The following is a 57,671-nucleotide window of genomic DNA, read 5'->3' as shown; positions in this document are numbered from 1 at the left end:
GCCGTCGCCCAGGGTATCGCCGAGGACGATGTTGGCGGTGTCCTCGTCCTTGATGAGCATGTCGGAGCAGCAGATGGCCCAGGACTCGTCGTTGTATTCCTGGCCGTGGAGCGCGAGCCGGGCGCGGTCGTTCTGGGAGAGGATCAGCTTCTCGGACTCGGAGAGCATGCCGCCGGTGCCGCAGGCGGGATCGTAGATGGTGCGGTAGATGCCGGGCCTGTAGACGTCCTGCTCGCCGGTGTAGATGAGGTTGGCCATGAGGCGGATGACCTCGCGCGGCGTGAAGTGGTCTCCGGCCTCTTCGTTGGCCTGCTCGTTGAAGCGCATCACCAGATGCTCGAACAGATAGCCCATCTGGAGGTTGTCGACCCGGCCGGGGTGCAGATCGAGCTCGGCCATGGCCTTGACGATGGTGAAGAGTCGGTTGCTGGCGTCCAGCTTCTCGATCTGGTCCGCGAACTTGAAGCGCTCGAAGATGCGCCGCGCGGTCGGCGAGAAACCGTTGATGTAGGCGACCAGATTGGGCGCGATGTTCTCGGCGTCGCCGAGCAGACGTGCGAAGGTGTAGCGGCTGGTGTTGTAGAGGGGGTGCTTGCGGTTCGGATCGGCGGCCTTGCCGAGCAGCCGCTCCATGGCGGCCTCGGGCATCCGTCTCGCTTCCAAGGCGTCTCGCTGCTCGAGAACGGCGTCCTTGGTCGGCTCGAGGACGCAGTCGAGCCGCCGCAGTACGACCATGGGGAGCATGACCAGGCGATATTGCGGCGGTCTGTAGGGTCCCCTGAGCCGGTTTGCGATCTCCCAGATCTTTCCTTTCAGTTCTTCGTGCGCCTGAATGTTCACTGATGTCTTCGTTGTCGATGTCGTCGTCGCCATGCGCCAGCGCATGACCAGGAGTCTGTCCGATCGATCGGGCCGCCAAGCCCGATCGGCCTTTAGTTTAGGGCGGGGGGCGATTCCAGGGATGTGAGCCGTCGGTCACCGCCGACGGCTGTCGCCCTCGATTTCGGCGCTCGCTTCCGTCATGCGGCTGAGCTGGGAATCCTCGAGATGCGGGGTCAGGACCTCGAGCAGTTCGGCGGCGTCCTGGGGGCGCTGGGCCGCGTCCATGGACAGGGACCAGTCGACGGCCTCGAGCAGGAAATCCGGATAGCGGTCACTCAGTGCCTCCTTGGCCGGGACCACCTTGTCCTCCTTCTGGCGCTCGGGCGCCGGCTGCGGGGTGCGTCCCTCCATGCAGGTCCGGATGCTGGCGCCCACCGCGTAGACGTCGGTCCAGGGGCCGACCTGCCCGGCCCGGAAGTACTGCTCGACCGGGGAATAGCCGGCGGTGATCACCTGGCCTCCACGCGAGCGTCCGCGGTGCAGGGGGTGCACGGCACCCAGGTCCAGCAGCAGGGGCTGGTTGCCGTGGCGCAGATGGATGTTGCCCGGCTTGACGTCGAGATGCAGCATGGAACGCCGGTGCAGCAGTGCCAGGGCGTCGAGGATGGGCACGAAGACGTCGAGGATGAAGGTGGTGCTGAGTCCGCCCTTGCGCTCGTGCAGATAGGTGCCCAGATTGCGGCCGCGCTCGTTGGGCATCACCAGATAGCCGGTGTCGTTGGCGAGGATGAAGGCCAGGACCCGCACGATGTTGGGATGCTGCAGCGAGGCCAGCGCCTTGACCTCCTGAAAGAACAACTTGCGCCCGTGATGCAGGTTTTCTGTATAGTCGGGGCTGATGGGTACGATGCGTTGCTCCGGGTCGCGCTTGGCGATCTTCTTCGGCATGTACTCCTTGATCACCACCTCCTCGCCGTTGTCCTCGTCCGTGGCCAGATAGATGAGGCTGAAACCGCCCTTGGCGATCGGCTTGAGGATCCGGTAGGTGCCGACCCGGGTGCCGGAGGGCAATGTTTCTCTTGCGGCTGCCATGATCTAAGGATTCGGCTCCGGTTCCGGGCGGACGATGACTTGATTCAGCCGGTATAATAGACCGATCCTATGCGGTCTTTCCGCCGCATTCTGCGTAGGCGCCCTCACCGCCCCCAAGAGATACCCCTCGACATGATCAAGAGCATGACGGCCTTCGCCCGTGAGTCCCGGACTTGCGACTTCGGTGAACTGACCTGGGAGATCCGTACGGTCAATCACAGGTATCTCGAGCCGCACATCCGTCTGCCGGAGGAGCTGCGCGCGCTCGACGTCGCGGTGCGCGCCCGGCTCGGCACACGTCTCCAGCGCGGCAAGGTCGATTGCTCGCTGCGCTTTACCCCGTCGGTCGGATCCGTGGGGTCGCTGCGAATCAACAGGCCCTTCGTCGAGCAGCTGCTGGAGGCCGGGCACGAGGTTGGGATGATGATCGGCCGGGGGGCCGAGCCCTCACCCTTCGAGGTGCTGCGCTGGCCGGGCGTCATCCAGGAGCAGGAGGCGGATCTGGACAGCCTGACCGAGACGGCGATGGGGCTTCTGGACGTCGCGATCGCGACGCTGCTCGAGACGCGCGAGCGCGAGGGCGCCCGGCTGGAGCAATTGCTGCGCGATCGCTGCGACCGTCTTCAGGAATCGGTTCAGCGGGTGCGCTCCAGGATGCCCGAGGTGCTTGCCGGGGTCAGAAAGCGCTTGGCCGAGCGCCTGGCCGAGTTGCAGACCGAGCTGGATCCCATCCGTCTGGAGCAGGAGATCGCCCTGCTGGCGGCCAAGCTCGACGTCGACGAGGAGATGGACCGGCTGGAGGCCCATGCGGCCGAGGTCAGGGACGTGCTCACCCGCAGCGAGCCGGTCGGGCGACGCCTGGATTTCCTGATGCAGGAGCTCAATCGCGAGGCCAATACGCTGGGCTCCAAGTCGGCGGACGTGGCCGTGACCCGCGAGGCCGTGGAGATGAAGGTCCTGATCGAGCAGATGCGCGAGCAGGTTCAGAATCTGGAATGAGTGAGGCGAGAGACGAGGCGGCAATGGCTCGAGGCATTCTCTTCATCCTGTCGGCACCCTCGGGCGCCGGCAAGACCAGCCTGGTCAAGGCATTGCTCGAGCGCGATCCCGCCCTGACCTTATCCGTATCCTGCACCACGCGGGCAGCCCGGCCCGGTGAAAGTGACGGCGTGCATTACCATTTCCTGGACCGGGAGCGCTTTCGCAGCGAGATCGCCGCCGGTGTCTTCCTCGAGCATGCGGAGGTCTTCGGCAACCTCTACGGCACCCGCGAGCCGGATGTGCGCGACTGTCTCGAATGCGGCCAGGATCTGGTGCTCGAGATCGACTGGCAGGGCGCCCGCCAGGTCAGGCAACGCTTCGAGGATGCGGTGAGCGTCTTCGTCCTGCCCCCGTCGGTCGAGGAGCTGGAGCGCCGGCTGCGGGGACGGGGTACGGATGCCGACGAGGTGATCGCGCGACGCATGCAGCAGGCGCACGACGAGATGCTGCATTACGCCGAATACGATTATCTGGTCGTCAACGATCGCTTCGAGACCGCGCTCGATGCGCTCGCGGCGATCGCCACGGCCGAGCGGCTGCGCCTGGGCCAGCAGAGACCACGTCTGGCGCCGCTGTTGGATCCGCTGGACCGACGACCGAATTGAAGATTTTGATCTGAGGAAACGAGAATGGCGAGAATTACGGTCGAGGATTGCCTCAACCATGTGGACAACCGGTTCAATCTGGTGCTTTTGGCGACCAAGCGCGCGCGTCAGCTGGCCAACGGCGTCGAGCCGACCCTGGCCTGGGAGAACGACAAGCCGACGGTGATGGCCCTGCGCGAGATCGCCGCCGGGAACATCTCCAATGCCATGGTTCAGGAGGCGCAGCGCGAGATGGACGAGACCGCCGCGGCCCTGGAGCAGGCGCTGGCCGAGGAACTCTCCGCTGATGCGGGAAAACAGCAGCCCGAGCCGCCGCGGGACGCCAAGGAATAGCGTCGCCAGCGATGTGCGATCGCCGATCGTGGAACATACCGTTCCGCGCCTGGGTTCTGCATCGCCATGACGCGCGTCCTTGGAGCTGAGATCGAAAGGGTAATCTCGAGATGTCGACGGCCGCTATCTCCTCGTCCATGGGGCTAGAGCCCCAGACCGAGACTGCGGCCTCCGAAATGTCTCCCAAGCCTTCGAAGGCGACACAGATCTCGGACGGGCGCTATCTGGTCAGCGATCTCTGCGCCTATCTGGAGGGCTATCTGCCTCCGGATCAGGTCGCCGAGTGCTATCGCGCCTATCTGTTCGGCGCCGAGGCCCACGAGGGCCAGAAGCGCAAGTCGGGCGAGCCCTACATCTACCATCCGCTCGCGGTGGCGCGCATCCTGGCCGAGATGCGCATGGACCACAAGTGTCTGATCGCCGCCCTGCTGCACGACGTCATCGAGGACACCCAGATCCCCAAGGAGGAGGTCGCGGCCACCTTCGGGGACGATGTCGCCGAACTCGTCGACGGGGTCAGCAAGCTCACCCAGATCGACTTCAAATCGCGTGCCGAGGCCCAGGCGGCCAGTCTGCAGAAGATGCTGCTGGCGATGACCCGCGATATCCGGGTGATCCTCATCAAGCTCGCCGACCGGCTGCACAACATGCGCACCCTCGACGCCATGAGCGCCGAGGCCTGCCGGCGCATCTCGCGCGAGACCCTGGACATCTTCGCCCCGATCGCCAATCGGCTCGGGATCAACTGGATCCGGGTCGAGCTGGAGGATCTGGCCTTCGCCCACTACTGGCCGTGGCGCCGGCAGGTGATCCAGCGTGCGGTGCAGAGGACCTCGGGTGCTCGGATCGAGATGGTCTCAATGGTGGAGACGGCACTCAAGCGCGCCCTGCTGCAGGAGGACATCCAGGGCGCGGTCGAGGGGCGCCGCAAGCACTTCTACGGCATCTACCGCAAGATGCGCGACAAGTCGCGCGGTTTCTCCGAACTGCTGGACGTCTTCGCCTTCCGCGTGACGGTCGATCGGGTCGACACCTGCTATCGGGTTCTGGGTCTGGTGCACAATCTCTACAAGCCCGTGCCGGGCCGGTTCAAGGACTATGTGGCCATTCCCAAGGCCAATGGCTACCAGGCGCTCCACACCGCGCTGGTCGGTCCGCAGGGGATTCAGATCGAGATCCAGATCCGCACCGAGGACATGCATCGCGTCGCGGAATCCGGGATCGCCGCGCACTGGATGTACAAGAATGGCGGCCAGGCCGGCTCGAATCCGGCGGCGCTGGCGGCCGACTGGCTGCAGAATCTCCTGGAGATGCAGCGCGAGGCGGGGAATTCGGTCGAGTTCCTGGAGCATGTCAAGGTCGACCTCTTCCCGGACGAGGTCTACCTCTTCACGCCCAAGGGGCGCATCCTGTCGCTCAAGCGCGGGGCGACGGCGGTCGACTTCGCCTATGCCATCCACTCGGATGTCGGCAACAGCTGCGTCGCGGCCCGCATCGACCGCCGCATGGCCCCGCTGAGCACCACATTGCGCAACGGACAGACGGTCGAGATCATCACCGCCCCGGGCGCCCGCCCCAATCCGGGCTGGCTCAATTTCGTGGTGACCGCCAAGGCGCGAGTCAACATCCGCGGCCATCTCAAGAACATCAAGCTGCGCGAGGCCCGGGCCTTCGGGCGGCGTCTGCTGAATGCCGAACTGGCCCTCTTCAACAACGATATCGACCGGGTCGATGCGATCCGGCTGGCGGCCTATCTGGAAGAGGCCAAGCTCAAGGACGTCGACGATCTCTTCGCCGAGATCGGACTCGGCAACCGCTTGGCGGCGCTGGTGGCTCGGCGTCTGATCGACGCCGAGTCCGAGGATCCCGCCGGCGAGTCGGGCATCGGCGAGTCCGGAGCCGACAAGGATCTGCATCCGCACCGCCTGGCGATTCGCGGCACCGAGGGGATGGTGGTGAGCTTCGCCCGCTGCTGCCGTCCGATTCCCGGAGACGATATCACCGCGCTCTTCAGTCCCGGCCGGGGCATCGTGGTCCACCGCAGCGAATGCCGCAACCTCGGCGGTCTCGAGGGCAAGAAGGACAAGCTGCTGCACATCGAGTGGTCCAGCGAGCCCGAGGGCGAGTTTCCCACCGAGATCCGGGTCGAGACCGGCAATCGGCGCGGTGCGCTGGCCGTCGTGGCGGGCGCCATCGCCGAGCAGGGGTCCAATATCGAGAACGTCCAGTCGCGCGAGAAGGACGGCATGACCACGGATCTGGAGTTCCTCATCCTGGTGCGCAGCCGCGCCCATCTGGCCTGCATCATCCGTCGTCTCAGACGGGTTCCCCTGGTCACCCGCATCACCCGCGTCACCCGATCCTGAGCGGTTGCATCCGCGCTCGTCAGACGCCACCTCCTACCCAGGCCCGAAACCATCGCGCCAGCGGCGCAGGAGTCCTGTCTGGTGGAACGCACGACCGAATTCACGCTCGACGAGCGCCGTTCCATGACCCGGCGCACCATGGATCTGCTCGACGACTGGGGGCTGGCGGCCAGCGACGTCGCAAGGATCCTGGAGCTGCCCCAGTCGATCAAAACCAGACACGTGGGGCGGTTCCGCGACGACGAGCCCTTTCCCGACGATCCCCGGGTGAACCGGCGCGTCGCCTATCTGTCGCGGATCCAGGAGGCGCTGCTCACCTATTTTCCGCGCAATCCCGAGATGCGCCGTCTCTGGATCCGACGGGGCAACAAGCGGTTCGGGAAACGCGCCCCGGTCGCACTCATGGTCGAGGACGGCGAGAGCGGGATGATATCGGTGCTGTCCCATCTGGACTGCACCTTCGCCTGGGATCTCACCGGTTCCAAGGCCGAATACGGCCGTTCCGGCTCGACGGCCCCTCAATCCGCCGGGATCGATACCCCATAGAGTGCTAAAGTAGCGCCGTCGTCCGCGAGAGCCGATTCCCCTACGGGATCGGCTCCCGGACGCGACGCGCTCGCGCCATCCAGGGCTCGCCGATCGCGATCTCCAGGCGGGCCGCCCCCCAGTGCCATGCGAGGCCGGAAAGGGCTTCGTCCTCCACACAGGCGATCCGGACCATCATGGTCTGGAACCTGTTGCATTGGCTCCGTCCGATCTCGGGGCTTCCCAATTTCTCTCATAACGCAGATGATTGCGCCATGGACGTATTCCCTTTACCTCTTGCCCGTATCGGCATCATCGGTGGCGGTCAGCTCGGTCGCATGATGGCCAAGGCCGCCAAGCGGCTGGGTTGCACCTGCGTGGTGCTGGATCCGACTCCCGGCTCGCCCGCCAGCCAGGTCGCCGGTCATCAGATCATCGGCGACTACCATGATCCGGCGAAGCTGCGCGAGCTTGCCGAGCTCTGCGACGTCACCACCTTCGATATCGAGGACATCGATACCGAGACATTGCTCCAGCTCGAGCGCGAGGGGCACAGATTCCATCCCTCGCCCAAGGTGCTGGCGCTGATCCAGGACAAGCTGACCCAGAAGCAGGCGCTCGCCGACGCGGGCATCTCGACCGCGCCCTTCGTCGCCATGCCCGAGCCGAGCCCGGAGGCATTCGCCGAGTTCGGCTATCCGCTGGTTCAGAAGGCGCGCCGGGGCGGCTACGACGGCCGCGGCGTCTCCATCATGAAGTCGGCCGAGGACTACAGGGCACATCTGCCCGTGCCCTCGCTGCTGGAACGCTTCGTTCCGGCCGCTAAGGAGCTGGCGGTGGTGGTCGCCCGCGGTCTGGACGGCGAGTGCCGCTGCTATCCGGTGGTCGAGATGTGCTTCCGACCCGGCGAGAACGTGCTCGAGATGCTGCTGGCGCCTGCCGATGTTTCGCAGGCGACCGCCGATGCGGCGATCGAACTCGCCGTGCGAACGGTCGAGATGCTCGACGGCGTCGGGATCTTCGGCGTGGAGATGTTCCTTACCGAGAGCGGCGAGCTGCTGGTCAACGAGGTGGCGCCCCGAACCCACAACTCGGGCCATCACACCATCGAGGCCAACGTCACCGACCAGTTCGAGCAGCATCTGCGCGCTGTGGTGGGGCTGCCGCTCGGGATCACGGATCAGCTGTCGCCAGCGGCCATGATCAATCTGCTGGGCGCGCCCGGCCATCGTGGCCGTCCGACCATCAAGGGCTTGAACGAGGCGCTGGCCATCCCGGGCGTCTGCCTGCATCTCTACGGCAAGGCGGCCACCTCCCCCTATCGCAAGATGGGGCATGTGACGGTGCTCGATCCGGATATCGAGAGCGCCAAGCGCAAGGCCAAACGTGTTCGCGACCTGATCGAGATCTCCGGAGAGGATCACCCATGAGTCAATCATCGACCCAGCATCCACCCCAGGTCGGCATCATCATGGGCAGCGACTCCGACCTTCCGGTCATGCGGGAGGCGGCCGCCGTCCTCGACGACTTCGGCCTTTCATACGAGATGACCATCGTCTCGGCTCACCGCACGCCGAGGCGTCTCTACGACTATGCCGAGACGGCCGTGGAGCGCGGGCTGCGGGTGATCGTCGCCGGTGCCGGCGGCGCGGCCCACTTGCCGGGCATGGCGGCGGCCATCACCCCGCTGCCGGTGATCGGCGTTCCGGTGAAGACCTCCGCCCTGTCGGGCGAGGACTCGCTCCTCTCGATCGTCCAGATGCCGGCCGGGGTCCCCGTCGCCACCGTGGCCATCAACGGCGCCAAGAACGCCGGCATCCTGGCCGCCCAGATCATCGGTGCCTCCGACGCGGCCGTGCGCGAGCGGATCGCCCGCTACAAGCGCGATCTCGAGTCGATGGTGATGGAGAAGGTCGCTCGCCTGGAGCGGGAGCAAGCGGCCGGGGACTGAGCCTGGTTTCGGCCCGGACGGCCCCTCCCCGGCCGTCCGGATGCGCTCGCGGTGCGGATCCTCGGATCGTGTGCGGCGACGGATGAAACGGCGTCGAGATCTGTGAACTGATCCTCTGTGACGGCACCCGGGTTTCGGGCTAGGCTTGCTGGCGGGATCTCGCGTCGAAATCTATCCCAGGATCCCGGCAAGAGCGGCCGGCCAGCGGGCCGACTCCAGCACGCCGGAAGCTGCCCTCCGGACGCCGGCCGCTCTCGATAGAGGTCGATCCCGCCTACCACCGGTCCGGGGTCATGCTCTCGCCTTCGGGCTGGCCATTGATGGAGTGATACGTGGACATCGCCGAACTACTCGCATTCAGCGTCAAGAACAACGCCTCGGACCTGCATCTGTCGGCTGGCTTGCCTCCGATGATCCGGGTCGACGGAGACATGCGCCGGATCAACGTCCCCGCGCTGGAGCACCGCTCGGTCCACTCGCTTGTCTACGACATCATGAACGACAAGCAGCGCAAGGACTACGAGGAGTTCCTCGAGACCGACTTCTCGTTCGAGATCCCGGGCGTGGCGCGGTTCCGCGTCAACGCCTTCAATCAGAAGCGGGGCGCGGGCGCCGTCTTCCGAACCATCCCCTCCAAGGTGCTGACGCTCGAGGATCTCAAGGCGCCCGCCATCTTCAAGGACATCATCAACGTCCCGCGCGGTCTCATCCTGGTCACCGGACCGACCGGTTCGGGCAAGTCGACGACGCTGGCCGCGATGGTCGACCATCTCAACGACCACGAGTACGCGCACATCCTCACCATCGAGGATCCGATCGAGTTCGTGCACACCAGCAAGAAATGTCTGGTGAACCAGCGCGAGGTCCATCGCGATACCCTGGGATTCAGCGAGGCGCTGCGTTCCGCCCTGCGCCAGGACCCGGACATCATCCTGGTGGGCGAGATGCGCGACCTGGAGACGATCCGTCTGGCCCTGACCGCCTCGGAGACGGGGCACTTGGTTTTCGGCACGCTGCACACCACCTCTGCCGCCAAGACCATCGACCGTATCATCGACGTCTTCCCCGCGGCCGAGAAGGACATGGTCCGCGCCATGCTGTCGGAGTCGCTGCGGGCGGTCGTCTCGCAGACCCTGATGAAGAAGATCGGCGGCGGACGGGTCGCGGCCCACGAAATCATGATCGGGACGCCCGCGATTCGCAACCTGATCCGCGAGGCCAAGGTGGCCCAGATGTATTCGGCCATTCAGACGGGCCAGGCACACGGCATGCAAACCCTGGATCAGAATCTCAAGGATCTCATCCAGAAGGGGCTGGTCTCGCGCAAGGATGCCCGCACCAAGGCACAGAACAAGGAAGACTTCGTGTGATCGTCTCCCGGCGGCGACATTCCTGCCGGCGAATCTGACGCCCGGTCGAGGCCGGGCGTCGTCTATCCATGAGCGAGGATGGCGATGGATTTCAAGCGAGCGCTGGAGCAACTCCTGGGTGCTCTGGTCGAGAAGAGAGGTTCCGACCTCTTCATCACCGCCGGCTGGCCGCCCAGCATCAAGATCGACGGGGCCATCTATCCGGCCGCCAAGCAGGCGCTGACGGCCGACAATGCGCGCTCCATGGTCATGGAGATCATGAACGAGCGCCAGCGTGCGGAATTCGATGACACCAAGGAGTGCCAGTTCGCGCTCGATCGCGCCCCTCTGGGCCGTTTCCGCGTCAGCGCCTTCGTGCAGCGGGATGCCGTGGGTATGGTGCTGCGGCGCATCGAGACCCGCATCCCGACCATGGAGGAGCTCAAGCTGCCCTCGGTGCTGCGCGACCTGGCCATGACCAAGCGCGGTCTGGTCATCTTCGTCGGCGCCACCGGCACGGGCAAGTCGACCTCGCTGGCGGCCCTGGTCGGATATCGCAACCGCCACAGCTCGGGCCACATCATCACCATCGAGGACCCGATCGAATATGTCCACGAACACGATGGCTGCATCATCACCCAGCGCGAGGTCGGGGTGGACACCGAGTCTTTCGAGGTGGCCCTGCGCAACACCTTGCGTCAGGCCCCCGACGTCATCCTGATCGGCGAGATCCGTACCCGGGCGACCATGGAGTACGCCATCACCTTCGCCGAGACCGGCCATCTGGTGCTCGCCACGCTCCATGCCAACAACGCCAACCAGGCGCTGGACCGGGTGATCAATTTCTTCCCCGAGGAGTCGCGCAACCAGATGCTCATGGACCTTTCCCTCAACCTCAAGGGGATCGTCGCCCAGCAGCTGGCGCCGCGCAAGAGCGGTCAGGGACGCCGCGCGGTGATCGAGGTGCTGCTCAATACACCGCTGGCGGCGGACCTCATTCGCATGGGCGAGGTGCACAAGCTCAAGGACCTGATGAAGCGCTCCGGCGAGCAGGGCATGGTCACCTTCGACCAGGCGCTCTTCAACCTCTATCAGGAAGACGAGATCACCTACGAGGACGCCCTGCGCTATGCCGACTCGGCCAACGAGGTGCGGCTCATGATCAAGCTCCAGGGCGGAACCGCCCAGCGTGCAGCCACCGACCGCTCGATCGACGGCATCACCCTGGTCGAGGACGAGGAGCCGAATCGGATGTGAGTGTCAGAGGCCGTAAAGCCGCCTTCGGGAGCGGCTTTACGGTGTAGGGCGCAATAGCGAAAGCGTATTGCGCCGTATGGCTGGCGACGACCCGATCATCGCTCGAAGACGATCCGCCCGCCGTGCAGGGTCCAGCTCACCCGTCCGCGCATCTCCTGCTCGTTGAACGGGGTGTGCAGTCCATGGCTGACGAGGGTGGCGGGACTCACCACCCAGGTCGCCTCGGGATCGAAGACGCAGACGTCCGCCGGGCTACCCGGTGCGATGCGTCCGAGATCGCGGCCGAGCACGCTCGCCGGTCCCTGGGTCAGTCGCCCGATCAGGGTCGACAGGTCCATCACCCCCTCCTCCACCAGCCTCAGGGCCAGGGGCAGCAAGGTCTCCAGCGCCGAGATGCCGGGTGCCGTCTCCGGGAAAGGCGCGAGCTTGGCGTCGGCGTCGTGTGGCTGGTGGTCCGAGCAGATGGCCGAGATCTCGCCCGAGGCGACCGCGGCGCGCAATGCCTCGCGGTCGGCGCGGGTGCGCAGCGGCGGAATCAGATGGCAGTTGGCGTCGAAGCACTCCAGATCCTCCTCGGTGAGGAAGAGCTGGTGCATGCTGACGTCGGCCGTGACCTGGACGCCGCGCCGACGTGCCTCGGTCAGCATGGCCACACCTCGCGCCGTCGAGAGACCGCGGAAATGGATACGGGCCCCGGTCTGCTCGGCCAGGGCCAGATCCCGCGCGACCGCGACCGTCTCGGCCGCCTCCGGAATTCCCGGAAGTCCGAGCCGCGTGCTCACCAGACCCTCGTGGGCACAGCCCTCCTCGCTCAGCGCGGCGTCCTGGGGATGCAGGAAGAGGGTGAGCCCGAAGGTCGTCGCATACTCCATGGCGCGCCGCTGCACCTGGGTGCTGCGGATCGGGCGGTCGGCCTGGCTCAGGACCGGACAACCGGCCTGCTTGAGCGCGGCCATCTCGGTGATCTTGACCCCCTCCAGCCCTTGGGTGGCGGCCCCGGCCGGCAGCACCCGGGCGAAGCCGTGACGCTCGGCGGTCTGGTAGACCAGTTGCGCCACCGCCGGGGTGTCGATCACCGGCAGGGTGTCGGGCGGACAGCAGAGCGTGGTGATGCCCGAGGCCGCGGCGGCCCGGGTCTCGCTGGCGATGGTCGCCTTGTGCTCGTGGCCGGGCTCGCGCAGCCGGGCGCAGAGGTCGACGAATCCTGGACAGATGAGTCGGCCGCGCGCGTCGAGCGTGAGTTCCGGCTGGAAGCCCGAGGGTGCGGCTCCGATCGCCAGCACCTCGCCGTCGGCGATGTGCAGGTCCGTCTCGCCGTCGAGGCCGCTGGCGGGGTCGATCAGCCGTCCGTTGCGGATACTGATACGTGGGCCGTTAGCCATCGGCGTCTCCTGCGGGCTGGATCTTGAGGTTCTGGGTGCCGATACACATGGACATGACCGCCATGCGCACGGCGATGCCGTTGCTGACCTGCTCGAGGATCACCGAGCGCGGACCGTCGGCGACCTGCGAATCCATCTCGACCCCGCGGTTGATGGGGCCCGGATGCATCACCAGGGCGTCCGGCTGGGCGGTCGAGAGACGCTCCTCGGTGAGACCGAAGAGCTGGAAATATTCGTGCTCGCTGGGAAGCAGGGCACTGTTCATGCGCTCGCGCTGGATGCGCAGCATGATGACGACGTCGACGTCGCGCACACCCTCGCGCAGATCGTGATAGGCGCGCACGCCGAAGGACTCCTCGATGCTGTTGGGCATGAGGGTGCCGGGCGCGATGACCCGGACCTCGGGCACGCCCAAGGTCTTGAGGGCCAGGATCTGGGAGCGGGCGACGCGCGAATGCATGATGTCGCCGACGATGGCGACCCGCAGCCGGCTGAGGTCCTGCTTGTGCCGGCGGATGGTGAACATATCGAGCATCGCCTGGGTCGGATGCGCGTGACGTCCGTCCCCGGCGTTGATGACGCTGACGTGCGGGTGGGCGTGGGCGGCGATGAAATGGGCCGCACCGCTGGTCGCGTGACGCACCACGAACATGTCGACGTGCATGGCCTCCAGGTTGCGCAGGGTGTCCAGCAGCGTCTCGCCCTTGGCCGTGGCCGAGGTCGAGATGTTGAGATTCAGCACGTCGGCCGAGAGCCGCTTGGCGGCCAGCTCGAAGGTGGTGCGGGTGCGGGTGCTGGTCTCGAAGAAGAGGTTGGCGACGACCTTGCCCCGGCACAGGGGCACCTTCTTGACCGCCTGCTGGGCGACGCCGAGGAAGCCCTCCGCCTGGTCCAGGATCTCGGTCAGCAGGTCTCTGCTCAGACCCTCGATGGTGAGGAAGTGCTTGAGATTGCCCTGCGTGTCGAGCTGCGGATTCTGTTTGCTCATCGATTATGTGGGTCCCGAATCGGAGTGTGAGCTCGATTTCTGGGCGGTCTCGCTGCCCGGGCCCGACTTGGCGGATGCGTGACGCGGCGTCTTGCCTCGGAGCATCAGCAGGGGCTCGGGTCCGCTGAGCTTGATCTGCTCGTTGCGGTCCAGCTGGGCGTGCAGTCCGACCACGTCGGGTGCGATCGGGAGCTCGCGGCCGCCGCGCTCGGCCAGCGTGGCCAGGATGACGGAGGCCGGACGGCCGTAATCGAAGAGCACGTTGAGCGCCGCCCGGATGGTGCGTCCGCTCTGCAGCACGTCGTCCACCAGGATGAGATGGCGATCGTCGACCCCGACCGGGAGATAGGAGGGACGAACCTGAGGGTGCATGCCGATGCGGGTGAAGTCGTCGCGGTAGAAGGAGATGTCGAGATGGCCGAGCGCATCGGCGATTCCGAGCCGCTCGTGCAGACGGTCGGCGACCCAGACCCCGCCGGTGTGGATGCCGACCATCAGGGGGTTCTCGATGCCGCGTTCGGCGATCAGGGCCTTCAGATCGTCGGCCATGCCGTCGATGGCGGCGTTCACCGCGTCCGCGTCTTTCCAGATTTCAGTCTTGCTCACAAAGCCAGGTTTCCAAGATGAGGGCGGCCGCCACGGCGTCGACGGCATCCCGCGTGGATGGTTTGCGCCCTGAACGCCCGCGCTCGGCGCCCCGGGGGCGTTCCTCGAGTTGACGCCTGGCCTCGATGGAGGTCAGGCGCTCGTCGATCAGGTGGACCTTCAGGCCGTAGCGCCCCTCCAGCTGACGGGCGAAACGGTGCACCCTGGGCGACCACTCGACCTCGGTGTCGTCCATATTGAACGGCAGTCCGACGACCAGGGCGGCTGGTTTCCATTCGGCGATCAGGGCCTCGATTCCGGTCCAGTCCGGTCTCTCGCCCTGGCCGCGCAGCGTCGTCAATGGGGTTGCCGATCGGGTCAGGGTCTGGCCAACGGCCACGCCGATCTTGCGCGGGCCGAAGTCGAAGCCCAGCAGGGTTGACATGCGCTACTCCAGGGGGCGGTCAGGCGTGTCCGGCCTCGCCGCTGAGCAGGTTGAGGTCGACTCCGAGCAGTTGGGCCGCCGCCATCCAGCGCGCGCTCGAATCCATGTCGAAGATGACCTCGTTGCTCGCCGGGCCGTTGAGCCAGGCGTTGGCGCTCATCTCCTGCTCCAGCTGACCCCCTCCCCATCCCGCGTAGCCCAGCGCGATCAATACCTGATCGGGTCCATCGCCCTTGGCGATGGCCTCGAGGACGTCGCGGGAGGTTGTGACGCTGATGTCGGGCGTGATGTTGAGCGTCGAATCGAAGGTCGGCCCCGCGCTGTGCAGGACGAAGCCCCGGTCCGTCTGCACCGGGCCGCCCTGATAGACGGGGGTGCTTCCCACGCTCGGCTGGGCCGCCGTGATCTCGAGCTGGTCGAACAGCTCGCCGAGCCTGACGTCCAGCGGCCGGTTGATCACGATGCCCATGGCCCCCTGCTCGGTATGCTCGCAGATATAGGTGACCGTTCGCGAAAAATTCGGATCCGCAAGGCCCGGCATCGCGATGAGAAAATGATTCGTCAGTGAGGTACTGAAGGGCATGGCGCTAGTATCCTGATCGGCACGAGGTGTGGCAAGGGTGCCCGGGCCGTATCCTGCGACAGTATCTCGCAATCCGAGGGTTCCGGGCTATCGTTCCCAGCCGAGAACGTCGCCGCGCATGAACTGCCAGGTGCGAATGATGTCCAGCACATCCGTTTCCGCGGCGATGTCGTCCGGGAAGGGCGCGTAGGGTGCCGCAAGCTGGACGATCTGGATCGCCGCATCGTCGAGCAGGGGGTAGCCGGACGAGCGCACGACGCGGATGTTCTCGACGCTGCCATCCGAGCGGATCGCCACGTGGAGAATGAGGCTGCCGTAGAGGTGTGCCTCCCGGGCCGCCTGAGGATAGTTGAGATTGCCGATCCGTTCGACCTTGCGCGCCCAGGCGCCCAGATAGCTGGCATAACGGAACTCGCGGGTGCTGGCGCTGATCGACTTGCGCCGAACGCGCTTCGCGTAGGCCGAGCTTCGGGCCTCCAGGCTGGCCGTGAGGCGATCGATCTCCCGGCCCCGGCTCGCCAGTATGCTTGCGGCGTCGATCCGGGGCGGCGTCGCCGGCAGATCCGCAGGCCCTTGCTCGGCCGCCAGTATTTCCGCCGGCTCTTCCCGAACGGGGACAGGTTCGGGATCAGGCGCTGGCGGCGGTTCGACGACCCGGGTATCCGGCGGATCGGGCTCTGGCGGCATCTCCTCTGTCTCCTGATCCCTGTCCGGACTCTCCTCCTCGGCGCTGGATCGAGCGGCATCGCCATCCGGAGACGCGCCTCTCCGTGTGCGTTGGGCGAGCGCCGCGTCGGGCGCGGCCTCGTCGCTGGCATATCCACTCTCGCCCAGGATCAGCACCTCCATGGCGGTCTCGGGAATCGGAGGCGGTTCGGGCGGCTCGATGCCGAGCGTCAGCAATGCCACCAGATGCAGCAGCCCGGCCCCGATCAGGGCCAGCGCGAAGGCGGGGGAGCGCCTCGGCCGCGATTGGATCAGCAGCGAGGGTAGTCGCTCGGTGTCCCCGGTGGGGCTGTCCATGGTCCTCAGATCCCTGCCTCGCCCGGATCCGCTGTCGTCATCTGCTTGGGATCGACGAGATCGATATTGTCACGGTCCTCGACCCACTGGATGCGCGCGTCCAGGGCGGGTGTCAGGTGCACCCTGCCCTCGCGGTCGATCAGGAGCGCCTGGTCGACGCCCATCCGTTCGGCGATCCCGCACCACTGGGTCGGCCCGGCGATGAAGAGTGCCGTCGCCGCGGCCGTCGCGGTGGCGGTGCTCGGATGGACGACGGTGACGGTACGCATCCGATCGGCCGGTCGGCCCGTTCGCGGGTCGACGATCGCGTGATAGAGGGTTCCCTCGTAGAGGAAGTTGCGGTCGTATTCGGCCACCGTGACCACGCTCTCGTCGCCCTGGATCGCCAGGATGGCGAAGACGCCGGAGCCGCTGGCACGCCGAACCGGAATGCGCCAGGGTTGGCCGCTGCGGTCGCCGATCGCCCGCAAGGCCCCGCCGGCCTGGATCAGGGCGTTGCGAACGCCCAGATCCTCGAGCCGCTCGATCGCCATGTCGATGGCGGTGCCCTTGGCGAAGGCGGTGAAGTCCAGGTCGAGCTCCGGGTTGCGTCCGGTGATCTCGAGACCATCGATCTCGATCTCCGACATCCTCGGATTCGCCTCGACCAGGCGTGCGATCTCGGTGTCGGATGGGGGCGGATGGCTGTCCGGTCGTACCGACTCGAATCCCCAGAGACGGATCAGTTTGCCGATCGCCGGATTGAAGAGTCCGTCGCTGCGGGTCTCGAGGTCCTGGCTCCGGCGGATCAGTTCCAGCAATGAAGGCGGCGGCACGAATGGGATCTGGGTCTGCAGCAGCCGATTGACGCGGACCATGCGACCGGTCTCGGAGGCGCCCCATTCGTTCTCCAGATAGGCGAAGTCCCGGGCGATGAGACTGGATGCCTGTTTCGCCTGATCCTTGCTGACGCCGACCAGACTCACGTCCACCTGGGTGTCGAAGGCGGTGAACTGGGTGATGATGACCGGGCTGCGTTCTCGGCAGGCGCTCGCGGTCAGCGCCAGGAACAGCAGGACGGAGGTCAGGATCGCCCCTCTGGTCGGGATCTGGATCGAGGCCGACGACGGATGCTGCATGAGGCCGTTCCTCTGTTTCGGTCCGCGCGCGCTCGGGTGGTAGACCCGGAGAAGGCGGCGCCGGATGTGAATGCCAAGGTCGATCTCAGCGCGAAGTCCGCTCGGCGGGCGATGTCTCGGATCGGCGTGCGTCCAGATGCCCCTCGATGCAGTCCATGAGATCGCCGGCGATATCGACTCCGTAGGCCGCGTCGATCTCGCGGATACAGGTCGGGCTGGTGACGTTGATCTCGGTCAGATGTTCGCCGATCACGTCCAGTCCCGCGAACAGGATGCCGCGCGATCTGAGCTCGGGGCCCACCTGTGCGGCGATCCAGCGGTCCCGCTCGGTCAGCGGACGCGCCTCGGACGAGGCGCCCGCGGCCAGATTGCCCCGCGATTCGCCGGGCGCGGGGATGCGCGCCAGACAATAGGGGACGGGGTCGCCGTCGATGAGCAGGATACGCTTGTCTCCGTCCGTGATGGCGGGAAGAAAACGCTGGACCATGCAGTAGCGTCGTCCGTGATCGGTCAGCGTCTCGATGATGACGCTCAGGTTGGGGTCGCCGTCGCGCACGCGGAACACGGAGGCGCCGCCCATGCCGTCCAGCGGCTTGAGCACCACGTCGCCGTGGCGGCGCTGGAAGTCGCGGATGTCCTGGGCGCGACGGCCGATGAGCGTCGGAGGCGTGCAGTGCGGAAAGGTGGCCGCGAAGGCCTTCTCGTTGGCGTCGCGCAGGCTCCTCGGATCGTTGACGACCAGGCAGCCGTCGCGCTGGGCCTGCTCCAGGAGATAGGTGGCGTAGACGTATTCCATGTCGAAAGGCGGATCCTTGCGCATCAGAACCGCGTCCAGCTCCCCGAGCGGCCTGAACGACTCGGCACCGAACCTGAACCAGCCGCTCGGGTCGTCCGCGACCTCGACCGGCCTCAGCCGCGCCAGGGTCCGTCCCTCGAGCATGGAGACGTCGGCCAGCTCTGCGTACCATAGGTGCCAGCCGCGCCGCTGCGCGGCCAGCATCATGGCGAAGGTGCTGTCCTTCTTGATGTTGATGGAGCCGATCGGATCCATCAGGAAAACGATTTCGCGTGACATGGTGCCCAGTGTACTTCAGGGGTCGTCGTGGTGATAAGCGCGACCGCTTGCGCTTGCATGCCGAAGCCGTTGCTTCTAGGATCGGCCCTATTCCAGGCATCAGGAACCCGGTCTTAGTTCGAGGGAGCGGCCCCGCCGAGCGCCTTTGTCGTAAAGGCGTGATCGCGTTCGCATCGACGCCTCACCGCGGCCATGGTACAACTCCCACATGTATCGCCGTCTTTACAAACTTCGCGGCATCTGCTTCGCCTATGTGACGGATCATGAAGGATAATATCGACTTGCGCGGCGCTAGAATTCTGGTCATCGACGATAGCAAGACGATTCGCAGAAGTGCGGAGACCCTGCTGAACAAGGCGGGATGCGAGGTCTGCGTCGCCGGGGACGGATTCGAGGCGCTGGGCAAGATCGTCAGCTTCAAGCCCGACTTGGTCTTCGTCGATATCATGATGCCACGTCTGGACGGCTACCATACCTGCGCCCTGATCAAGAGCAACCCGACCCTCCGGCATACCCCCGTGGTGATGCTGTCGAGCAAGGACGGATTGTTCGACCGCGCCAAGGGGCGGTTGGTCGGTGCACAGCTCTATCTTTCCAAGCCCTTTACCGGCGATGAGCTTCTCGAGGCCGTGCGTCTGAATCTTCCCCAGGCTGGCAGCACCTAGGAAGCTGGTCCCTGATGGCGTATCGCGCCGTTCATCGGTGGCTCTGGGCACGGGGATGGGACGATACGAATCGAGATGCGTGACTGCCAACTGTTAGGGATATTCGTCGACGAGCTTCAAGGCATGACATGAAACGCTTCTTTCGCAAACCGAATCAGCCAGCCCAGGACGCGAGCAGCGACTCTGCGGCCGATTCCGCGACGGTTCTGGTGGTCGACGACTCACCGACCGAAACGCGGATCCTGACCCATACCCTGACCAAGGCCGGCTATCGCGTGGAGACCGCCACGAATGGCGAAGAGGCCATCGAGGCCGTGCGCCAGAGCCGCCCCGATCTCATCCTCATGGACGTCATCATGCCGGTGCTGAATGGGTATCAGGCGACCCGGCAGCTGCGCCGCGATCCGCAGACGGCGGACATCCCCATCATCATGGTGACGACCAAGGACATGCAGACGGACAGGGCCTGGGGGATGCGTCAGGGGGCGAACGACTATCTGGTCAAACCCGTCGACCGTCAATTGTTGCTCGAGCGCATCCGCGACCTGCTGGGTGACTGAAGACCATGGCCCGCTCAGAGCGCTCCCGCACCGACCTGCTCGATATGATCCGTCAGCTCGATGCCCGCTGCCGGGCGCGGGCGGCCGGTCTGCCGGACGAGACGCGGCCCCCGGACAGCTGGGCCGCGGTGCTGTTCAAGATTCGTTCGCGGCTCTTTCTGACGCCTCTCGAGCAGATCGCCGAGGTGCTCGAACTGCCCTGGGAGATCACGCGGGTGCCCGGAACCAAGCCATGGCTCCTGGGGGTCGCGAACAATCGCGGTACGCTGCTGCCCATCTACGATCTCACGACCCTGATCGAGGGCGGCCAGCCGCCCAACCGGCGCAGGCGTCCCGAGTCCGGTGCGGATCGCCGCCGCGAGGTGCGCAGTCGGGAGCGGGTTCTGGTCGTGAGGCAGGACGAGCTGCCCTGCGGTCTGGTCGTCTCGGAGGCGGTGGGCATGCGTTACGTCAAGAATACGGACCGCGTCGAGGGTCCCCAGGAGGACCTGGGGCCGAGCAAGGCCTATGTCGAGTCCTTCTATCTGCTCGATGGAGCGCCGGTCCCCGTCATTCGCCTGATCGAGCTGATGGGCGACCCGGTCTTCAGCGCGGCCAAGGTCTGAGTGCCGGCGTGGATCGCCGGCCGATCGCGACGGACGCCTAGCGGCCGGACGAGACGAATTGGAGCAGGCGCCGGGCGCCGCTCATATGGACACTGTCAAAAGTAATCAGATATCACCGCATCGGGAGTCGGCACCAGATGGCGAAGCGAATGAGCACGAACGTGGGGGCGGTCATGGGAAGTACGACCCGCTGGATCACCGCTCTATTGTCGCTGACCGCAGTGGTCTTTGCGGCCTTGGCTGTGGCGGGCTATCTCGAGCTGGTCGGTCAGGGCCAGCAGGCTGCTCGCCAATCGATGCTTGTCTCCTCCCAGAGGGATCTGGCTCTGGAGCTGGTGCGGCTCGCCGAGCGATCCGTTCGGGGCGATGAGGAAGCGCTGACGCGGCTGAGTTCCGAGCGGGGCCGGCTCGCGGCGGGCATGGCCGAGCTGGCGGCTTCGCCCGGGACCTCGTCGGAATCCATGACGCAAGCCGAACGTGCCTGGGCCGGTATCGGCTCGGACGTCGACCGCATCCTCTCCGCCCGGGAGCCCCTGAGAGACTTCTATTCCGGTCTTCCGTCCGTCGGCATGCAGCTTGCCAAGCTTCGGGAGGCGATGGACGGTGCCGCGGCCCGGATGGCCCGGGAGGGCGTGCCGGCCGGGCTGGTGCTCGAGGCGGGGCGCCTGGTGTCCCAGGCCGATCGGATGCGTCTGGCCCTGGCCGGGCTGACCCAGGGCGGCGAGGCGACCTCGGAGGCGGCCGACATCCTGGCGAACACCCTCGACGGGCTCGCGTCCGGCCTCCAGTCGCTGACGGCCAAGTTGTCCGGCCGCCGCGAGACCGCAGGCGGCTCGGCCGCGGCACTCGAGGAGGTGGTCAGCCGTTTCGCGACCCTGAGCGCGGATTCCAAGGCGCTGATGCAACGTCTGGAGGAGGTGCGTCCGCTGTTCGAGCTGTTGCCCGAATTGGACGCCCAGGGAGACCAGTTGGCGGGCGCGCTCGAGAGTCTCGCCGGCGACTATCGCAGGCTCGGCGAGCGCGTCCGTTTGCTCGGGCTCCCCATCGATTCCGGCATGGTGCTGCTCCTCGCCGGCATCGTCGTTCTCAGCCTGCTGCTCCTGATCTTCTTCACGATGCGCGACGCCAAACGTCGCGAGCTGGTATCCAAGTCACAGACTGAACGCGACGAGCGGGCGATCCTTAGACTTCTGGACGAACTGGGCGATCTCGCCGACGGCGACCTGACCGTGGAGGCCACGGTCACCGAGGACAAGACGGGGGCCATCGCCGACGCCTTCAACTACGCCATCGAGGCGCTCCGGGGTCTGGTCACGACCATCAACGAGACCGCTGCCAAGGTCTCGAACTCGGCCCAGGAGAGCCGCGCCGTGTCGCAGCGCCTGGCCGAGGCGAGCAGCGTGCAATCGCTGCAGATCACCCAGGCATCGGCGGCCGTGCAGTCGCTCACGGTGCAGATCGACGAGGTGGCGCGCAATGCCGACGAATCGGCCGAGGTCGCCTCGCGCTCGGTGGAGGTCGCCGGGCGCGGCGCGCAGACGGTGCGCGACACCATCCAGGGCATGGACGCCATCCGCGAGCAGATCCAGGAGACCTCGAAGCGGATCAAGCGACTGGGCGAGAGTTCGCAGGAGATCGGCGAGATCGTGGAGCTCATCGACGACATCGCCGATCAGACCAACATCCTGGCCCTGAACGCGGCTATGCAGGCGGCGATGGCCGGCGAGGCGGGGCGGGGCTTCGCGGTGGTGGCGGACGAGGTGCAGCGGCTCGCCGAGCGCTCGCGCAACGCCACCAAGCAGATCGAGGTCCTGGTCCGCACCATCCAGGCCGATACCAACGAGGCCGTCAGCTCGATGGAGGCCAGCACCGCGGGCGTCGTGGAAGGGGCCAATCTGGCCGAGAACGCTGGCGACGCGCTCCGCGAGATCGAGAACGTCTCGGCCTACATCGCCGAGCTGACGAAACGCATCGCCGACTCCTCGCAGCGCCAGTCCCGTCAGTCGGCCGAGATCAACGACACGGTGCAGGCCATCCGGGCCATCACCGAGGAGAACAACGATGGCACAAGACGCGCCGCGGAATCGGTCGAAGAGCTCGCCAACCTGGCAAACGAGCTGCAGCGCTCGGTGGCCGGCTTCCGCCTGCCCTGATGCCCGTTGCGGGCGGCCGTCCCGGATCGGCGAAGGGTTCGGCGCCGCACTCCCGGTTCCGCCTCCCGATGCGGTAGCGACGTCGAGGGGGCCGGCGGCCTATTTCCTCGGTAACGGACAGGCTCATCACGAGTAGCGGGCCAATGGCAGATAAGACGGTGGTTGGCGGCCTGAAATGGGTCAAGAACGAGATCGGCGTCACCTTGCGCCCCGTCCGCGATCTGATCGAGGCTGGACGTGCGGGCGATTCGGCGGCCGACCTCGCGCTCGCCTCGCAGGCGCTCGAGCAGATTCACGGTGTGCTGCTGGCCCTGCAGCTTTCCACGCCGGCGCGTCTCGTCGAAGAGATGTCGCACCTGGTGGAGCGGATGGGTGACAGCGACCCCGATCAGGTCAAGCAGGCCAGCGATGTCATGGGTCAGGCCCTGATCCAGCTGAACGGTCACCTCGACCGTCTCGATGCCGGATTCGACGAGCCGCCGCTGAGCCTCTGGTCCATCATCAACGAGGTGCGCTCGGCTTGCGACAGCCTGCCGCTCACCCATTCGGAGCTCCTGACCTTCGCCGCCGTCAATGCCGACGGGGATTCTCAGTGGATGCCCGAGGAGCTGGACATCCTGGCCGAGGTGATGCGTCAGGTCCGCCCCCAGTTCCACCGGCATCTGGTCGAATGGTTCCGCAGCGACCCGGAGAATCAGGGGCTGCTTCACCTGAGCCGGCTCTTCCATCAGCTGCACGACTATCTCAAGGAAGGGCTGCTCGCCGACCTCTTTCGTCTCGGCGAGATCTATGTCGAGGCCCTGCGCGATGGCCGCGTCGCATCCGGTCCCCAGACGCGCACGCTGCTCGGGCATCTGGACTGGGTGCTCAAGCCACTGGTCCAGAAACCGCCGCTGTGGCCCGAGGTCGATGCGCTGACGCTGATCGAACAGTACATCTCGGCGCTCGATGCCGCGCGGATCAGCTCCCCCGAGATTCTTCAGCTTCGCGCCTACTACGGTATGGGTCGCTCCAGCGCCGCCATGCCCGCCACCGATTCGGACGGCCTCGGCGACGAGGCCGCATTGGCCGAGCTCGCGGCCAATGTCCTGGTCGAATTCGCCGAGCTCAAGGCGATCTTCGATCGCATGGCGCAAGGCGGCCAGCCCGATCAAGGCGATCTGGATGCCTTCTGCTCCACGCTGCAGCGTCTCGCCGGACTCCTGGACGAGGTCGAGGTGGGCAACCTGCCCGCGCGCATGCGCTCCCTGGCCGACAGGTTCTCCGCCTCGAAGCCCGGATTGCTCGCCGAGGACCCGGAGCGGCTCGAATCCCACGCCATGGAGCTGCTCGGGATCGAGGCGGTGCTCCTCGCCTATGCCGATCATCGCGACGCGGAATCCGATCAGATCCTGGCGCCGGACCTGGATCTGTCCGAGCTGACCTCGGCGACCCTGCGCGAGGCCGGCTACGAGATGCTGCGGGTCAAGGATGCCGTCGCGACCTGGCAGTCGGATCCATCCGATTCGGAGGTTCTGGAGCCGGTCAGGGATCATCTGTCCGGCGTCTCGGGCGCCCTGCGCATCCTCGGCGAGAATTCGGCCGCCGATTGCGTCGAGGATCTGGCCGGCCTCGTCGAGCGTCGCTACGTCCACGCCGGTCAGCGTCCGGCCGAGAGCGAGCTCGATCATCTGGCCGATGCCATCGCCGCGATCGAGCTCTATGTGGGTCATCTCCAGGAGCCAATGCCGCTCGGTCACGAATTGGTGGAGCGTGCCGGTCAGGCGATCCGGGCGCTGCGCGCACTGCCCGAGGTCGAGTCTTCGCCGCAAGCCGATTCGCTCGAGGAAATCGAACCGGACACCGATCATCTGCTCGAGCCCGAATTCAGGGAACAGTGGCCCGACACCTATGCGGTCGAGGAAGAGAGCCACGGGGCCGCCTTCTCCGAGCCGGTCGCGGGGAATGTCGAAACGACCGCCGCATCCGAGGAGATCGAGACCGAATTCCTCGAGATCTTCATGGAGGAGGCGCGCGAGGAGACCGAGGCCGCTCAGGCCCAGTTCGCACGCTGGGAGTCCAATCCTTACGACGCCGATGCCCTTGGCACCCTGAGGCGCAGCTTCCACACCCTCAAGGGCAGCGGACGCCTGGTCGGCGCCCAGCAGGTCGCCGAGTTTTCCCAGTCCCTGGAATATCTTCTCAACCGGCTGATCGAGACCAAGTCCTTTCCGAGCGAGGAGATCCTCGCCTGCGTCGCCGACGCGGTGTCCGCGCTTCCCGACTTGGTGGCCGCCGAGGGCGAGGGGCGTCCGTTCGACGTCGAGCCGATGGTCGCCCGCGCGACGGCGCTCAAGGATGCAATCGGCCAGGCGCCTGCCGCGCCCGAGCCGGCAGCGACCGGTGGCGGTCAGCCCGAGGTCGCCGAGGCCGCCGAGGATCACGACAGCCTCTTCGCCGACGACGACGAGCTGCTGCACATCTTCCAGGAGGAAACGCGCGAACATCTGTCCGTCGTCCGCGACTTCCTCGATCGGGTCGATTCGGACGGGGCCAAGGTCCAGGAGCCCGTTCAGCGCGCGCTCCATACCTTGACCGGCAGTGCCCGCATGTCCGGCATCGATTCCGTCGCCAGGGTCGCCAAGGGCCTGGAGCTGCGGATCAAGCCGGTGCTGGCGGCTGGGAGCGAGCTCGACGAGACGCTCCTGTCATTGCTCGCGCGTCTGGTATCCGCCGTCGAGGCTCGCGTCGAGGAGTTGCCCGGGGCCGGGGACGGTGCCGCCGCACTGGCGGACCTGTCCGCCGAGCTGGATCGGCTGCCGCCGGCCGAGATGCCGGCTGCCGGGGTTCCGACGGAGGTTCCCGATGCGGAGGAGCCGGAGCCGCAGGGCACCGGCGAGGTCGCCGAGCCCCAGGAATCGGAGGTCGAGGAGGCCGAATCCACCGAGGAGCGGAAGGAGCCCTCGGTCGAGCCGGAGGAGATCGAGGAACCGGTCCAGGCCGAATCGGTCGAGCCCGCTCAGGAGCCCAGGCCGTCGGCACCTCGACCGGCCGAGCCAGAGCCCGAGCCAGAGGCCGGCGCGCCCGAGCCGCTCGATGCCATGCTCGCGCCCGACCCGGAGCTGGCCGCCCTGTTCCTGGAGGATGCGCGCGACCTGCTCGACAATCTGGATACCCAATTCCGCGACTGGCTGCTTTCGCCTCAGGATACGGCCGCGCTCGACGGTATCAACCGTCTCCTGCATACCCTCAAGGGCAGTGCCAGACTCACGGGACTGCCGGTGATCGGCGATCTGAGCCATGCGCTCGAGACCCGTCTCAAGGCGCTCGGCGAGGGGCAGGGCTCCTTCAACGACACCACCCTGGAGCTGGCCCAGCGCGCGGTCGACACGCTCTCGGTGCAGGTCGATGCCCTGGAGCAGGGGGCGCCCATTCCGCGCGTGGCCGCCCTGGTCGAGGCGCTCGGCCGGTCCGCCGACGCGCCCGAGGAGACGCCGGACGTCGCGCTCATGCAGCCGACGATCCCAGTCGAGGACAGTCCGCGGCCCGAGACCATCGCCGAGGTCAAGCGTCTGGCCGCCGAGGTGCTGGCCGAGCCCGGGGCCGCTCGCGACGGTGCCGCGGTCGCCGTGTCGCCACAGATTCGCGTGCGCTCCGATCTGCTCAATCGTCTGGTCAATCACGCCGGCGAGATCAGCATCTATCGTGGACGTCTCACCCAGCGCAACGGTCAGCTTGGCTTCGGGCTCAGCGAGCTCGACCAGACCGTGGTGCGTCTGCGCGAGCAGCTGCGTCTGCTGGAGATCGAGACCCAGACCCAGATCCTGCATCGCTTCGAGCGCTCGGGAGCGGCCTCCGAATACGACGAGGCCTTCGATCCGCTCGAATTCGACCGCTTCTCGCGGCTCCAGCAGCTCTCGGGCAGTCTGGCCGAGACCGTCAACGATCTGGTCAGCGTCAAGGAGATGCTGGGCGGCTATCAGCGCGAATTCACCGATATGCTGAATCAGCAGGCGCGTCTGGCCGACGACCTGCAGGACGGCCTGCTGCGCACGCGTCTGATCCCATTCGTCCAGGTGGTTCCGCGTCTGCACCGTCTGGTGCGCCAGACCGCGGACAGTCTGGGCAAGTCCGCCCGGCTCGAGGTCATCGGTCCCGAGGTCGAGCTGGACCGCACCATCCTCGACCGTCTGGTCGCTCCGCTGGAACATCTGCTGCGCAACGCCGTGGACCATGGTCTGGAGGATCCCAAGACCCGGGTCGCCAAGGGCAAACCGGCGACCGGCATGGTCACCCTGGCGCTCCGCCGCGAGGGCAACGACGCCGTCATCAGCCTGAGCGACGACGGCAAGGGCATGGACCTGGATGCGATCCGCAGACAGGCGATCGCGCGCGGCCTCATGTCCGCCGAGGCCAGCCTGCCCGAGGAGGCCATGCTCCAGTTCATCCTCGAGCCCGGCTTCACCACCTCGGGCAAGGTGACCCAGATCTCGGGCCGCGGCGTCGGTCTGGACGTGGTCGCCTCCGAGATCAAGGCCGCCAACGGCACCATCAGTCTCGAATCCTCCTGGGGCAAGGGGGCCAGGTTCACCATCCGGCTGCCGCTGACGCTCGCCATCATCGAGGCATTCCTGGTTTCGGCGGGCGAGAACATCTATGCCGTGCCCCACAGCACGGTGGAGGGCGCGGCACGCATCTCGCGCGAAGATCTGGCGGCCGTCTATCACGGCGAGGGCAAGGGCTTCGAAACCCGTGGCCACACCTACAAGGTCGTCTATCTGGGCAGCGTGCTCGAGCCCGGCCAGGAGCCCGAGCTGGGCGAGCGGCGCTGGATGCCGATGCTGCTGGCGCGTCTTGGCGATCAGCGGGTCGCCTTCCATGTCGACACCCTCATCGAGAGCCAGCGCATCCTGGTCAAGCCGCTGGGGCCACAGCTCGCCGGCGTGCGCTGGCTGAGCGGCGGCACCATCCTGCCGGACGGTCGGGTGGCCCTGATCCTGGATGCGCTCGCCCTGCTGCGCTCCGGCGCGCTGCAGGAATATCATCAGGCTGCGGTCGCCGCCGAGCCGGAGCACGAGGGTACCTGCGTCATGGTCGTCGACGACTCGCTCACCGTGCGACGGGTCACCAGCCGCCTGCTGCGGCGTCAGAACATGGAGGTGCTGACCGCCAAGGACGGGGTCGAGGCACTGACCCTGCTCGACGAGCGGATACCCGATCTGATCCTATTGGATATCGAGATGCCGCGCATGGACGGCTACGAGCTCACCCGCCACATCCGGCGCTCGGAGCGTCTGCATACCTTGCCGATCATCATGATCACCTCGCGTACCGGCACCAAGCATCGCGACTATGCCATGCAGCTGGGCGTCAACCGCTATCTCGGCAAGCCCTATCAGGAATCCGAGCTGCTCAAGGAGATCTCCGGGCTGCTCTCGGACCATGTTCCCGTCTGAGGCCGGAATCCCTGGTCAGGTCGCCCGAAAATCCCCCCAGAGCGCCTGGATGACCGCGATGGCGGCCAGGGGGGCGGTTTCGGTGCGCAGGATTCTGGGCCCCAGGCGTACGCCTTGGAATCCGGCCTCCCCTGCCCGCTCGCGCTCGCGCGGGCTCAGGCCGCCCTCGGGGCCGATCAGCAGGTTCACCGAGGTTGCGGGGCGCTCCAGCTCGGTCAGGTTTACCGAGGCCGTCGGATCGAGCAGCAGACCGCTGCCGGTCCTCGGCGATGCCAGCCAGGATTCGAATCTGTCCGCCGTCTCGAGACGCGGCAGCCTTCGCCGGCCCGACTGCTCGCAGGCGGCGACGACGATACCGTTCCAATGCTCGAGCCGCCGCTCCAGACGGTCGCCCTCCAGGCGTACCTGGCTGCGCTCGGTGAAGAGTGGCCTAATGGCGCCAACCCCGAGCTCCACCGCCTTCTGCAAGGCATAGTCCATGCGCTCGCCCTTGGAGATGCCGAGCGCCAGGTGGATGGCGAGCGGTGCCTGCGGTTCCTCGGGGCTCACGGATTCCACCGCGACCCGAGTGCCCTGCTTCTGCAGGCTGAGGATCCGTGCCGCATAGTCGAAACCGTCGCCATTGAACAGGATCAAGGGGGCGCCTGGACCGAGGCGCAGAACCTGGGCCAGATGACGGCTGGGGCCGACCGGGAGGGTGGGCGTGGTTCCGACGGCGAGGTCGATCTCGGCATGGATTCGTGGAATGCGCATCCCGGTCGCTCAGTCGCCGGCCGAGCCTGTGCGCCAGGCGCCCTGCGCGAGGAGCACCCAGCCCGCGAGCAGGGCGATCCCGCCGAACGGGGTCAGGATGCCCAGCATGCGCTCCCCGGTCAGCGCCATGAGGAAGAGACTGCCGCTGAAGAGCGCGATGCCGATCAGGAAGCACCAGGCCGCCAGGTTCACCAGGGGGGTCTTCGGACGCTGAAGCAGCAGAAGACCGCAGGTCAGGATGGCGGCGCCGTGCATACCGAGATAGGCGGCCGCGGTTCCCCAGTTCGCGAGCAGATCGGTCGCGATGCGGCCCTTGAGACCATGGGCCCCGAAGGCGCCGAGCGCGACGGTCACGAATCCACAGACCGCTCCGACGGTCAGCCATTGGCGTGCAGCTCTCATGCATAGACTCCTGAGGGAAGGCGTGCGCTCGACGAGGATTCCGCGCGGATATCGGAAGGTATTCGCGTGGTCCGTCTCGATAGAAGCGCGGTCGAGTCTGCCAGCATACCAGTCTCGGACCCCATGCTTCACCCGCCCGTAAGGATCTCCGAGTAGGATGCATGGTCGAATATGGCCGATGGAGAGGAGCCATGCCGCCTTCTCTGGAGGTCGATTTGTTGCCACCAGGCATGGATGGGCGATCCAGATCCGGTCCGTTCGCGGGTATCATGCGGGCCTCGATAGCGGCTGCCGCCTCCCGAGACGCATGATCGCGGCAGCGAACCCTCAGGAGTTCGAGCGCCATGCCAACCTTCGTGCGTCCCGATCGATGCGACGGCTGCATCGATCGGGACATGACATCCTGCATCTACATCTGCCCCCACGACCTCATGAAGCTGGACCGGGACGGGTCCGAGACCGGTCACGCCATGCGGGCCTTCAACCAGGAGCCCGAGCAGTGCTGGGAATGCTACGCCTGCGTGAAGATCTGCCCGCAGCAGGCCATCGAGTGCCGGCACTACGCCGATCTGGTCCCTTTGGGGGCCTCGGTGCAGCCGCAGCGCGGTCCGGACTCCATCCTATGGACCATCGCCTTTCGCAACGGCAACACCAAGCGGTTCAAATTCCCGACTCGGACCACACTCGAAGGCTCCATCGATCCCTATGGCTCCAAGCCCGAGGCCGATCTCTCCACGCTCGGCGAGCCGGGCTACTTCACCTCGGGCGGCGTTCGGAAGCCGGGCAATCCCGATGAATTGATCCGCAAGTGAGCGGATTCACGAGTAAGAATGGTTCGAGGACGATGACAATGGCCGGAGCATTCGGAAATCCCGAGATCGTCGAGGAAGAAGTCGACATCCTCATCATCGGTGGCGGCATGGGGGCCTGCGGGGCAGCTTACGAGATCGTCCCCTGGCTCGAGGCGGCCAGGAAGCAGGGCATCGATCTCAAGGTCAAGCTGGTCGACAAGGCCGCCATCGATCGCTCGGGCGCCGTGGCCCAGGGTCTGTCGGCCATCAACACCTATATGGGCACCCAGGATCCGGCGGACTATGCGCGGATGGTTTCCAACGATCTCATGGGGATCACCCGTGACGACCTCACCTACGACCTGGGACGTCACGTCGACGACTCGGTGCACCTCTTCGAGGAGTGGGGTCTGCCGATCTGGAAGCAGCCCGGCGACGAGACCCGATCGCTTGCCGAGGGCGGCAAGCCGGTCCGCTCGGGCAAGTGGCAGATCATGATCAACGGCGAGTCCTACAAGCCGATCGTGGCCGAGGCGGCCCGAAAGGCGCTGGGCGCCGATCGCATCCAGGAGCACGTCTTCATCGCCAGGCTGGTCAACGACCGGAACGATCCGAACCGCATCGCCGGCGCGATCGGCTTCTCGCTCCGCGAGCACAGGATCTACGTCTACAGGTTCAAGGCCTGTCTGCTGGTGGCGGGAGGCTGTGCCAGCATCTTCCGCACCCGCTCCGTGGGCGAGGGAAGCGGCCGCGCCTGGTATCCGGTCTGGAGCACCGGCTCGACCTACGCCATGGCCGCCGAGGCCGGTGCCGAGCTGACCATGATGGAGAACCGCTTCGTACCCGTCCGCTTCAAGGACGGGTACGGTCCGGTCGGCGCCTGGTTCCTCCACTTCAAGGCCAAGGCCACCAATGCCCTCGGCGACGAATACATGGAGAAGAACAGGGAACTGCTGGACGCGTATCCGCCCTATGGTCAGGCAGCCGTTCCCGCGGCCTGTCTGCGCAACCATCTCATGATGCACGAGCTGCGCGAGGGTCGCGGTCCCATCTACATGGATACGGTCGCCGCGCTCGGCAAGCTCGCCGAGACCATGACGCCCAGGGAGATCAAGCACCTCGAGGCCGATGCCTGGGAAGACTTCCTCGATATGTGCATCGCCCAGGCCGGCGTCTGGGCCGGCGAGAACATCGAGCCGGAAAGGAAGAGCTCCGAGCTGATGCCGACCGAGCCCTACCTGCTCGGCTCGCATTCCGGATGCTGCGGTCTCTGGGTCTCGGGCCCCGAGGATCTGGGGGCGCCCAGCGACGAGGAACATCCGGACAAGAACCGGATCCCCTCCCATCTGCCCTCCGGCTGGAACTGGGGCTACCGCTCCATGACCACGGTCAAGGGGCTCTTCACCGCCGCCGACGGCGTGGGCGCCTCCGGCCACAAGTTCTCCTCCGGCTCGCATGCCGAGGGGCGAATCGCGGCCAAGGCCATGGTCAAATTCTGCATCGACGACCGGGATCGCCGGCCCGAACTGGCCGACTCGGTGCAAGACCTGGTCGACGAGATCTACCGGCCTGTCCGCAACTTCTTGGAGCACGAGGACGAGAGCACGGCGGTCGACGTGAATCCCAACTACATCACGCCCCGAATGCTCCAGTTCCGTCTGCAGAAGGTCATGGACGAGTACGTCGGCGGCGTCTCGACCCTGTACCAGACCAACGCCAAGATGCTCGAGGTGGCCGAGGACAAGCTGGAGATGCTCAAGGAGGATGCCCTGCGGATGCGGGCGAAGGACCTCCACGAGCTGCTTCGCGCCTGGGAAAACCATCACCGCGTCCTGTCGGCAGAGGCTCACCTGAAGCACATCCAGTTCCGCGAGGAGAGCCGCTATCCGGGCTTCTACTATCGCACGGACCGGGACAGGATCGACGACGAGAACTGGAAGTGCTTCGTCAACTCGGTCTACGACAGGAAGACCGGAACCTGGACCTGCTTCAAACGCGCCCACGTCGACCTGGTCGACAAGTCGAAGCTGTTCCGATAGGGCACGTCCTCACGCCGGGGCGGCCGATGCCGCACCGGCGGCGTGAGGATGCGATCAGCCCGTCGCGGTGCGGATCCACTCGACCCGCTTGCGCATCACCCCATAGTAGACCACCGGGATCACGACCAGCGTCAGCAGGGTCGAGATCAGCAGACCGAACAGCAGGGACACCGCGAGCCCCGAGAAGATGGGGTCGTCGAGGATGAAGACCGCGCCGGCCATGGCGGCCACCGCCGTCAGTGCGATGGGCTTGGCCCGCACCACCGAGGAGCGGATGACCGCGTCCTCGAAGGACATCCCCTCCTCCCGGACCTGCTGATTGATGAAGTCCACCAGCAGGATGGAGTTGCGGACGATGATCCCGGCCAGGGCGATCATCCCGATCATGGAGGTCGCGGTGAACTGGGCGCCCAGCAGGGCGTGCCCGGGGAGGATGCCGATGACGGTCAGCGGGATGGGCGCCATGATGACCAGGGGCACCACGTAGGAGCGGAACTGGGCGACGACCAGCAGATAGATGAGCAGCAGCCCCACGCCATAGGCGATGCCCATGTCGCGGAAGGTCTCGTAGGTGACCTGCCACTCGCCGTCCCACTTGAGGCTATAGCGATAGGGGTTGTCCGGCTTGCTGACATACCACTGCGGCAGACCCAGCTCCTGCTCCAGCCGCTCGTCGATCGCGGCCATGCCGTAGAGCGGGCTGTCGGTGCGGCCCGCCATGTCGCCCGTGACATAGACCACCGGCAGCAGATCCTTGTGGTTGATGCTGTGCGTCCGGTGGGTCGGTTCCAGTTGGACCAGCTCGGAGAGCGGCACCAGCTCGCCGGTCCGCGAGCGCAGCCTCAGGGCCAGGGTCTGCTCCAGCTCGGCCCGGTCGGCCTCGCGGTACTGGACCCGGATCGGGACTGCGTACTTGAGGTTGTCGCCGTGCAGATAGCTCATGTCCTCGCCGTCGAGCACCGCCGCCAGGGCATCCGCGATGGCCGACTGGGAGACGCCGAGCCGGCCGGCCTTCTCGCGGTCGACACGGATCATCAGCTTGTCGGCCGGATACTCGACCGAGTCGTCGACGTCGACGATGTCCGGGGTCGAGGCGAAGATCTCCCGGACCTGCTTGGCGACCGCGATCTGCCCCTCGTAGTCGATCCCGTAGATCTCGCCGACCAGTGGCGAGAGCACCGGCGGTCCCGGCGGGATCTCGACGATCTTGGCGTTCCCGCCGTAGGCCGTGGCGATCTCCTGCAGCGGGGCGCGCAGATCGCGCGCGATCTCGTGCGACTTGCGCTCGCGATGGTGCTTGTCGACCAGATTGACCTGGATGTCGCCGAGGTTCGCCCCCTCGCGCAGATAGTACTGACGGACCAGTCCGTTGAAATTGATCGGCGAGGCGGTGCCGACGTAGGTCTGGTAGTCGCTGACCTCGGGCACTTGACGCAGATAGGCGGACATCTCCGAGATCACCTGGTCGGTGCGTTCCAGGCTGGTCCCCTCCGGCATGTCCAGGACGACCTGGAACTCGGACTTGTTGTCGAAGGGCAGCATCTTGAGGACGACCGCCTTGTTGACGACCAGGAGCATCGAGAGCCCGATCAGGACCAGCACCGATCCGAGCAGCAGCCAGCGGTTGAGCAGACCGCGCCCGCCAGCGAGGAAGGGACCGATGAGCACGCCGAAGAGCCGGTCGAGCGCACCGTGCTTGGCGTCCGGGTGCCCGTCCCCCTGATGCGCGGCCCGGCGTCCGCCGAGCATGAAGTTGGTCATCCAGGGTGTGAAGACGAAGGCCACCAGCAGCGAGATCAGCATTCCGGTCGAGGCGTTGATGGGGATGGGGCTCATGTAGGGACCCATCAGACCCGTGACGAAGGCCATGGGCAGCAGGGCGGCGATGACGGTGAAGGTGGCGAGGATCGTCGGCCCCCCGACCTCGTCGACGGCGCCGGGGATGAGCTTGAGCAGCGGCTTGTCGCTGAGCGCCATGTGACGATGGATGTTCTCGACCACGACGATGGCGTCGTCGACCAGGATGCCGATCGAGAAGATGAGCGCGAACAGGGAGACGCGGTTGAGCGTGAAGCCCCAGGCCCAGGAGGCGAAGAGGGTAAGCGCCAGCGTCACCACCACGGCCGCACCGACGATGATCGACTCGCGCCAGCCGACGGTCAGCAGCACCAGAGCGACCACGGAGAGGGTCGCGAAGGTCAGCTTGCTGATGAGCTTCCTGGCCTTGTAGTCGGCGGTCGCCCCGTAGTTGCGCGTGACCGTGACCTGGATCCCGTCCGGAATGAAGGTGCCTTCGAGCTGGGCGAAGCGCTCGATCACCTCCTCGGCCACGCTCACGGCATTGACGCCCGCCTGCTTGGCCACGGCGATGGTGACGGCCGGCACCTCGCCCACCTGGCCGAGCGATGCGTCGGCGGCGCCTGGACCGGCGCCGATGCCGACATAGGTCGCGGGCACCGCCGGGCCGTGCTCGATGCTGGCGACATCGCGCAGGAAGACCGGGCGTCCGCCGTGCAGCCCGACCACCAGCGACCCGATCTCGTCCGCAGAGCTCAGGAAGTCGCCGGCCTGGACGATCAGCTCCCTGTCGTTCACCGGCACGCCGATCTGGTCGCGCACCCGGTTGGCGCTCTGCAGGGCCTGGCGCAGGCTGTCCAGGTCGAGCTCGTGCGCGGACATGGCCTGGGGGTCGAGCACCACCCGCACGACCTGCTCGCGCGCCCCGACCGAGTAGACGTCCCGGGTGCCTGGGACGCGCTTGATCTCCTGCTCGATCGCATGGGCGACCTGGCCGAGCGCGTAGGCCCCCACCTCGGGACCCGGCGACCAGAGGGTCGCGGTGATGATGGGAACGTCGTCGATGCCCTTGGGCTTCACGATCGGCTGCGACACCCCGAGATTGGCCGGCAGCCAGTCCTGATTCGAATAGACCTTGTTGAAGAGCTGGAGGATGGCCTGGGTCTGATCCTCGCCCACCTCGTAGGCGACCGTGACGATGGCCATGCCGGGCCGGGAGACCGAGTAGATATGATCGATGCCGCCGATCTCGGACAGCACCTGCTCGGCTGGTCCGGCGATGAGATGCTCGACCTCGGCGGGCGAGGCGCCCGGGAAGGCGATGAAGATATCCGCGAAGGTGACGTCGATCTGGGGTTCTTCCTCGCGCGGTGTGATGGCGAGCGCGAAGATCCCCAGGAGCAGTCCGACCAGCGCCAGCAGCGGCGTGATCTGGGTGTCCTGGAACCGCTTGGCGATCTGGCCCGAGAGGCCCAGGGACTCAGCCATCGTGACCCTCCCCCGCGGCCGCGCGCGCCTGTTCGAGCTGCTCGTGCAGGCGGATCCCGGCGGCGACCGGATCGAGAGCGACCCGGTCGTCCTTCGCGAGGCCGGTCAGCACCACGAGCGCGTCTCCGAGCTCGCGTCCGGTGCGGATGTGCCGGAAGCGGATGTCGCCGTTCTCGCGCAGGCTGTAGACCCCGGTGACCTCGGAGCGATGGACGACCGCCTGCTTCGGTACCAGCAAAGCGTCGTTCTTGCCGATGATGAGACCGGCCTTGACGAACATGCCGGGGAATAGGGGCTGCGAGATCGGCGGCAGATCGAGCCGTACCATGAAGGTGTTGGAGCCCGCGTCCGCCACCGGCGAGAAGGTGATCTTCTCCGGCTCGACGGCCCGGTCGCCGACATAGACGCGTGCCTCTGAGAGTGCGCGCACCTGGGCGATGACGCTCTGGGGCACGTCGATCACGACGCGCAGCTCGCTGAGCGAGATGCCGGTGATGAGCGGGGTTCCCGGCTGGACGATCTCGCCGACCTCCACGTGTCGCTCGGTCACGATGCCCCTGTAGGGCGCCTCGATCCGGGTGTAGGCGAGCTGCTCCCGAGCCTCGTCCAGGGCCGAGCTCGCCGACTCCTGGTTGGCCTGGGCCGTCTTCAGCTCGGCTTCGGCACCGTCCATCGCCGAGCGCGACACCGCCTTCTTGGCGAAGAGGCCGCTGATCCGCTCGTGATCGTCGCGCGCCTGCTGCAGACGCGCGGCGGCCGCCTTGAGCTGGGCGGTGGCCTGAGCGACGCGGGCGCGCTGGGCCGTATCCTTGAGCCGGATGACGAGGCTGCCCTCCTCGACGAAGTCGTCGACGTCGTAGAAGATTTCGAGCACCTCGCCCTGGGTCTGGGCCGAGATGGTGCCCCGGTTCACGGCCTCGACGATGCCGTCGAGCCGATACTCGCGCGGCACGGTGCGCTGCTCGACGACCGCCGTTTCCAGCTCCGAGTCGGCCAGCGCGAACTGATCGAATGCCAACCAGACGCCCAAGGCGCAGAGGGTGAGACGTCTCACGCTTCGCTTCATGATCGTAGAGCCCCTTTCGAGTCGTAGGGTATGAATCGCAAGGTGCCCTTGGCGAACACGCGTTCGCCGCACCTCGCGCCGGTTGCGGTGTCGATCAGTTGTTGGGAAGGATCGACATGGGCCTGGACATGACATCGACATCCGATCCGATGCCGCCGACCGCCCCGCTGAGATCGATCATCTTGCGGTCCATGTCCTGCAGATAGCGGCCCATCGAGACCATGCGGTCCTGAATCCGCTGCATGCTGTCGGAGACCGCGACCAGGTCGTCGCGCATCAGGTGCATCTCTCCGCCCATGCCGTCGACCGAGACCAGCATCGAGGGCATCGGCGAGACGTGCCGATCCATCCGGGTCACGGCCTGCTCCATGGACCGCATGCGCTCGGTCACCAGGCCGAAGTCCTCGCGCATTCCCTGCATGTCCTCCGCCATGGTCACCATGTATTGGGTGATGCTGTCCATGCGGGTGGTGAAGGTGGCGACCAAGGCGAGCATCGACAGCATCAGGACCGCCATGCCGACCATCGCATAGCGGATGATGTTGTTCACCCGCGCCGAGTTGCGAACCAGACTGTGCTTGTGGATGAAGAGCAGATCCTCATGGAGATCCATGAAGCGATTGGCCATCTGCTCGGCCTGCTCCCGTTCTTCTGGGCTCATCGAAGGCTCCTCTATTGACCGAAGAAGGGGAACATCCGCATCGGACTGCTCATGCGGTTCACGTTGTGCCGCATCATGAAGACGTCGCGATTGAGAAAGCCGAAGACATGGCTCATCTGTGCCATGTCCTGCTCCATGACGCCGAGCGTGCGGTCGATCTCGGTGACGTTCGGCCGAATGCCGCCCATCGCGCCGCGCATCACCCCGAAGTCGTCGCGCATGCCCTTCACTCGCTCCTCCATCGGTGGGATCACGGCGATGTTCTCGGACATGCGCGAGACCGATCCCTCCATGCTCGCCATCCGGGCGCTGACCTCGTCGAAGTCCGTGCGCATGCTGGAGACCTGGGTCTTCATGGATTCCATGCGGTCGGTGATGACGCCCATGGACCCCACCAGCGTCCAGATGAGATAGAAGACGGGCGGGGTGAGAGTCGCAACGAGCACCAGGGCGACGCGCCCGATGATCTGGGTGCGGCGGCTGTCGCGAACGCCTTGGTAGTCGGTCTCTTCCTCGCGGATGACCGTCGCTTGCAGCCGCTCCTCCATGATTCGAAAAACCAGCAATGAGAGCGAGTCTTCATGCCCTCGGGGCGTGGATTCTTGAGTCATACCGGAATTCACCTCGTTCGTGACGTGCGCGCCAGATGAGTAGCCGATGCATCTGCTCGGCGGTGCGCCGTCCATGCTCCCGATCGGTCGACGAGCTCGATCGGCACATCGAGCTCAATGAAGGCTCCGCGGCTATCCGGAGCGTCTTGACGACGTGCTATCTTACTTGAGATTCATACCCTGGATGGCGCCGATCTTGCTCGCCGGCGTGTCCATGAAGAGCCCGCACCGACAGACATCCATCTCTCTTCGAACCAGAGGAAGTACAGTGACAGCAGAATACAAGCTCCAAGACGATGTCCTGGTGGTCATGCCGTTCGAACGTCTCGATACCATCAGCGCCCCTGGAGTCGAAAAGGATGTCATGGCGCACATCGATACCGGGACGACCAAGATCGTGTTCGATTTCCAGCGGACCAACTATGTCTCCAGTGCCGGACTCCGCGTCCTGCTCAAGGCGGCCAAGAGCGTCGACAAGCGAGGCGGAGGGGTCGGCGTCTGCAATGCCAATTCGCACATCCTCGAGGTCTTGGATATCAGCGGTTTCAAGATGGTCGTGAAGATCGGCAAGACGCTGGACAAGGCCGTCGCCGCGCTCTAGGAGGCCGCCGGCGCTTTCCTGGCCGGGGTTGCTCGGGGAGCGCCGGACGTCCGGCGCTCCCCGCGGGTCCGGCTCAGGTCGCGGTGCCGACCTTGAATTGGCTGACCAGGGTATGCAGCTCGGAACCCAGTCTCGAGAGCTCGAGGCTGGACGTGGCCGTATGCTCCGTGTTCCTCGCCGACTCGGTGGAGAGGTCCGAGATGTTGACCACGCTGCGGTCGATCTCGGACGCGGCGGTCGCCTGCTCTTCGGCGGCGCTCGCGATCTGGGTGTTCATATCTCGAATGGTGCCGATGGACCGCACGATCTGCTCCAGCGACTGCTGAGCCTGAGTCGCCTGTGCCAGCGTCTCCCGGGTCAGATCCTCTCCCTGCCCGATCGCGGTGACGGCCTCCTGGGCCCCCGTGCGCAGCCGCTCGATCATCGTCTGGATTTCGCTGGTCGACACCTGGGTCCGGTTGGCCAGGCTGCGGACCTCGGCCGCGACCACGGCGAAGCCGCGTCCCATCTCTCCGGCGCGGGCCGCCTCGATGGCGGCGTTCAGGGCGAGCAGATTGGTCTGCTCGGCGATGCCGCGAATCACGTCCACCACGCTGCCGATGGCGACGCTCTCGTCGTTGAAGCGCCGGATCCGCTCGGCGATCTGTTCGACCTCCGACGCGAGACGCTGATTGGCCCGCATCACCCGGTCGACCGTCTCGCCGCTGGAGTGCGAATAACCGTCGGCATCCTGGGCGGCCGCAGCGGCATCCTCCGCATTCTTGGCGATCTCCTTGATGGTCGCGGACATCTCGGTCACGGCCGCGGCGACCTGCTGGGTCTCGTTGTGCTGACGGTCCATGCTGACGCGGTTGGACTCGGTTACCGCCGAGAGCTCCTCGGCCGCCGAGGCGATCTCGGTGGTCGCCTGTCCGACGGCGATCACCATGCGTTCGGTCTTGCCGGCGAACTGGTTGAAGCCGGATGCCATCTCGGTGATCTCGTCCCGTCCGCCGGTGTCCAGCCGCCGTGTGAGGTCCCCATCGCCTTGGGCGATGTCCACCATGGTGAGCGCCGCGTCATGGATGGGTCTGACCACGGAGCGCGAGGTCAGGGTGGTGACCAGGATCAGGCCCAGCAGGAGAGGTACGCCGACTCCGGCCACGATCATGACGTTCTTCTCGAAGGCTGCGTCGACGTCGTCGACATAGATTCCCGCGCCGATCACCCATTGCCAGTCGCCGAAGGTCTCGATGTAGGCGATCTTGGGTTCGGGCTTGGTCTCGCCGCCCCTGGGCCAGGCGTAGGTCACCATGCCCTTGCCCTCGTCGCGCGCCTTCTGCCACATCTCCTTGTGATAGAGCTTGCCGTTGGAGTCCTTGATCGACAACAGGCTCTTGCCGGTGAGTTCGGGCTTGAAGGGCTGCATGACGCAGTCGCCGTCCAGGTCGTTGACCCAGAAGTAATTGTTCCCCTCGAAACGCAGACCTGAGAGGGTGCGCAGTGCTGCGGCCTTGGCGTCCGCTTCGGAGAGCTCCCCGCTGGATGCGCGCTGACGATAGTCGACCGCGATGCTGATGGCCGTTTCCACCAGCCGTGTGACCTGCTGGATCTTCTGCTCCATCAGGACGGAGCGTATTTCGAGAAGGGCGAGGGCGAATCCAATCAAGAATACGAGCGTGACGAGACCGGAAATGAGCCAGAGCCTGTGATTGATGCTGATACGACGTAATAGGTTCATCTGTGAGCCTGCTAGAGGGAATAGGTTCCACCATATCGCCGCCGGATCGGTCGGTGCCTGATGGCGAAGACGAAACCGACGGCTTCAGCTCCGGACACGGAGCCTCGTCGACATCCTGGCGAGATGATGCGGTTTCAGAAAGCGGGCGAGGTCTGGCGAGCTGGCGGCGATATTCTAATCCCTATCCTCTGTCATGAGTTGATCGTATCGTCTCTATGAGAGCGCGGTCCTTGCCTTCTCATGGGCCGTCTAAATGAATGGTCGGCCGCGAGCGTATTCGATTGGTGTATGGCGCTCATTCGAAAAAGGTATGCAAGAGCGAATGGCTCTCGCCGACGCCAATCCGCCGTTCGAGGGTGTAGGATGTTCCGCTCGCATATCGAGAGGCCCTATAGGAGCCATGCCCATGATCGGAGACCGGAGATGAAGACCCACCTCGACTGGTCGGCCTACAAGGACGCCGGAATGGGCGATGCCTATGCCGACATCCCCAAGCACGGCGGCGACTTCGCCAAGGCCGTGGCGGTCTGCATCAACAGCGGCCAGTGTCAGACCCATGGCAAGCAGCTCATGTGTCCGAGCTTCAAGGTCAGCGACAATCCGCATCTCTCCACCGGTGGGCGGGTCAGGCTGCTGAAGACGGCGCTCTCCAGCGATCTGGTCGAACGCGCGCTCGAGGATCCCACGCTGGCCGAGGCCATGGACCTCTGCGTGGCCTGCAAGGGCTGCAAGCGCGAGTGCGAGGCCAACGTCGACATGGCCCTGATCAAGGTCGAATACATGGCCCAGCGCGCGGCGCGCCGAGGGCTGAGTCTGCGCAGCCGGTTGTTCGCCCACGCGCCGCGCTGGCTGCATCGCGCCCCCTGGCTGCGGATCCCGATCCGCTGGCGCAACCGCTGGTCCTGGCTCGCCCGTCTGAGCGAACGCTGGCTGGGGCTGAGTGCCGACTGCCCGCTGCCGGAGCCGGTGGCGAAGCCCTTCGCGACGCCCACCGACCCGGTGGCGTCGGGTGTCGAGGGCCGGCCCGAGGTGGTGCTGCTGGTCGACACCTTCACCCGTTATTTCGAGCCCGAGATCGCCGACTCCGCTCTGGCCGTGCTGAAGGCCGGCGGCTATTCGGTGCGGATCGCCGAGCCGGCCGAGTCCAGTCCGGATCCCTCGCGTCCGCTCTGCTGCGGCCGGACCTATCTGGCCCAGGGCATGATCGAGGAGGCGCGGGACGAGGTCCGGCGGCTGGCCGAGGCGGTGCGGCCGCACCTGGAGGCGGGCCGCATCCTGGTCGGGCTGGAGGCCTCCTGCGTGCTGGGGCTGCGCGACGATGCCCAGGCCCTGGGACTGGGCGAGACGGTGGAGCAGCTCGGCAAGCAGGTTCTGCTGTTCGAGGAGTTCCTGGCGCGCGAGATCACCGCCAAGCATCTGGATCTGCCGCTCGCCGCCCTGCCCGAGGGCGAGACCCTGGTGCACGGTCACTGTCACCAGAAGGCGGTCGGCGCCATGAAGTCGATGCGACGGGTCATGAAGGCGATTCCGGGTCAAGAGTTCACGCCCATCGACGCCGGCTGCTGCGGCATGGCCGGCACCTTCGGTCTGGAGGCCGAGCATGCCGGCATGGCCTCGGAGATGGCCGAGCAGGGTCTATTGCCGACGCTGCGCGACAGGCCCGATGCCCGCGTGGTGGCCAACGGCTTCTCCTGCCGTCAGCAGATGCGCGCCCATGGCGACGATCGTCCGCGTCACCTGGCGGTCCTGCTACGCGAATCGCTCGATGCGGCGAGCCCGGACTGAAACCGAACCCAGGAGGCCATTGTGGATCTGATCGACAAGCTCGCCGAACAGCACATCCAGCGCGCCATCGATCGCGGCGAGCTGTCCAATCTGCCCGGCGAGGGCAAGCCGATCCCGCACGAGGATCTGTCGATGGTGCCCGAACATCTGCGGGCCGGTTATCGGCTGCTGAAGGGGGCCGGCTATCTGCCTCCGGAGCTGGAGGCGCTGCGCGAGCTCAAGGATGTGGAGGCACTGCTCGCCCGCGCCGAGGATCCGGGCGAGCGCGGCCGACATCTCAAGCGTCTGCGCCTGCTCGAGACCCGGCTGTCCGAGGGACGCGGGCACGGATTGGGCGCCGTGGTTCAGCGGCAGTACATGGACCGGCTGGCGGAGACCTTCGGCGAGGGACGGGAGCCGGATCCCGAGTGACCGCGGCCGTCCTGGATTCGGTCAGGGCGCGTCCGCCCTTACCGGCCGGTCGTTGGGGGCTGCCGTGTCGAGCACGACCGCTCATCGGGGCGCCGGGCTTTTCTGCTAGACTGCCCGCCCGCATCTCTCTCTCCATTCGCGCCGGACCTGTCTTCGCTCTGCCCCGATGGAGAGTATCCGATTGGCGAGCCGGGCCACCGGGATCGGCGATTCGGCGTCCATCATCATCCGACAGCCTTTTCTTCATGACTCAAGACTCCGCACTCGCCCGTCTCCTCCTCACACGACTCGACTCGACCCTGGCGCTGGTGGAGGCCGTCCGTTCGGACCGCGTCCTGCTGGAGGCGACCCTGGCGGCGGCGACCCGCACCGCCGAGGCCATCGCGCGCGGTGGGACGCTCTTCATCTGCGGCAATGGCGGCAGCGCCGGCGAGGCGACCCATCTCAGCGGCGAGCTGATCGGTCCGTTCCTGGACAAGACCCGCAGACCCCTACCGGCCATCGCGCTCGGATTCGATACCAGCGCCACCTCGGCGGTGGCCAACGATTTCTCGTTCGACGAGGTGTTCGCGCGCCAGATCGCCGCCCTGGCCCGGCCGGGCGACGTGCTCTGGGCCCTCTCGACCAGCGGCCGCTCGCCGAACGTGGTGCGGGCGCTGGACACGGCCGCCGAGCGCGGACTGCTGACCGTGCTGCTCACCGGGGCCGTACACGCCGAGCTGCCCGCCAGTGCCGAGATCCTGCTGGCGGTGCCCTCGCGCGAGACGCCGCGGATCCAGGAGATCCATCTGATGCTGGGACACCTGCTGTGCGAGGTGGTGGAGTCCCAGGTCACTGGCTCCGCGTCCTAGCTCACCTGGGAACCACCTGGATCCAGAAGAGTCTGGGCCAATATTTGCCGGTCACGAACAGCCGCTCGCCCCTGGCGTCGTAGGCGATGCCGTTGAGCACGGCATCCCGGCTCAGGCCCTCGGGCGCGAGTCCGGAGAGATCCAGATAGGACGCCACCTCCCCCGTTTCGGGATCGATCCGGGCGATGAGATCGCGCTTCCAGATGTTGGCCCAGACCTCCCCATCGATATATTCCAGCTCGTTCAGGTCGCGCACCGGGCGGCCCTGGTCCGTCACGCCCAGGCGGCGCACGACCTGATGCGATTCAGGGTCGATGAAGCGCAGCACCTGGGTCCCGTCGCTCATGATCCAGTGACGGCCGTCATGGGTGAGGCCCCAGCCCTCCCCGGCATAGCGGAAGGTCTCCATCCGCTCAAGGCTGTCGCGGTCGTAGAGGATCGCCAGATGCTCGCGCCAGGTCAGCTGGATCAGCCGATCGCCCCAGTGCGTGATCCCCTCGCCGAAGAGCCTGGACTCCAGCCGGGTCTCCTGCTCGACCCGCCCCGTCTCCAGGTCGACCCGGCGCAGGACCGAGCGTCCGTAGTTTCCGGTGCCCTCGTAGAGCTGGCCGTCCGCGTAGATCAGGCCCTGGGTGAAGGCGCTCGGATCGTGCGGGTAGCTGGCCAGGACCCGATAGCCGAGCACGGGCGTCTCGGGCAGGAATGTCTCGCCCTCGGCGAGTGCGATTGCGGCGCAGAGGAGGAGTCCGGCCAGGAGCAGCCGCCGGATCGGCCGTCGATCGGACGTCGGCATGGATCGGCTCCCCTCAGGCCGCGATGCCCTTCTGCTGAAGTTCGCGGATCTGGTCGCGGATGGCGGCGGCTTGCTCGAACTCCAGGTTCTTGGCGTGCTGGTACATCTCCTTCTCCAGCGTCTTGAGCCGCTTGGCCATCTGCTGGGGTGTGAGGCTGGCGTATTCGGCGATCTGCTCGGCCACCTTGGCGTACTGACGCGGCTTCATGGGTGCACCCGGCGTGGCGCCGTCGAGGATGTCCGCGATCGCCTTGCGGATGGTCTGTGGCGTGATGCCCTGGGCCTCGTTGGAGGCGATCTGTCTGGCGCGGCGGCGCTCGGTCTCGTCGATCGCCCGCTCCATGGAGCCGGTGATGCGGTCGGCATAGAGGATCGCCTTGCCGTTGGCGTTGCGCGCGGCACGGCCGATGGTCTGGATCAGCGAGTCGGTCGAGCGCAGGAAGCCCTCCTTGTCGGCGTCGAGGATGGCGATCAGCGAGACCTCGGGCATGTCCAGCCCCTCGCGCAGCAGGTTGATGCCGACCAGGACGTCGAACTCGCCCAGACGCAGATCGCGGATGATCTCGACCCGCTCCACGGTGTCGATGTCCGAGTGCAGATAGCGCACCCGAACATCGTGGTCGCTGAGGTAGTCGGTCAGGTCCTCGGCCATGCGTTTGGTCAGGGTCGTGACCAGCACCCGCTCCTCGACGGCGACCCGCAGATGGATTTCGGACAGGAGGTCGTCGACCTGGGTCAGCGCCGGCCGCACCTCGACCTCCGGGTCGACCAGACCGGTCGGGCGCACCACCTGCTCGACCACCGCGCCCGAGTTGTCGATCTCGAACGGGCGCGGCGTGGCCGAGACATAGATGGTCTGGGGCTGGCGCTCGCGGAACTCCTCGAACTTGAGCGGACGGTTGTCGAGCGCCGAGGGCAGGCGGAAGCCGTACTGGACCAGATTCTCCTTGCGCGAGCGGTCGCCCCGATACATGCCGCCGAGCTGGGGTACGGTGACGTGGCTCTCGTCGATCACGACCATGGCGTCCGGGGGCAGATAGTCGTAGAGGGTCGGCGGCGGCTCGCCCGGACCGCGCCCGGAGAGATAGCGGCTGTAGTTCTCGATGCCCGAGCAGTAGCCGACCTCCATCATCATCTCCATGTCGAAGATCGTGCGTTGCTCCAGACGCTGAGCCTCGACCAGCTTGTCGTTCTCGCGCATCCAGGCGAGCCGCTCCTTGAGCTCGACCCGGATCTGGTCCACGGCCTTGAGGATGGTCTCGCGAGGGGTCGCATAGTGGGTCTTGGGGAAGACCGTATAGCGCGGCACCTTGCGCAGGACCTCGCCGGTCAGCGGGTCGAAGAGCGAGAGCGCCTCGATCTCCTCGTCGAACAGCTCGACCCGCACCGCTTCCTCCTCCGACTCGGCCGGATAGATGTCGATGACGTCGCCCCGCACCCGATAGGTGCCGCGATGCAGCTCGACCTCGTTGCGCTTGTACTGCAGATCCGCCAGACGGCGCAGGATGGCGCGCTGGTCGATGAGGTCGCCCTTCTTGAGCAACAGCACCATCTTCAGATAGGCGTCCGGATCGCCGAGCCCGTAGATGGAGGAGACGGTGGCGACGATGATGACGTCCTTGCGCTCCAGCAGCGCCTTGGTCGCCGAGAGCCGCATCTGCTCGATGTGCTCGTTGATCGAGGCGTCCTTCTCGATATAGGTATCGGTCGAGGGCACATAGGCCTCGGGCTGGTAGTAGTCGTAGTAGGAGACGAAATATTCCACGGCATTGTGTGGAAAGAAGTCGCGCATCTCACCGTAGAGCTGGGCCGCCAGGGTTTTGTTTGGTGCAAGGATGAGCGCCGGGCGCTGCAGACGCTCGATGACGTTGGCGATGGTGAAGGTCTTGCCCGAGCCGGTCACGCCGAGCAGGGTCATGCCCGCCTCGCCGTTCTCCATGCCTGAGACGAGTTGACGGATCGCCTCCGGCTGATCGCCGGCCGGGGCGAATGTGGAGACGAGCTGGAAGGGTCTGCTGGACATCGAATGAACCTCGTGGGGGCGGGCGTGCCGACTGCATTCGGGATCTATGTTGCGTGGCGCGCGATGCGCGTGCCGGGATCCGGGCGTTTCGCTATTATTGGGTGTTGCATCACCCGTATTCAGCCACAGCAGGAACCCAGAGAACACCGCCGATGACCATCAAACTCGCCGCCCGCGTCCAGGCCGTCAAGCCGTCCGCCACGCTCGCCATCACCGCACGCGCCAAGGAGCTGCGCGCCGAGGGCAAGGACGTGATCGGGCTCGGGGCCGGTGAACCCGATTTCGACACCCCGGATCACATCAAGGCCGCCGCCATCGAGGCCATCCAGAACGGCTTCACCAAATACACGGCCGTCGATGGTACCACCGAGCTCAAGCGGGCGATCATCGACAAGTTCAGGCGCGAGAACGGTCTCGACTTCGGTCAGGACCAGATCCTGGTCTCCTGCGGCGGCAAGCAGAGTTTCTTCAACCTCGCCCAGGCACTGCTCGATCCGGGCGACGAGGTGGTGATCCCCGCCCCTTTCTGGGTCTCCTATCCGGACATGGCCCTGCTCGCCGGCGGTCTGCCGGTGCTCATCCATGCCGGCGCCGACCAGGCGTTCAAGATCACCCCCGCCCAGCTCAAGGGCGCGATCAACGACAAGACCCGCCTGGTCGTCATCAACAGCCCCTCCAACCCCACCGGCATGGCCTACAGCCGCGCCGAGCTGGAGGCGCTGGGCGAGGTGCTGCGCGAGCATCCGCGCGTCGTCATCGCCACCGACGATATGTACGAGCACATCCGCTGGAGCGACGAGCCCTTCGTCAACATCCTCAACGCCTGTCCGGACCTGGCGCCCCGCACCCTGGTGCTGAACGGCGTCTCCAAGGCCTACTCCATGACCGGCTGGCGCATCGGCTATGCCGGCGGCCCGGCCGAGATCATCAAGGCGATGAAGAAGGTCCAGTCCCAGAGTACCTCCAACCCGACCTCCATCTCGCAGGTCGCGGCCCAGGCGGCCCTGGAGGGTCCGCAGGACTGCATCGCCATCATGCTCAAGTCCTTCAAGGAGCGTCACGACCTGGTGGTCGAACGGCTCAACCAGATCCCGGGCATCGACTGCATCCCGACCGACGGTACCTTCTACGTTTTCCCCAAGGTACAAGGGCTGATCGACAAGCTGGACGGCATCAAGAACGACCTGGAACTGGCCGAGTACCTGATCGAGAAGGCCGGCGTCGCCCTCGTCCCCGGCTCCGCCTTCGGTCTCGCCGGTCACGTACGCATCTCCATCGCCACCAGCCGCGAGAACCTGGAGCAGGCGCTCGATCGGATCGCCAAGGCGGTCGCCTAGTCCGCAACGCAGCGGGAGCGCCGATTCCCGGTCGGCGTTCCCGCAAGGTCTGCAGCAGGGCGGCATGTCCACCTGGATCCCCGCCAGGGCTTCCTGTTCGGCCGCCGAGGTGTTGACAGAGAAAGCACGCGAAATTACTATTACGCGCTCACGACATTCCCTGGTAGCTCAGTCGGTAGAGCGGGTGACTGTTAATCACTAGGTCGGCGGTTCGAGCCCGTCCCAGGGAGCCAAATAGATCAAGGGCTTAGCTCAAAAGGCTAGGCCCTTTTTCTTTGCTCGAAAGCTCTGTGGGACACTCATGGGACACTTTTCCCGTCGATCTCCCGCCCAGCCTAGGCTTCACCTGCCCCATCCTGCCGTTTCTCTGCCGCTCTCCTGCCTTATCTCTGCCGGAAGGCTTGCCGTCTGTCTTGTCCTCCGACTGCCGTCAGCCCTGCCAGCCATCCTGCCGCGCAGCTTAGCGGGCACACTGGACGTTCCAAGTGTCCCGTGAGTGTCCCATGGCTGTCCCGAGACCTTCCTTGATTGCCCTACTGAAGAGATGGGTTACTAGCCCGTCTCGGCCTATTTTGCGCGATTGGTGTCCCTCAAGTGTCCCTTGGCGCTATGTTTGCTTTATAAAGACTATTAATATCAATATCTTGCGCGTAAAAGACGTGTGACTTTATATCACACGTTGTCTTTCTCGCGCCTCCCGAGTAGCCTGTAAGCCACTGGATGAGCCGCAGGAGCTGAGGGGCATGGCAACCATCGAGAAGCGTACCGACAACAAGGGCAGCACCACCTACCGGGTCAAGGTTCGACTGAGGGGCTACCCCAGCCAGACAGCTACCTTCGACCGGCTGAGCAAGGCCAAGGATTGGGCCAAGAGCACAGAGGCTGCCATCAAGGAGGGAAGGCACTTCAAGTCCACCGAGGCCAAGAAGCACACCCTAGGTGATTTGGTAGAGCGATACGTCCGAGATGTCCTGCCGCATAAGAGCGAGAGCAGCCGTAGCCATCAGAAACAGCAACTGGGCTGGTGGAAGAATCAGATCGGCGATCACCTGCTGGCTGATGTAACTCCGGCCTTGATAGCCGAGTACCGGGACAAGTTGGCTCAGATCGAGACCTATCGGGGGGGCAAGACGAGTCCGGCTACCGTGGGACGCTATCTGACTGCTCTGAGTCATGCCTTCTCGGTCGCAATGAAGGAATGGGGCTGGGTCGAGGAGAACCCTCTGTTGAAGGTCAGCAAGCCCAAGGAGCCAAGGGGACGAGTCAGGTTCCTATCTGATGACGAGCGTCAGCGTCTCTTGACTGCCTGCCGAGAATCCAGAAGCAGAGACCTCTACCCGGCTGTTGTCCTGGCTCTGAGCACTGGAGCCCGCCAGCAGGAGATCCTGGGGCTGGACTGGAAGGATGTCGATCTGGAGCGCAAGGTGGCTGTCCTTCATGAGACCAAGAATGGAGACCGCCGAGTGCTGCCGCTGAGTGGTCCTGGTTTGGAGTTGCTCAAGAAGAGAGCTGAGGAGCGACGGGGAGGGGACGAGGGTCGTCCCTTGACTGGTCTGGTCTTTCCCGGTCGTAAGAACAAGAGCGAGCCGGTGGACCTCAGGACTCCCTTCGAGACCGCTCTGAAGCGAGCGGGGATCGAGGACTTCCGTTGGCACGATCTCCGGCACTCAGCAGCCTCTTACCTGGCCATGAACGGTGCCAGCCTGGCCGAGATCGCCGAGGTGCTGGGACACAAGACCTTGGCAATGGTCAAGCGGTACGCCCATCTGAGCGAGGCCCACACTGCGAGTGTGGTGGAGAGGATGAACGCTGCGATCTTCGAGTAAGACGAGATCCTCAGCAGCCTCTGAGATGGCCTCAAGAGCCCTCTCGGTGGCTCTAGGCAAGACCCTTCGGATGGGACGCAGAAGCGGTCTCATGCTCTCAGCGGCACTCCTGAGGAGCCTGAGAGGGATCGGCATTAACCCAGACTCTATGAGAAAGGAGGCGATTGCCTATCCGCCGGTTGCCCCAAATCGACTGGCGGCCTTCCCGTCTGACCTCCCCGCCAGCCCGCATAAACACTGGGGGTTGGAATTTCTGCCAGTTATAAGACCAGAGAGCCGGGCTGATGTGGATTGCCTAGCCTGTTGAGGATGCCACCACCTCGCCAAGCCGCATGAATACTGGCGGTTGGGATTCTCCCCCTCTTATAGACCAGAGAGTCGCTGACTGACCAGACGCCCCTCAAGGTCCACCTCCCCGCCAGCCCGCATAAACACTGGGGGTTGGGATTACCGCCACCTTATAGACCAGAGGAGCCAACTCCCTAGGCGCTCTGGTGGTGGGCGACACAACAACAACACCCTGCCAACCATGGAGGACATGAACTTTGCCTTCACTCACCACGCTCAAGACCGAGTTGGTCTACCTCAAGCACCTGCACTGCAAGCCAGCGTCTCAGATGGACCTACATCGGGCTACCGGCGCACAGCCAGCGACCATCAGGAAGATCATCAGGACTGTTGATGCCATCAAGCAGGCTGGCCTTGAGATCCCAGAGACCTGGGCCGAGGCGAGGGAGATGGCTAAGGGTCTCTAACTATGGTCATCAACCCAGGTTGCTCTAACTGATTGACTCAAGAGCCACCGAGGTTGGTGTTCAATGCCATCAGCACCAACGCCAGGTAGTGCTCCTCACTTGATGCCCCTAGGGAAACCTGGGGGCGTCTCTTTTGGACGAGTCCGTCCAGAAATGACGGGGATCACCGTCAATATCCTCCCCACCCTCTGATCTAGCGACTCTTCGCACTCTCCCATGAGGGGATGATCACTCTGAACTGCTCTCGCTTCTAGCGAAGCCGTGCCAGCCTTCTGCACAAGTTTGCGCAAAAGTCACTCCGATCATTCAACACCCATAGGGGCCGACAGCCCCTTCTATCTCCAGGCGTCTAGCGCCGCTCAACTCCAGTCCCATTCAGTCGCTGTCTCGTCGCGTTTCACGCCCACGTCCCTTGGATGTCGGGTGCTGGATACGTGTGCGTGACTGTCGAGCGCGATGGGGCAGCTACTAAATAGGAAGCACATCCAATGTCAATCAACGACAACCTCAATACTCACGAACTCAAGAAGACCCACAAGCGCCGCACTGGTCCCAGCGATGGCAGAAGCCTTAAGGGAACGCACGACACAGCTACGGAAAATCAATACATGACCGCAGGGTTCAGCGAAGAGTCGGCCAAGCGGATGATCAAAATGCGCCAATACTTTCCCTTCGAGCTGGACAACACCGAGCCAAAGTACGACGCTCGTGATGTTCACCGATGGATTGGCAAGCCGTGGAAAGAAGTCCGCAAGTGGCTAAAGAACACCATCGCTCCTCTTATTGATGAGCCAATGTTTTCGGGACAAATAGTGCCGAAAATAGAACAGCCGACTGGGAAGCGAGGACGCCCAAAGGTCAACTATCTCCTGAGCCGTGATGTGGTCATGGAGCTAGGACAGCAGGCAAGAACGCCTGAAGGTCAAGAGATCCGGGCCTACTTCCGCGACATGGAGAAGGCGGTCTACATCCTGGGCTCATATCACCAATACCGAGTCTCTGATCTGGTCGAGCTGGATAAGACCCTGAAGCACTGGACCCGCAAGACCTTTGGCGCTGCTGGCGCTCGCTGGGATGAGACGATCTTCAGTCTCGTTGCCCGTGCTGTCTCCGGTCATTCCGCTGGTGTGTGGAAGGCTACGTTCAATCGTCCAATCCGTGATGTCCTGAACATGAAAGACCTTGAGCGGTATGGGCGGTGCTTGGAGATGATGATCACGCTATTGGATGCAGGGATCACCAACACCGACACGCTGTACGTCAAGGCTTCAGGCCGTTTCGGTGGAGATGTCTCGATTGGAGACTACATCACTACAGCCGAGCAGGTTGAACGCTTCCATCAAGCAACAACCAAGAAGAAGGCCACGGTCGCACTGAAGGAGGTAGCATAATGAGCAGCACGAACCTCAGAGCCCCAGGAGCAATCCTCAGTCGTCTTGCAGTTGCTGCGATGGAATATGGCATGCCCTATGAAGAGGCTGTCGGGCATCTACAATGGCTTCGAACCAACATCCACAAGGTGATTGAACATGCGCCCCACTTCGTTGAGGAGATGGTTGATGATCCTGATGTTGGCCCAACCGAGGAAGACATCTACTCTGGTGTGCTATACACCGGTGGGGTTGTCGCTCTCGCCTATGGACGTGCCCATGACTACTTAGAGCGCTGTGAAGCTCAAGGGCGTAAGGAGCTATTCTCTCAACTCTTCGGTATCTTCACCTTGCTGGCTGCAGAATGGCATGCTGAAGATGAAGGCATTGGAGATGGTCCGACGATAAGTCTCCATTAGCCTAGAGCGCATCTGACACAGTGAATGGTGAGGGGGACAACTTCTGTCCCTCTCATCTCATCTTTCTCACGCCAACACCCTTGCGTCACAAGGGATCACACCTGCTCTCGCTCCAAGAGAGCTGCGTAAGACCAGCCTATCGGTCATCGCCTTCAGTCCTCCAGGGTCATCTTTGTGGTGCTCCTCTGGTCGGGCCTTGGAGGGTGACGACTGAGGGTGATGAACCAATAGGACCATGCACCATGAATAACCCAAGCCAATATCCAATCAACGGTCTGGAACACTCGCTTACGCTGCGGGACCAAGAGCACCAGCCTGGACCGCCCGAGTCCTGTCCTTGGGCAGACCAAGTCCTGCTCATGCTCGGCAGGATCGAAAGCAAACTTGATGCCTTCAACCGCCGCATGGCTGCCCTGGATCTGAAGCTGGCGAGTCTGGCTGCTCAGAATCAGGAGCAGAAGCACTGAGCCACCCGCGCATCAGACTTGAAGTCTATGAAAAGTCTGACGCGAAACGCCTGCAAGACCTTTTCAATCAATAATCTAGACCCGCGTCAGACTTTATGTCTGAGACCTGAACCCAGCCCAAGGCACTTCTAGGCCCGATCCCACGGGCTGCCTGAGCGGATCCCATCCGCGACCTCTGAATGCTGGAAGCACTCCGGCCAGAACCCAATCCCAACCTCCCTTCGTTGAGCCTCTTCGTTGCCGCCTGACGCTGGCCTTTGTGCTGGCCGTTGGGAGCGTCAGCGTGGATGGGACTTCGAGGAGGCTCAACCAAGCGAGATAAGCACAATGCCCCAATCCATCGACATCACCCCGATCCTGTCCTCCTTCATGTCCAGCCAATCGGACCTCTTCCAAGAGTTGATCGGACGTGGTTCCACCGAACTCGAAAGCCAGACCTCCTATGCCCTCGCTCGGGCGGCTCAGTTGGCGACGGCTCCAACCGATAGCCCCGCCTTCCAGGCTGTCGTCAGTCCGACCGGAGGCGGCAAGACGGTCAGCACCATGGCGCTTCTGATCCATGCGATGGGGGTGAACCCTGCGTTCTCGGGAGCCTTCATCACGGAGACCATCGAAGAGGCGCACGAGATCTACACCAGCCTTCGACAGGTGATCGAACAAGGCGAACTGGCGATCTACACCAGCCTGCATAAGCCCGGAGTGGATCCCGATACCTTGGAGGACGCCAGGGAAGAGAAAGGGATCAAGGTCACCGAGACCTTCACCGAGGCGGATTTCGCCAAGGCCCGGCTGGTCGTCTGCACCCACACCCGCTGGAAGAGCGACATCGAGGGCAAGCGGGACAAGGGCGTCCTGCACTGGACGCAGCCCGGCGGCAACAAGGTTCCGAGGAGCCTGGTCGTCGTGGACGAAGATCCCAAGCTCGATCTGATCTGGGCGCGACAGCCGAACCACGTCAGTGCGCTGGCGGATGTGCTGTCGGGCATCATCACCGGGGCTGAGGCTCGATCCTTCGGCTTCGTCGACACCCATCCCGCTGTCCCTCATCTGCGCTCGGTCGCCCGGAAGATGGAGGAGATCAAGGACAAGGAGAAGCGCAAGGTCTTAGAGGGCGGCTTCCGGTTCAGCCCCGAGGAGAAGGAGACGATCTTGGACCTGACCTGGGAGGATCTTCTGCAGCGCCTGAACCACCTCCCTCCAGCTCGGATGCGGGAACTGGGAGACCGGCACTGGGGAACCGTCGAGTTCCTCAAGGCGGCGATCACTGGTCGCTTCTTCTACTCCAGGACCACGGACTCGGCCTTCCATGCCTACCAGCGAGCGGTTCCAGCGCAGCCCAATACGGTCATCCTCGACGGCACCGCAGACCTCAACCAGATGTACGTGATCGGGGGCAACGTGTCCTTCGTCACTGGGATGAAGCCGGACTACTCAGCCGTCCAGGTCAACCATGTCACCCCTCCATCCAAGTTCGTCGGGCAGATGCGACCCAAGGGGATCATCGGCAATGCCTACAAGACCAGGGACTACCTGAGCTGGCTGAAGGAGTTTGTGATCGCTCAGACCGCGCCAGGGGAAGAGGTCTTGGTCTATGGCAAGAAGGATCTCTTGGCCATGAAGTTCCAGAAGCTGTATCTGGAGGATCCGAGCCCGGACAGCCAGGAACGGGACGACAACCGATCCACGGTCAATTGGGCCGGGAGGACCGTCCACTTCGCCAACTTCGGTCGAGGCCGAGGCTCCAACAAGTGGAAGAACTGCACGGCCTACTTCAGGCTCGGCGATCACTACATGCCGAAGGGGATCACGGTCGCCAAGATCGGCAGCGTGACCGGTCAAGCCTTCAGCCCTGCTGATCTCGACAAACTCAGCTCGGGGAAGACCTCGGACCCGATGTACAACGATGCCCAGAACTCCCATCTGCTGATCTGCAACAAGCAGGACGCCGCTCGGATCTGCATCCGCAACATCGACAGCCAGGCCAAGGCTCAGGCCGGGAGGCTCTATCTGGTCGATGTCGACTATCAGCTCATCAGCGCCAATCTTCAGCGCCTGTTTCCTGGGGCCGAGAAGGTTCGCAGATTGGACGAGCATGGCCAGGAGATCGAGACCGGGAAAGCGGCTGAAGGTATGAAGATGTCCGGTCCTCAGAAGCTGGCGTTACTGTTGGCGGATACCGAGAAGACCCTGATCGAGGCGAAGGAGGTGGCTGAGGTGACGGGGATCAAGTCTGACAGCATCACCCGATCCTTGAATGCGCCTGCGGTCAAGATGACCGTCGAGGCTCGGAGATGGCGAAAGGCAACCAGGAAGGCTGCCGGCCTCTCGGGCAAGGGCTGGGTCTTGATCCGTGAAGCTGCCTAGTGGGCCGAGAATGTTGACCGATTGAAGAGAGAATGCGCCTTTGAATCCGTCAATATTCGCATGGCCAAGGAAGGCTGTGAGGTCCAGGTGCTGACCCAGCAAGTAGCCTGAGTGCAGCAAGCCGAATATTCATAAACAGATACCCCTGTTTCTTCAGATTATGAAGATTCGAGGTGAGCCTCGGAGATGGCGCAAGACGACCCGGAAGGGTGTCGGTCTCAGCGGCAAAGGCTGGGTCTTGGTCAGGCAAGCCGCATGACGAGACTGAATGTTCCCGGATTGAAGGAAGAAGCGGCCTTTGAATCGGGGAATATTCGCATGGCCAAGGAAGGCCAAAGGCCGAGGATCATCACCATCATCCTTACCCCTCCAATCCTGGCTGGTCCCTGGCTGATATGTCGTCACCACTTCGGTGGCCGCTGAGGCGGATCGACACCACGACCAGGGCAGCCACCTTGCTTGGATGGACAGGGAAATGATCATGGTCACCGAACCACCTCAGATCCACCTCACTCCACCCCGATCTGTCCCCAGAGCACTGCAGGCAACCCCAGGGCTGTGTGTCGTCCTGACCATAGGGTCCAGGCTCGGCATGGCACCGTTGCGACGGTCTTGATGCCCCGAGGTTCGCCCACTGACTGCTGCGGCGGTTGGCTCCAAGGGTCAGAAGGGGGCGAGGGTCGGCTCATGGTCCCCTGATCGGGTAGACCATGGCGTAGTTCGGAGGTGGCGCTGGGATCTGCAAGGAGGATCGAGACACGTTCCCCTGGTTATACCCGGATCTCGCTGGCCTGGTGGCTCGAAGGTGCCCGAATCCGTTGGTCGTCTGTCAGCTCATATCTGTAGGTTTTCAAGAGCACGACCTCCGCCCTTCCTTGTCTTCCCCGCAGCTTGCCCCCGGATCCCCAGCGCCCTCCTCGACCACCAGTCTCGATCTATCTGTGGGTTTTCAAGGGGACATCTCCCGTCCCTCCGCATGATCCCCCTCAAGCCTCGCCAGGCTCGCCGCTAGAGCCCCTCTGATCGAGCAAGAAGGTCAGGCCAAGGTCTCCGGCTTGCCGCGATTCTGGGTCATCCACTGGGGTACTCACCTCTTCATCACCAGTAGATCCGAGCGTCCCCTCTCAGGTTGGTCCCCCGATCAAGGGGTCCATGACCAACTACGAAATCCCTCTCGCTCAAGCCATCGACCTCTGGAGCCATGGCCAGCACATCAATCGTGACCACGTCCGAGCGTTGCTCGACGATGGCTGGACCGGTGAGGAGATCTCTCGCATGGAGCGGGCTTACTTCTCTGCGCCCGAAGAGCTCCTCGAACGGGACAGTTCCCTTGATGGCGTCGCTGTTCTGGGTGAGGAGTAAGACATGAGCAACGCACTCAGCACCTTCACCTTCCCCGTCACCGCAGCCCAGGTTCGCACCGTCACTGACGAGAATGGCGATCCATGGTTCGTCGCCAAGGATGTTGCTGACGCCCTTGGATACAACGATCTGAAGCGGGCAATCAGCACTCATTGCAAACGTGCCGAATCAGCGTTCGACATGAAGCGTGCTGGCTTGGCTCTCCGGCATCCGCAGACAAAGCTCATCCCCCCTGACGACATCTACCGGCTGGTGTTGAAGTCCCGCCTCCCGTCCGCTGTGGAGTTCGAGGAATGGGTTGTCGAGGAAGTTCTGCCGTCGATCCGCGCTGCCACTGGCAAGACCGGCAGCTCCTCCATGCAGCCTCAGCTCCTGCCGTCTACTGCGGTTCCCGTCAGTGACGAGAAGACCATGTCGTCTGTCGAGATCGCCGAGCTGACGGGGAAGCGGCACGACAATGTGGTCCGTGATCTGAAAGAGCTGGGGGAACAAGGGGTGATAGATCTCCTCAGTTTTGAGGGCATCTACCGTGACTCGATGAACCGGGAGCAGACCTGCTACCACCTGCCCAAGCGTGAGACCTTGATCCTCACGTCTGGCTACAGCGCCCAGCAGCGGGCAGCCATCATCGACCGCTGGCTCGCCCTTGAGGAGCAGGTCAAGCAGTCCGACACCCCTCAGCTCCCCAACTTCACCGATCCGGCAGCCGCCGCCGAAGCATGGGCGAAGGAGTACCGGGACAAGATGGTCATGATCGACTTCGCCAAGAAGCAGGCAGCCCAGCTCACCGAGCAGGCACCGATGGTCGACTTCGCCGAGGCTGTCGTCGCAGACAGTGAGGACTGCTACATCCGCGATGCAGCCAAGTCTCTCGATGTCGCCCCCCTCCGGCTCTACGCGATCCTCCGTAAGTACAAGTGGATCAACGAGAGCAACGAGCCCTACCAGGACAAGATCAACGCCGGCTACCTGAAGCGCAAGGTTGGCTACGGCAAGGGCAAGGCCAGCAGCAAGAAGACCATCACGACTCTCGTCACCCCGAAGGGCTTGGCCCGGATCCACAAGGGTCTGGTCCGTACCGGCTGGCTCGACGCCTCCACCTCGCCTTCGTTCTGACGATTCCACCTGTGGAGATCGCTTGCCCACCAACACTCTCGTCGTCGCCGATGTCACCGTCCGCCAGGATTCCCAGGGTCGCTTCAACCTGAACGACTTGCACACGGCTGCCGGTGGACTGAAGAAGCATCAGCCGTCCAACTGGCTACGGTCCGAGCAGGCTGTCGATCTGATTGCCGAGTTGGATATTCCGGGAATTCCCGGAGTTTCCCGCATCCGGGGTCGCAGCGGCGGCACCTTCGTCGTGAAGGAGTTGGTCTACGCCTATGCGATGTGGATCTCCCCGAAGTTCCACCTCGAAGTCATCCGCTCCTACGACCGGCTGGCTACCAAAGGCGTGGCTGTCCACCACACGGCAGCCGAAGACGTGCTCAACGATCCGCTCAAGTACATGGGTGCGATCCTCGACCAGGCTCGTGAGCTGCAGGTGATGTAGCTTATTAAGTATCCATCGCATAAATCTTGGTGTAACCCTATCTCGCGCCCCCTCAGACAATCTGTGAGAAACTGGGTAGAAAGACAGCTTTTTCGACGTGTCGACTTTCGGGCTGGGTTAGCGTCAGCCCAAGGCAAGTAGCAACTAACTCAGTCTATGCCTTAACTGAACTTCGGAACGCTTGTGAGGTAGCCAAAGATGGCAAATGCTCCAATGCCCAATCCTGAGAATACGCTTGCGGATGGCGATCCGGGCGATGACACTGCTAATCGCTATCGCTTTCAGTGGACTTGGGCAGCAATTATGTGCTGCAAACTATTGGACGACAGTGAGGATGTCGAAGAGGTGTTTTGCGAGCACCATGAGGATGTTCTACTTGGCGGTGATCATAACTCCGGTCCACACTCATGCCGCCAGCGGTGTCAAATAGGGTTGTCGAGCGGGTGGCGGTCGTTGTCGTCGTGGCCGT

At 64.7% G+C, this 57,671-nt stretch carries 49 protein-coding genes and 1 tRNA gene (1 of these 50 running past the window's edge); 31 read left to right on the top strand and 19 right to left on the bottom strand.

The window, feature by feature from the left end:
- A protein-coding gene (locus tag D779_RS06045) for a type I restriction-modification system subunit M (RefSeq protein ID WP_043751030.1) crosses the window boundary here: on the bottom strand, positions 1 to 840 show its start. Its footprint begins 1,338 nt before the window's first position; 840 of the gene's 2,178 nt are visible here — the first part of the coding sequence; it begins with the start codon at positions 838 to 840; the stop codon falls past the left edge of the window.
- Positions 841 to 975: 135 nt separating this feature from the next.
- Positions 976 to 1,914, bottom strand: a complete 939-nt coding sequence (locus D779_RS06040; protein WP_043751028.1) for a serine/threonine protein kinase — start codon at positions 1,912 to 1,914, stop codon at positions 976 to 978.
- Positions 1,915 to 2,046: 132 nt separating this feature from the next.
- Between D779_RS06040 and D779_RS06035 the strand changes: the two genes are divergently transcribed.
- The 9 genes from D779_RS06035 to D779_RS05995 all read left to right on the top strand — a co-directional run bounded on the left by D779_RS06035 (position 2,047) and on the right by D779_RS05995 (position 11,341).
- The gene (locus D779_RS06035) at positions 2,047 to 2,913 is read left to right on the top strand and encodes a YicC/YloC family endoribonuclease (RefSeq protein ID WP_043751025.1); all 867 of its coding nucleotides are present in this window, start codon (positions 2,047 to 2,049) and stop codon (positions 2,911 to 2,913) included.
- A 23-nt stretch (positions 2,914 to 2,936) separates the two neighbouring features.
- A complete protein-coding gene (gene gmk / locus D779_RS06030; RefSeq protein ID WP_043751096.1) occupies positions 2,937 to 3,560 on the top strand; it encodes a guanylate kinase in 624 nt (207 codons plus the stop codon).
- Positions 3,561 to 3,584: 24 nt separating this feature from the next.
- Positions 3,585 to 3,893 (top strand): DNA-directed RNA polymerase subunit omega, encoded by a 309-nt coding sequence (gene rpoZ, locus D779_RS06025; RefSeq protein ID WP_043751022.1) that lies wholly within the window; start codon positions 3,585 to 3,587, stop codon positions 3,891 to 3,893.
- 176 nt (positions 3,894 to 4,069) lie between these two features.
- The gene (locus D779_RS06020) at positions 4,070 to 6,259 is read left to right on the top strand and encodes a RelA/SpoT family protein (protein WP_052347879.1); all 2,190 of its coding nucleotides are present in this window, start codon (positions 4,070 to 4,072) and stop codon (positions 6,257 to 6,259) included.
- A gap of 123 nt (positions 6,260 to 6,382) precedes the next feature.
- Positions 6,383 to 6,805 carry a hypothetical protein gene (locus D779_RS06015; RefSeq protein ID WP_052347878.1) on the top strand — a complete coding sequence of 141 codons (423 nt, stop codon included), beginning with the start codon at positions 6,383 to 6,385 and terminating at the stop codon, positions 6,803 to 6,805.
- A gap of 254 nt (positions 6,806 to 7,059) precedes the next feature.
- Complete coding sequence (locus tag D779_RS06010) at positions 7,060 to 8,214, top strand: 5-(carboxyamino)imidazole ribonucleotide synthase (protein ID WP_043751091.1); 1,155 nt, start codon at positions 7,060 to 7,062, stop codon at positions 8,212 to 8,214.
- Entirely contained in the window at positions 8,211 to 8,735 is a 525-nt protein-coding gene (gene purE / locus D779_RS06005) for a 5-(carboxyamino)imidazole ribonucleotide mutase (protein WP_043751017.1), read from the top strand. The genes D779_RS06010 and purE overlap by 4 nt, the downstream gene beginning before the upstream one ends.
- A gap of 332 nt (positions 8,736 to 9,067) precedes the next feature.
- Positions 9,068 to 10,105, top strand: a complete 1,038-nt coding sequence (locus D779_RS06000; RefSeq protein ID WP_043751014.1) for a type IV pilus twitching motility protein PilT — start codon at positions 9,068 to 9,070, stop codon at positions 10,103 to 10,105.
- Positions 10,106 to 10,189: 84 nt separating this feature from the next.
- Positions 10,190 to 11,341 carry a PilT/PilU family type 4a pilus ATPase gene (locus D779_RS05995; protein ID WP_043751088.1) on the top strand — a complete coding sequence of 384 codons (1,152 nt, stop codon included), beginning with the start codon at positions 10,190 to 10,192 and terminating at the stop codon, positions 11,339 to 11,341.
- Between the two features lie 95 nt (positions 11,342 to 11,436).
- On the opposite strand, the gene D779_RS05990 is transcribed toward D779_RS05995, so the two are convergent.
- From D779_RS05990 to gshB, 8 genes are all read right to left on the bottom strand, one after another.
- The gene (locus D779_RS05990) at positions 11,437 to 12,723 is read right to left on the bottom strand and encodes a dihydroorotase (protein ID WP_043751010.1); all 1,287 of its coding nucleotides are present in this window, start codon (positions 12,721 to 12,723) and stop codon (positions 11,437 to 11,439) included.
- Positions 12,716 to 13,711: an aspartate carbamoyltransferase catalytic subunit gene (locus tag D779_RS05985; RefSeq protein WP_043751007.1), complete on the bottom strand. Its 996-nt coding sequence runs from the start codon at positions 13,709 to 13,711 to the stop codon at positions 12,716 to 12,718. Before D779_RS05985 ends, D779_RS05990 begins: the two co-directional genes overlap by 8 nt.
- 3 nt (positions 13,712 to 13,714) lie before the next feature.
- Complete coding sequence (gene pyrR / locus D779_RS05980; protein WP_232424082.1) at positions 13,715 to 14,317, bottom strand: bifunctional pyr operon transcriptional regulator/uracil phosphoribosyltransferase PyrR; 603 nt, start codon at positions 14,315 to 14,317, stop codon at positions 13,715 to 13,717.
- Entirely contained in the window at positions 14,304 to 14,741 is a 438-nt protein-coding gene (ruvX, locus tag D779_RS05975; RefSeq protein WP_043751004.1) for a Holliday junction resolvase RuvX, read from the bottom strand. The genes pyrR and ruvX overlap by 14 nt, the downstream gene beginning before the upstream one ends.
- A 19-nt stretch (positions 14,742 to 14,760) precedes the next feature.
- Positions 14,761 to 15,324: a YqgE/AlgH family protein gene (locus D779_RS05970; RefSeq protein WP_043751000.1), complete on the bottom strand. Its 564-nt coding sequence runs from the start codon at positions 15,322 to 15,324 to the stop codon at positions 14,761 to 14,763.
- A gap of 87 nt (positions 15,325 to 15,411) precedes the next feature.
- Positions 15,412 to 16,347, bottom strand: a complete 936-nt coding sequence (locus D779_RS05965; protein WP_043750997.1) for an energy transducer TonB — start codon at positions 16,345 to 16,347, stop codon at positions 15,412 to 15,414.
- 5 nt (positions 16,348 to 16,352) lie between these two features.
- Positions 16,353 to 17,465 carry an FAD:protein FMN transferase gene (locus tag D779_RS05960; protein WP_052347875.1) on the bottom strand — a complete coding sequence of 371 codons (1,113 nt, stop codon included), beginning with the start codon at positions 17,463 to 17,465 and terminating at the stop codon, positions 16,353 to 16,355.
- A gap of 85 nt (positions 17,466 to 17,550) precedes the next feature.
- Positions 17,551 to 18,540: a glutathione synthase gene (gshB, locus tag D779_RS05955; RefSeq protein WP_043750995.1), complete on the bottom strand. Its 990-nt coding sequence runs from the start codon at positions 18,538 to 18,540 to the stop codon at positions 17,551 to 17,553.
- A 263-nt stretch (positions 18,541 to 18,803) separates the two neighbouring features.
- On the opposite strand from gshB, the gene D779_RS05950 reads away from it, so the two are divergent.
- From D779_RS05950 to D779_RS05930, 5 genes are all read left to right on the top strand, one after another.
- On the top strand, positions 18,804 to 19,205 hold the full coding sequence (locus tag D779_RS05950; RefSeq protein WP_043750993.1) for a response regulator: 402 nt from the start codon (positions 18,804 to 18,806) through the stop codon (positions 19,203 to 19,205).
- 128 nt (positions 19,206 to 19,333) lie between these two features.
- A complete protein-coding gene (locus tag D779_RS05945) occupies positions 19,334 to 19,765 on the top strand; it encodes a response regulator (RefSeq protein ID WP_081763354.1) in 432 nt (143 codons plus the stop codon).
- 5 nt (positions 19,766 to 19,770) lie between these two features.
- Positions 19,771 to 20,370: a chemotaxis protein CheW gene (locus tag D779_RS05940; protein WP_043750990.1), complete on the top strand. Its 600-nt coding sequence runs from the start codon at positions 19,771 to 19,773 to the stop codon at positions 20,368 to 20,370.
- A gap of 149 nt (positions 20,371 to 20,519) precedes the next feature.
- Complete coding sequence (locus D779_RS05935; protein WP_232424081.1) at positions 20,520 to 22,523, top strand: methyl-accepting chemotaxis protein; 2,004 nt, start codon at positions 20,520 to 20,522, stop codon at positions 22,521 to 22,523.
- A 143-nt stretch (positions 22,524 to 22,666) separates the two neighbouring features.
- Positions 22,667 to 27,958: a hybrid sensor histidine kinase/response regulator gene (locus D779_RS05930; protein ID WP_043750984.1), complete on the top strand. Its 5,292-nt coding sequence runs from the start codon at positions 22,667 to 22,669 to the stop codon at positions 27,956 to 27,958.
- Positions 27,959 to 27,973: 15 nt separating this feature from the next.
- Here D779_RS05930 and D779_RS05925 read toward each other — a convergent pair whose 3' ends face one another.
- Together D779_RS05925 and D779_RS05920 are read right to left on the bottom strand one after the other, a co-directional pair.
- On the bottom strand, positions 27,974 to 28,711 hold the full coding sequence (locus D779_RS05925; RefSeq protein WP_043750980.1) for a 16S rRNA (uracil(1498)-N(3))-methyltransferase: 738 nt from the start codon (positions 28,709 to 28,711) through the stop codon (positions 27,974 to 27,976).
- A gap of 9 nt (positions 28,712 to 28,720) precedes the next feature.
- A complete protein-coding gene (locus tag D779_RS05920; protein WP_043750978.1) occupies positions 28,721 to 29,113 on the bottom strand; it encodes a DUF423 domain-containing protein in 393 nt (130 codons plus the stop codon).
- Positions 29,114 to 29,457: 344 nt separating this feature from the next.
- Between D779_RS05920 and aprB the strand changes: the two genes are divergently transcribed.
- Positions 29,458 to 29,925: an adenylyl-sulfate reductase subunit beta gene (aprB, locus tag D779_RS05915; protein WP_043750975.1), complete on the top strand. Its 468-nt coding sequence runs from the start codon at positions 29,458 to 29,460 to the stop codon at positions 29,923 to 29,925.
- 38 nt (positions 29,926 to 29,963) lie between these two features.
- The gene (gene aprA / locus D779_RS05910; protein ID WP_043750972.1) at positions 29,964 to 31,943 is read left to right on the top strand and encodes an adenylyl-sulfate reductase subunit alpha; all 1,980 of its coding nucleotides are present in this window, start codon (positions 29,964 to 29,966) and stop codon (positions 31,941 to 31,943) included.
- A 54-nt stretch (positions 31,944 to 31,997) separates the two neighbouring features.
- Here aprA and D779_RS05905 read toward each other — a convergent pair whose 3' ends face one another.
- From D779_RS05905 to D779_RS05890, 4 genes are all read right to left on the bottom strand, one after another.
- Positions 31,998 to 35,228, bottom strand: coding sequence for an efflux RND transporter permease subunit (locus D779_RS05905; protein ID WP_043750969.1), 3,231 nt, complete (start codon positions 35,226 to 35,228; stop codon positions 31,998 to 32,000).
- Positions 35,221 to 36,294, bottom strand: a complete 1,074-nt coding sequence (locus D779_RS05900) for an efflux RND transporter periplasmic adaptor subunit (protein ID WP_094300765.1) — start codon at positions 36,292 to 36,294, stop codon at positions 35,221 to 35,223. Before D779_RS05900 ends, D779_RS05905 begins: the two co-directional genes overlap by 8 nt.
- 94 nt (positions 36,295 to 36,388) lie before the next feature.
- Positions 36,389 to 36,955: a hypothetical protein gene (locus D779_RS05895; RefSeq protein WP_157726332.1), complete on the bottom strand. Its 567-nt coding sequence runs from the start codon at positions 36,953 to 36,955 to the stop codon at positions 36,389 to 36,391.
- A gap of 11 nt (positions 36,956 to 36,966) precedes the next feature.
- Positions 36,967 to 37,566, bottom strand: a complete 600-nt coding sequence (locus tag D779_RS05890; protein ID WP_157726331.1) for a hypothetical protein — start codon at positions 37,564 to 37,566, stop codon at positions 36,967 to 36,969.
- A 268-nt stretch (positions 37,567 to 37,834) separates the two neighbouring features.
- On the opposite strand from D779_RS05890, the gene D779_RS05885 reads away from it, so the two are divergent.
- A complete protein-coding gene (locus D779_RS05885) occupies positions 37,835 to 38,167 on the top strand; it encodes an STAS domain-containing protein (RefSeq protein ID WP_043750960.1) in 333 nt (110 codons plus the stop codon).
- Between the two features lie 73 nt (positions 38,168 to 38,240).
- Here D779_RS05885 and D779_RS05880 read toward each other — a convergent pair whose 3' ends face one another.
- Positions 38,241 to 39,887: a methyl-accepting chemotaxis protein gene (locus D779_RS05880; protein WP_043750957.1), complete on the bottom strand. Its 1,647-nt coding sequence runs from the start codon at positions 39,885 to 39,887 to the stop codon at positions 38,241 to 38,243.
- A gap of 423 nt (positions 39,888 to 40,310) precedes the next feature.
- Between D779_RS05880 and D779_RS05875 the strand changes: the two genes are divergently transcribed.
- The 3 genes from D779_RS05875 (at position 40,311) to D779_RS05865 (ending at position 42,934) form a co-directional block, all read left to right on the top strand.
- A complete protein-coding gene (locus D779_RS05875) occupies positions 40,311 to 41,672 on the top strand; it encodes a (Fe-S)-binding protein (RefSeq protein WP_043750953.1) in 1,362 nt (453 codons plus the stop codon).
- A 21-nt stretch (positions 41,673 to 41,693) separates the two neighbouring features.
- On the top strand, positions 41,694 to 42,083 hold the full coding sequence (locus tag D779_RS05870) for a DnaJ family domain-containing protein (protein WP_043750951.1): 390 nt from the start codon (positions 41,694 to 41,696) through the stop codon (positions 42,081 to 42,083).
- A gap of 245 nt (positions 42,084 to 42,328) precedes the next feature.
- Positions 42,329 to 42,934, top strand: a complete 606-nt coding sequence (locus tag D779_RS05865) for a D-sedoheptulose-7-phosphate isomerase (protein WP_043750948.1) — start codon at positions 42,329 to 42,331, stop codon at positions 42,932 to 42,934.
- Position 42,935: 1 nt separating this feature from the next.
- Here the strand turns inward: D779_RS05865 and D779_RS05860 are convergent, their stop codons facing one another.
- Complete coding sequence (locus D779_RS05860; protein WP_043750945.1) at positions 42,936 to 43,727, bottom strand: glutaminyl-peptide cyclotransferase; 792 nt, start codon at positions 43,725 to 43,727, stop codon at positions 42,936 to 42,938.
- A gap of 13 nt (positions 43,728 to 43,740) precedes the next feature.
- Positions 43,741 to 45,750 (bottom strand): excinuclease ABC subunit UvrB, encoded by a 2,010-nt coding sequence (gene uvrB, locus D779_RS05855; protein WP_043750942.1) that lies wholly within the window; start codon positions 45,748 to 45,750, stop codon positions 43,741 to 43,743.
- 152 nt (positions 45,751 to 45,902) lie between these two features.
- Here uvrB and D779_RS05850 point away from each other — a divergent pair, with 152 nt between their 5' ends.
- The 11 genes from D779_RS05850 to D779_RS23265 all read left to right on the top strand — a co-directional run.
- A complete protein-coding gene (locus tag D779_RS05850) occupies positions 45,903 to 47,087 on the top strand; it encodes a pyridoxal phosphate-dependent aminotransferase (RefSeq protein WP_043750940.1) in 1,185 nt (394 codons plus the stop codon).
- 157 nt (positions 47,088 to 47,244) lie between these two features.
- Positions 47,245 to 47,320: transfer RNA gene (locus tag D779_RS05845), tRNA-Asn, on the top strand.
- Positions 47,321 to 47,830: 510 nt separating this feature from the next.
- Positions 47,831 to 48,913 carry a tyrosine-type recombinase/integrase gene (locus D779_RS05840; RefSeq protein WP_043750937.1) on the top strand — a complete coding sequence of 361 codons (1,083 nt, stop codon included), beginning with the start codon at positions 47,831 to 47,833 and terminating at the stop codon, positions 48,911 to 48,913.
- 1,243 nt (positions 48,914 to 50,156) lie between these two features.
- On the top strand, positions 50,157 to 51,059 hold the full coding sequence (locus D779_RS05830) for a hypothetical protein (protein ID WP_157726330.1): 903 nt from the start codon (positions 50,157 to 50,159) through the stop codon (positions 51,057 to 51,059).
- Positions 51,059 to 51,457, top strand: a complete 399-nt coding sequence (locus tag D779_RS05825) for a hypothetical protein (RefSeq protein ID WP_157726329.1) — start codon at positions 51,059 to 51,061, stop codon at positions 51,455 to 51,457. The genes D779_RS05830 and D779_RS05825 overlap by 1 nt, the downstream gene beginning before the upstream one ends.
- Positions 51,458 to 51,699: 242 nt before the next feature.
- Positions 51,700 to 51,924, top strand: a complete 225-nt coding sequence (locus D779_RS22125) for a hypothetical protein (RefSeq protein WP_157726328.1) — start codon at positions 51,700 to 51,702, stop codon at positions 51,922 to 51,924.
- Positions 51,925 to 52,251: 327 nt separating this feature from the next.
- A complete protein-coding gene (locus tag D779_RS05815; RefSeq protein ID WP_043750920.1) occupies positions 52,252 to 54,288 on the top strand; it encodes a DEAD/DEAH box helicase family protein in 2,037 nt (678 codons plus the stop codon).
- A gap of 1,152 nt (positions 54,289 to 55,440) precedes the next feature.
- Entirely contained in the window at positions 55,441 to 55,650 is a 210-nt protein-coding gene (locus tag D779_RS05810) for a hypothetical protein (RefSeq protein WP_043750918.1), read from the top strand.
- Between the two features lie 3 nt (positions 55,651 to 55,653).
- Positions 55,654 to 56,766 carry a BRO family protein gene (locus D779_RS20960; RefSeq protein WP_052347874.1) on the top strand — a complete coding sequence of 371 codons (1,113 nt, stop codon included), beginning with the start codon at positions 55,654 to 55,656 and terminating at the stop codon, positions 56,764 to 56,766.
- 22 nt (positions 56,767 to 56,788) lie between these two features.
- On the top strand, positions 56,789 to 57,202 hold the full coding sequence (locus tag D779_RS05795) for a KilA-N domain-containing protein (protein WP_043750915.1): 414 nt from the start codon (positions 56,789 to 56,791) through the stop codon (positions 57,200 to 57,202).
- Positions 57,203 to 57,400: 198 nt separating this feature from the next.
- On the top strand, positions 57,401 to 57,671 hold a 271-nt coding region (locus D779_RS23265), incomplete at its 3' end, for a dsDNA nuclease domain-containing protein (RefSeq protein ID WP_157726327.1).

This window comes from Imhoffiella purpurea, assembly GCF_000585215.1.
Taxonomy (GTDB): domain Bacteria; phylum Pseudomonadota; class Gammaproteobacteria; order Chromatiales; family Chromatiaceae; genus Imhoffiella; species Imhoffiella purpurea.
Note: the sequence above shows the minus strand (reverse complement) of the source record. Positions and strands in the feature narration are given on the sequence as shown.

What these genes read in the sequence shown, in the direction of transcription:
- D779_RS05840 (WP_043750937.1), top strand. Translation starts at nt 47,831, where the DNA reads ATGGCAACCATCGAGAAGCGTACCGACAACAAGGGCAGCACCACCTAC.
- D779_RS05830 (WP_157726330.1), top strand. Translation starts at nt 50,157, where the DNA reads ATGTCAATCAACGACAACCTCAATACTCACGAACTCAAGAAGACCCAC.
- gshB (WP_043750995.1), bottom strand. Translation starts at nt 18,540, where the DNA reads ATGTCACGCGAAATCGTTTTCCTGATGGATCCGATCGGCTCCATCAAC.
- D779_RS05895 (WP_157726332.1), bottom strand. Translation starts at nt 36,955, where the DNA reads ATGAGCCCAGAAGAACGGGAGCAGGCCGAGCAGATGGCCAATCGCTTC.
- rpoZ (WP_043751022.1), top strand. Translation starts at nt 3,585, where the DNA reads ATGGCGAGAATTACGGTCGAGGATTGCCTCAACCATGTGGACAACCGG.
- D779_RS05930 (WP_043750984.1), top strand. Translation starts at nt 22,667, where the DNA reads ATGGCAGATAAGACGGTGGTTGGCGGCCTGAAATGGGTCAAGAACGAG.
- D779_RS05880 (WP_043750957.1), bottom strand. Translation starts at nt 39,887, where the DNA reads ATGAACCTATTACGTCGTATCAGCATCAATCACAGGCTCTGGCTCATT.
- D779_RS05950 (WP_043750993.1), top strand. Translation starts at nt 18,804, where the DNA reads ATGAAGGATAATATCGACTTGCGCGGCGCTAGAATTCTGGTCATCGAC.
- D779_RS05810 (WP_043750918.1), top strand. Translation starts at nt 55,441, where the DNA reads ATGACCAACTACGAAATCCCTCTCGCTCAAGCCATCGACCTCTGGAGC.
- gmk (WP_043751096.1), top strand. Translation starts at nt 2,937, where the DNA reads ATGGCTCGAGGCATTCTCTTCATCCTGTCGGCACCCTCGGGCGCCGGC.
- D779_RS05875 (WP_043750953.1), top strand. Translation starts at nt 40,311, where the DNA reads ATGAAGACCCACCTCGACTGGTCGGCCTACAAGGACGCCGGAATGGGC.
- D779_RS05960 (WP_052347875.1), bottom strand. Translation starts at nt 17,465, where the DNA reads ATGCAGCATCCGTCGTCGGCCTCGATCCAGATCCCGACCAGAGGGGCG.
- D779_RS05985 (WP_043751007.1), bottom strand. Translation starts at nt 13,711, where the DNA reads ATGAGCAAACAGAATCCGCAGCTCGACACGCAGGGCAATCTCAAGCAC.
- D779_RS05940 (WP_043750990.1), top strand. Translation starts at nt 19,771, where the DNA reads ATGGCCCGCTCAGAGCGCTCCCGCACCGACCTGCTCGATATGATCCGT.
- D779_RS06015 (WP_052347878.1), top strand. Translation starts at nt 6,383, where the DNA reads ATGACCCGGCGCACCATGGATCTGCTCGACGACTGGGGGCTGGCGGCC.
- D779_RS22125 (WP_157726328.1), top strand. Translation starts at nt 51,700, where the DNA reads ATGAATAACCCAAGCCAATATCCAATCAACGGTCTGGAACACTCGCTT.
- D779_RS05850 (WP_043750940.1), top strand. Translation starts at nt 45,903, where the DNA reads ATGACCATCAAACTCGCCGCCCGCGTCCAGGCCGTCAAGCCGTCCGCC.
- D779_RS06010 (WP_043751091.1), top strand. Translation starts at nt 7,060, where the DNA reads ATGGACGTATTCCCTTTACCTCTTGCCCGTATCGGCATCATCGGTGGC.
- D779_RS05815 (WP_043750920.1), top strand. Translation starts at nt 52,252, where the DNA reads ATGCCCCAATCCATCGACATCACCCCGATCCTGTCCTCCTTCATGTCC.
- D779_RS20960 (WP_052347874.1), top strand. Translation starts at nt 55,654, where the DNA reads ATGAGCAACGCACTCAGCACCTTCACCTTCCCCGTCACCGCAGCCCAG.
- D779_RS05865 (WP_043750948.1), top strand. Translation starts at nt 42,329, where the DNA reads ATGACTCAAGACTCCGCACTCGCCCGTCTCCTCCTCACACGACTCGAC.
- aprB (WP_043750975.1), top strand. Translation starts at nt 29,458, where the DNA reads ATGCCAACCTTCGTGCGTCCCGATCGATGCGACGGCTGCATCGATCGG.
- D779_RS05890 (WP_157726331.1), bottom strand. Translation starts at nt 37,566, where the DNA reads ATGACTCAAGAATCCACGCCCCGAGGGCATGAAGACTCGCTCTCATTG.
- D779_RS05925 (WP_043750980.1), bottom strand. Translation starts at nt 28,711, where the DNA reads ATGCGCATTCCACGAATCCATGCCGAGATCGACCTCGCCGTCGGAACC.
- D779_RS06040 (WP_043751028.1), bottom strand. Translation starts at nt 1,914, where the DNA reads ATGGCAGCCGCAAGAGAAACATTGCCCTCCGGCACCCGGGTCGGCACC.
- D779_RS05905 (WP_043750969.1), bottom strand. Translation starts at nt 35,228, where the DNA reads ATGGCTGAGTCCCTGGGCCTCTCGGGCCAGATCGCCAAGCGGTTCCAG.
- D779_RS05920 (WP_043750978.1), bottom strand. Translation starts at nt 29,113, where the DNA reads ATGAGAGCTGCACGCCAATGGCTGACCGTCGGAGCGGTCTGTGGATTC.
- D779_RS05860 (WP_043750945.1), bottom strand. Translation starts at nt 43,727, where the DNA reads ATGCCGACGTCCGATCGACGGCCGATCCGGCGGCTGCTCCTGGCCGGA.
- D779_RS06020 (WP_052347879.1), top strand. Translation starts at nt 4,070, where the DNA reads ATGTCTCCCAAGCCTTCGAAGGCGACACAGATCTCGGACGGGCGCTAT.
- D779_RS05970 (WP_043751000.1), bottom strand. Translation starts at nt 15,324, where the DNA reads ATGCCCTTCAGTACCTCACTGACGAATCATTTTCTCATCGCGATGCCG.
- uvrB (WP_043750942.1), bottom strand. Translation starts at nt 45,750, where the DNA reads ATGTCCAGCAGACCCTTCCAGCTCGTCTCCACATTCGCCCCGGCCGGC.
- D779_RS05900 (WP_094300765.1), bottom strand. Translation starts at nt 36,294, where the DNA reads ATGAAGCGAAGCGTGAGACGTCTCACCCTCTGCGCCTTGGGCGTCTGG.
- purE (WP_043751017.1), top strand. Translation starts at nt 8,211, where the DNA reads ATGAGTCAATCATCGACCCAGCATCCACCCCAGGTCGGCATCATCATG.
- D779_RS05825 (WP_157726329.1), top strand. Translation starts at nt 51,059, where the DNA reads ATGAGCAGCACGAACCTCAGAGCCCCAGGAGCAATCCTCAGTCGTCTT.
- D779_RS05995 (WP_043751088.1), top strand. Translation starts at nt 10,190, where the DNA reads ATGGATTTCAAGCGAGCGCTGGAGCAACTCCTGGGTGCTCTGGTCGAG.
- D779_RS05990 (WP_043751010.1), bottom strand. Translation starts at nt 12,723, where the DNA reads ATGGCTAACGGCCCACGTATCAGTATCCGCAACGGACGGCTGATCGAC.
- D779_RS06035 (WP_043751025.1), top strand. Translation starts at nt 2,047, where the DNA reads ATGATCAAGAGCATGACGGCCTTCGCCCGTGAGTCCCGGACTTGCGAC.
- D779_RS05935 (WP_232424081.1), top strand. Translation starts at nt 20,520, where the DNA reads ATGAGCACGAACGTGGGGGCGGTCATGGGAAGTACGACCCGCTGGATC.
- D779_RS05965 (WP_043750997.1), bottom strand. Translation starts at nt 16,347, where the DNA reads ATGGACAGCCCCACCGGGGACACCGAGCGACTACCCTCGCTGCTGATC.
- D779_RS05945 (WP_081763354.1), top strand. Translation starts at nt 19,334, where the DNA reads ATGAAACGCTTCTTTCGCAAACCGAATCAGCCAGCCCAGGACGCGAGC.
- ruvX (WP_043751004.1), bottom strand. Translation starts at nt 14,741, where the DNA reads ATGTCAACCCTGCTGGGCTTCGACTTCGGCCCGCGCAAGATCGGCGTG.
- aprA (WP_043750972.1), top strand. Translation starts at nt 29,964, where the DNA reads ATGGCCGGAGCATTCGGAAATCCCGAGATCGTCGAGGAAGAAGTCGAC.